This is a genomic window from Haladaptatus ordinarius (assembly GCF_054177595.1).
The window spans coordinates 1-54386 of record NZ_JBPEHH010000016.1 but is presented as its reverse complement, the minus strand read 5'-3'; the positions used below and the strand labels follow the sequence as shown (position 1 = coordinate 54386).

Below are 54386 nucleotides of genomic sequence, written 5' to 3'. Positions count from 1 at the left end.
AGTGAACTCGCCGTTCATCACCGCACTGTGTGCCCGCGGCACGGCGGCTTCGTAGGGGAGCACCCACGCGTCGAGCGACCGGCAGACGGACCGAAGGTGGTCCATCGCGGTGATGGGAAAGCGCCCGCCTGCGACCGCGAGCAGACCGACCGTCTTGTGTTCGAACTCGTCGAACCCGCAGTAATCGAGGGCCGTCTTCAACACCGAAGAGTACGACCCGTGGTACATCGGCGTCCCGAGGACGACCGCGTCCGCCTCTCGCACGCGGCGTTTCAGTTCGGGGGCGTCGCCAGTCTCCCGAACGTCCGCGTCGAACAGCGGGAGGTCGAACTCGCGCAGGTCGACGAGTTCGCCGGTTCCGCCCGCTTTCTCGACGCCCGAGAGGACGCGTTCGAGCGCGAAGCGAGTGGTGCTCTCGTCCCGCAGGCTGCCGCAGATGGCGACGACGTGTGGCTGATCGGTCATGGAGAGAGATAGGGGTGAGACGACGAAATAGCTTGTAGTCGGCTCTCGTCGGGGGCGAGTCGGTCTCTCTACCGCTTCAGTCGCACGACCCGCTCGCCGCTATCGTCCCCGTCGTTTTCTAGCTCCACCAGCCCGTCGTCGGCCAGGTCCGAGCACAACTCGTGAAGCCACGTCTCGCCGTGGTCGCCGCCGTAATCCACCCTGACACGAGGGCCGAGTTTCGAGAGCGGGAGTTCGTCGTACTCTCTGAGCACCGAGACGACGCGCCCGCGGAACTGCCGCCGAGAGCCGTCGAACGTCGGTTGCGTGGGCACGTCGGGGGCGGTGAAGTCGCCCACTTCGTAGGCGTGACACCACTCGCGCCAGGGACAGCCTGCCGCGTCGCAGGCGGGCGTCTTCTCGCAAGCGACGCCGCCGAGTTCCATGATGGCGTTGTTCCAGACGCGCGATTCGCCCGCCGGCATGAGTTCGCTCGCGGCCTCCTCGAAGGCGGTGTCGTCGTCCGGTACGTCGAACGCCCGGTAGAGGACGCGTTTGACGTTCGTGTCCACCACGGCGTTGCCCTCGTTGAACGCGAAGGAGGCGACAGCGTTCGCGGTGTACGGGCCGACACCCTGCAAGTTCTGGAGGTCGTCCGGCGTCTCGGGGAACTCACCGTCGTACTCCGAGACGACCTGCTTTGCCGCCTCGTGGAGGTACTTCGCGCGGTTGTTGTAGCCGAGGCTGTGGCTCGTCCAGAAGCCGACCACGTCGGAGCGGTCTGCCTCGGCGAGGTCGGTAACGGTCGGCCAGCGGTCTACGAACGCTTCCCACGCGTCGACGACGCGCCCGAGTTGCGTCTGCTGGCTCATCACCTCCGAGACGAGAATGGCATAGGGGTCGTCCGTCTCGCGCCACGGGAACGACCGGTGGTCGTGTTCGTACCACGAGACGAGGGCGTCGCGTACCGCGTCGGTGTCGTCCGGAAGTGACCACGCCGTGTCGGTCATCGTCGACGCTTCGGCTGGGGACGGTTTACCGATAGCGGTTCGGAGACGAGAAACCGTACTCCCGTCCGCCGAGAGCAGCGACTGTGTCCGCGAACGTTCGTCCTCCCCGGTGTCGCCTTCGCTCTCGGTCCGTGTGTCTCGTTCTCCCTGCGAGCAGGCCCGTGGCCCTGGTTCACGTCGGGACTGACCTGTCTCAGCGACGCGCTGGTGTCGAAAATGACCGGACGCTACACCCTCCGTCGAACGACTGACTGCTGTCGTGAAACGGGCCGGAAACACCACCGACCGCGCTGGTCGACCCACGTTACCGTGGGTCACGGAGAACGTGTAACCTGAAGGCTTATAGGCCGTTCGTCGCAATCCAACGAGAATGCACGTCCGGCCCGCCACGCTGGTTCTCATCGGCGTCATTATCATCGTCGCCCCCATCGCGCCGTTTGTCTTCGCTCACAATCCTGCAGCGTGGCTGACGCTCGGAGCGACGTTCATTCTCGCCGGTATCGGAATGGCGTTTCACCAGCGTCGCGGCGGTCGGTCGGCGCAAGAGTCGAGTCCGGAATCCCAACACTTCATCGTCTGTCCGCACTGTAGCGCCCACAACTTCGCCAGCAGGGACGACTGTCGGTACTGCGGCGAGGAGTTCTAGAGCGAAAGCGGTATGCCGACGCCGTCCAATTTCCCGGCCATGAGTTTAGACGACCTGACGGACGACGTCGAATCCGCGTACGCCACGTTCGACGAGGAGTTTACCGTGTCGCTCGACCGGGAGACGCGCAACGAACTCGCCATGCTCAGCGCCGCCCTCGATCCCGACGAACCCGACGAACTGATTCGGCGCGCCGTCCACGTGCTGTTTCAGACGACGGTCGAAACGGGGAATCTCGATTTCCACCTCCGTGGCACCTACGACGTGACCTACGATGAGTATCTATCAGGCATGACCTTCGAGGAGATGACGGGAGCCAACCAGATTCCCCAGCGTGACGACGAACGGCGATATCAGTTCTAACTCTCAGTCGACCGCCAGCGAAACCACGCCTTCTGTCCGATTCCACTCGATTAGGCCGCAGTCGTCGAACTTCGGGAGGTGGACGTGCCGGAGGGAAGCGCGTGCATCGACCTCGTCACGTTCGACGCCGATTGCGCCGAGATGCTCGGCCAGTTCGGGGATGCCCACTCGTCCGCCGTCCATAGAGAGGCGAGCGAGGATGGCCTGACGCGACTCGTTGGCTAGCGCTTCGTGGAGTTCAGGTGGCACGTCGAGAAGCGTGTCCAGTCCGACCGTCTGCGCTGCGTTCCGAAGCGACGGAGAAGGCGATCTCGACGAAGCGGCCTCGTTACCGGATGGTGGTCGATTCTTCATGGCTGTCGTCCGAGAGAAACGGTGTTTTTCCGATAGGGGTAGTGCCTGTTATAACAGCCAGTATTAAAAGTCCTCTTCGTCGCTGTCGAAGAGCACCGTTCGGAGGACGGTGCCGGCGGCGCGGCGGACGCGCTCCGAGAGCGCCTGTTGTGAGATGTCGAACTCGTCGGCGAGGTCACCGAGGGTCGCGTTCCTCGGAACGTCGAAGTAACCGCGTTCGACGGCGAGCACGAGGGCCTCTCGTTGTTCGGGCGTCAACCCGAACTCCTGTCGGGTGGCGTTCGTATCGGTCATCACCCGTTCGAGTCGGTACCGGATATCGTGGTCGTCGCAGTAATCGTCGAATTCGGCGAGTTCTGCGTGGTCGTCGAACCGGAGCCGGAATCGCCACTCGCCGTTACCGTAGGCTTCGAGGATGGTCGCACCGACCGCCGCGATACCGTGGATGAGACTCTCCACTTCGTCACCCCACACGACGCGGTAGAGTATCCGGTCGTCACCCCGGTCGACCGCCACGAGGTCTTCGACGTGCGGGTTCGTCTCCACTTCTCGTTCGAACGACTCGAACTCGGTGCCGACGGCCCAGAAGAACGGAAGCACCTGTCGTGACGCGGGGATGACCCGTTCCAGTTCGACGTGGACGTCAGTGTCGGTGAGCAACACGGTTCCGAGTACGAACTGCTCGCCGGAAATCGTCATATCTGCCGTGACGGTCATGAAAGCTAGACGCTACGAGCGGTTATAGCGCCTACGCCACGTCCTCGATGGCGTCGAGCAGGAGGTTGATGCCGAGGTCGATTTCGCGCTCGGTCACGTCGAGTGGCGGGAGAATGCGGAGGGTCTTGTAGCCACACCCGAGCGTGAGGAGACCCCGCGAGAGGGCCGCGTCCACGACGGCCTCCCGGCGGTCTTTGGTGTCGAACTCGACGGCGAGCATCAGGCCGCGACCGCGAACGTCGGTGACGGAGGCGGGGTCTGCGTCCTCGATTATCTCTCGGGCCTGTCGGCCGCGCTCGGCGACGTTCGAGAGCAGGTCGTGTTCTCGAATCGCGTCGATGGTGAGTACGCCCTGCAGCGAGGAGAGCACGTCACCAGCGCCCCACGTCGAGGAGAGTCGACCCTTCTCCTCCGGGAACGTGTCCGACCGGGAGATGGTCGCACCGACGCGGAGTGCCTTCGCGCTGGTGATGACGTCGGGTTCGAGGTCGAGGTGGTCGATGGCCCACATCTCGCCCGTGCGACCCATCCCGGACTGAATCTCGTCGGCGATGACCTTGACGTCGAATCGCTCTCGAATCTCGGCGATGTCCGCGACGAACTCGTCGTTCGGGACGCGATACCCACCCTCGCCCTGGAGGGGTTCGAGGATGATGTACGAAACCTCTTCGGGAGCGATGATACCTTGCTCGGGGTCGAGTTTGTCGGCGATGACGTTGCCGCCCGGCCCCTTCGTCTTCCAGCCACAGTCACACTCGCCCGCACAGGAACAGTAGGGGACGGCCACGATACCCGGAATCTCCGGGTAGCCCTTTCGGTGTGCGACTTTCGAGCGGTTGAGCGAGAGTGCGCCGAGGGTTCGACCGTGGAACGCGCCGTCGAAGTTGAACGCGCGGTGGCCTCGGTGCTGGTAACAGATTTTGATGGCGTTCTCGACGGCTTCCGCGCCGGAGTTCGAGAGGAAGACGGTGTCCATGTCGTAGTGGCTCGTGCTGTCGATGAGCCGCTCCATCAACTGCGACGGCCCGGGAAACTCGGGGTCTTCCGGCGGCCACCCACCCGACGCGTAGAAGTCCTGCCCAGCGATTTTCGTCGGGTCGGGAACGTCCAACTCGCTTAACGTGTCCATGATTTTGGGGTTGTTGTACCCGAGCGGAGCAGCCGCGACGTGACTCGTGAAATCGAGAAGGACGTTTCCGTCCACGTCGGTGCAGAACGGTCCCTCCGCGTCTTCGGTGATGTCCCAGACGAAATCGTAGACGTACGTCGTCGGAGCAGCGAACTGGTGGTGGTAGTCTGCCCACTGCCGAGCTTTCTCACCGGGCATCTCCCGAACACGAGGTTCGGCCGTGTCACGGTTCATGCACCCGCGTACGGAAAGCCCCATTTTAAAAAGTTCGTTGTGCGGCCGTCTAGATTACTGCGACGATGGCGGTGAGTCCAGACCCGGCGAGCAGCACCGTACTCCAGACGGCGACCCGGTAGGCGAACTGTCGGTTCGGTGCGGAGATAGTCAGCGCCGCCTTGACGATGATGCTCGACGCAGTGGCGAGGAGGATACCGAACACGGCGGTCTGCTGGCTCAGATTACCACCGCTGTAGAGGGTGACGGCCGAGGCAGTCACGCCAGCACTCGACACCAGTCCCGACAACAGCGCCGTGATGTAAAAGCCCGTTTCGCCGAACTGGCTCTTCGCCACCGCCCCGCCAACGACGACGAGCAGGAAGATGACGCCGAAACCGAGCACGTTCTGGAGCGAGAACGGACTGTCGAGGTCGATGTCCATCTTCTGTGACCAGTCCGCCGAGTAGGCGGCGATAGCGACGCTGCCGACGATGATGGTTCCCAGCGGGAGAATGGCCCCGTACAACGTCTTGTCCGGATTGCCCGCCGTGAACGCGAGCGCGATGACCAGATTTCGAACCGCCATCGCGGCGTCGGCGAGCAGGATGGCCGCGACCCCGTAGGAGGCGGCTTCCGGGCGCTGGCGGACGTGGTCGAGCATGGTTCCGACCACGGCAGTCGAGGAGGCCAGTCCACCGAAAAAGCCCGTCACCGCGATGCCGCGCCCGCCGTACGTCTCGACGACGGCGTAGTTGGCGATGCCGATACCCGCGACTGTGACGACCATCAACCAGATGAGACGGGGACTGACGGTGACGCCACCGAACGCGACTTCACCCGGTGGCAAGAGCGGATAGATGACGAACGCGAGAATGGCGAACTCCGCCGCCGAACGGAGTTCTTCCCGCGACATCCCCCAGGCGAAACTGTGGAGTTCCCGTTTCAACACCAGCAGTAGCGACGACACGACGGCGACGGTGACGCCGACGAGGATGTATCCCTCCGCGACCAGCACGCCGACGCCGAAGGTCACGAGCATCGAGACGGACGTGGTGAGCGAGAGTCCCGTGTCTTCGTCGTCGTCCATCAGCCCCTGTACGGCGAGCAAAATCCCCTGCACGATGACGAGGAGACCACCGAGCGCGAGCAGGACGTCTTTGCCGATTACGGTGAACGCCGCACCGAGGAGGCTGATGAGGGTGAACGTCCGGATTCCGGCGGACTTCTGTGACCACTCGCGCTCCAGACCGAGAAAGAGACCGAGCGCTCCCGCGATGGCGATTCTGACCACGTGGCTGTCCAACGTAGCCGTCGCGAACGCGTCTTCGAAGCCAGGCACTCTATAGACTATATATTCCGCCGGGTAAAAGGATTGCTGGCACCGCCACGCCGTGTACGAAATCTTTATGCACTGCGCCCAGTCTTCTGCCGTATGGGCGGCAGATGGAATATTGACAAATCTCGCGTCGCGTGGTGGACCGCCGGTGGGGCGCTGGGACTCGCGACGCTCTTGGTCGTCTACTCGTTCATCGGAACCTTCGTCTTCGGTCTCTTTCTCTACTACTCGACCCGACCGGTGTACCGTCGGTTACGGCGGGTTATCCGGCCGCCGAGTCTCGCTGCTGCCACCGCGCTGTTGGCCCTCGCGCTTCCCGCGATTTTGCTCCTCGTGTACACCCTCGCCATCGGTGTCCAAGAACTCTCGACGGTGGTACAGAACACGCCCATCGAGGCGCTCCCGGAGTCGGTTCGACAGTACGCGAACGTCTCGACCATCGCACAACACCCCGGAGATTTCTTCACAGACGGGAGCAACACGAAACTCATAGAACAGGCGTTCGGCGAGACGACGAAGTACGTCGCGTTCGTCGGCAACGCCGTCCTCCACCTGTTCGTGATGATAGCTATCGCGTTCTATCTGCTTCGTGACGACCACAAACTCTCACGCTGGTTCCACCGAACGTTCGGGGACAGCGAAGGTGTCCTCGAAGCGTACGTCAAACGCGTCGACACCGACTTCAACAGCATCTTCTTCGGGAACATTCTGAACGCCTTCCTGACGGGCACCATCGGCGCTATCTCGTACAACATCATCGACATGGTCGCGCCCGCCGGCCTGGGTATCCCGTACCCGACTATCCTCGGACTGCTCACTGGCATCGCCAGTCTCATCCCGGTCGTGGGAATGAAACTCGTCTACTTCCCGGTGACCGCCGTCATCGGCGTCGAGGCACTGATACTGCGCGACGCAGGTGTGTTGTGGTTTCCGGTGGCATTCGCCCTCGTCTCGTTCGTCGTCGTCGACTCCATCCCCGACCTCGTCTTGCGACCCTACGTCTCGGGCCGAAACCTCCACGTTGGGATGGTGATGTTCGCCTACATCTTCGGGCCGCTGTTGTTCGGTTGGTACGGTATCTTCCTCGGACCCATGATACTCGTACTCGTCGTCCACTTCGTCGAGGTCGTCCTGCCGGAACTCATCGCAGGCAAGCCGATTCAGCCGTGGGCGGTCGACCCGACGTACCTGGGCGGTCAGCAGCCGTCTCTATCCGCGTTCGACGACCCGGCGGATTCGCCGGCCACCGAGAGCGGGGACTCGCCAGCCACCGTCGACGAATTGGAACCGACGGAAGAACCGGCGGAGATGACGCCGAGCGAGAGCGACGAGAGCGGAAAGTGACCGAAGCGCAGTGGCGAAAACGAGTCCGACAGGAGAGCAGCGACGAACGAGTCGGACACCGGACCCGCATCGCCGTTCGAGTGTCGTCAGTACACGACACGTTCTCGTGAGATGAGAGTCTGCTCGATTAATTAAGTTCCCTCCCTCCCATCTCTCGGATATGTCTCCCTCTCTCAGCGGTTGGTTCGAACGCCACCGGGTCGCGACGTACGTCGTTCTCACGTACGGCATCTCGTGGTCGCTGTTCGGCCTCTGGTCTGTCACACCGGAGTCCACCCCCGTTTTCAAGACGTTACTGTTCGTCGGCGGCGGATTCGGCCCGATGGCTGCCGCCGTCGTCCTGTTGGCGGCACGTGGGCAGAGCCTCGGTGACTGGTTCAGGAGCGTGTTCCGCTTTCGAGTTCGACCGCGATACTACCTGGTAGCGCTCGCGTTCCCCATCGCGGCGCTCGTCGTCGCCAGCAGGGTTCACGCGTTCGTCCTCGGTGGGGCCACGACAGTGGACCGGCTTCCCGCACTCTACGAGTACCCCATCTTTCTGGTGTTCATCTTCTTCCTCGGCGGCGGACAAGAGGAACCTGGCTGGCGCGGCTACCTCCTGCCGCTGCTACAGTCCAGATACAACGCCCTGATAGCGGCGCTGATAATCGGAGTCGTCTGGGCGGTGTGGCATCTTCCACTGTTCGTCTTCTCGGGAACGGTGCAGTCCGACATGCCGTTCTGGCTGTACGTGCCACAGGTCACTGGTACGTCCATCGTGCTGACGTGGCTCACCAACGTCTCGCGTGGGAGCGTCCTCCCGGCCATGGTGTTGCACGCCGGAGCCAACGCGGTAATCAACTACTACGCCGTCGGCGGGGTCACTGGAGCCACGACGAAAACCGGCTACGGCCTACTGACGGCCTTCGTCGTTCTGGTCGCCGTCGTGCTGGTGGTCCGGTATGGCCCGACGCTCCGGCCAGGGGGGAGAGAAGACGGCGTGAACGTCATCGACCCCGTCGTGCCGTCGGACTGACGGCCGTCGGGTCGTCGAACGAGCGTACTACGGACGGCGCTTCGTTGCTACCGCGTTCACTCGTCCGAGTACTCGAGAAACTGTGTTTCCCACTCGCGCCGCGACTCGATTTCGTCTTTCCCGCTGTCGGTGAGCACGTAGTAGTTTGTCCGCGGGTCCCGTTCGCCTTTCTCGACCAACCCCTTCTCGACGAGGGTGTCGAGGTTGGGATACAGCCGACCGTGGTGGACGTCCACGTCGTAATATTTCTCCAGGTCCTCTTTGATCGCCAGGCCGTGTGGCTCGCCGTGACCAGCGATAACGTACAGAATGTCGCGCTGGAATCCCGTCAACTCGTTTATTGTCGAATATCCTATATTTATCTAGATAGAATAAATGTAACAATTTCGAAATTTACGCGGCGAATCGTCCTCTCCCTCGGAAACCCGAGTCCGCCGATCGGGGACTGCACTTATCACCGTTGCCGTCGTCTAGAGACGTATGCCAGAAGAGGTTCTATTCGAAACGGAAGCGACACAGAGTCGAGGCGACGTAGCCACCTACCTTCGAACCGTCGCTGACAAGCTCGAAAGCGGGGAGGCGATTACGCTGAACGCAGGAAGCCAAACCGTCACGCTGGACCCGCCGGCTCGTCCGGTGTTCGAAGTGAAAGCCGAACGAGAGACTTCCTCGGGCGGACGGAGCGAGATGAGTGTCGAGTTCGAATTGGAGTGGAAAGAAGGCGAAGAGAGTGGGGAGGGGTCGTTCGAAATCGAATAACCTCGGCTCGAGACTTCGAGAAGTCCGGAGACGGACGTGCTGAGTTCGACGGACCGACGACCGTCCGAGGTCTGAGAGGTGATTTTCGAGGACGAACGGAGCGCCGGTCGAGTGTTCTCGTATGGAAAGAGTAGACACTGCCGTTCAGAAGTATCGGTTCGAAAGGAAAGCGGAATACGCGGGGGCGAAAAGACCCCGCGAACCGCTTGCCGCCCTGAATTGGTCCCCGCTGACGCTTCGGCCCTCCAAAGCGAAGCGTCAACTGGAACAATACGGCCTATTACTATAAAGGTAACGATTTCGATAGCTGTGAGAGAGCTGTCGGAATTAAATCAGATGTGCTCTTCTTCGAGCACCCATCCCAACGCCCGCTTGTAGTACGTGAACATCTGTCGGACGCTCTCGTGGTTCATCTCGTCGCTCTCGAGGTGTTCCTGGAGGAACTCGTACTGTTCGCGAATTTCCGCTTCGTCTCTCATGTGGTGTGGCTTTTCGCTTCTCTGGGTTATCAGTGTCGGCGTCTTCGCGAGGCCAGTTTTCAGCGGACGTTTCGAGCAGTCGTTTCCGACCGTCTCGAATCCGCGCCACGTGGTCAGCGCAGCGTCCGGAAAAACGGTACGGATTCGCTACCGGAACCGCGTCAGTCACCTTCGCTCTGGCTCTCCCCGTCTACGGCGTGTGCGAAGACGAACTCTCGAAGCAGTTTCCCGCCGAGCGAGGCGGCTTGTCCATCGTCGCGGTCGTTCACCTCGACGACGTCGCAGCCGACGACGTCGGTCGTTTCGGCGACGTCGCGAACCACATCGCGCATCTCCCGTGGCGAGAGTCCGAACGGCTCCATGGTTCCGGTACCGGGTGCGAAACCGGGGTCTGCACCGTCGATGTCGACGCTGAGGTACGTGGTGCCGTCGAAGTCGGGGGTCCAGTCGGCCACCGCTTCGGGCGGAACGACGGTCACGTCCGATTCGGCGGCGCGCTCCCACTCCTCCTCGCTTCCGGTTCGAGCGCCGAGGATGATGGCGTGGTCGGCGACGTCGAGGACGTGCCGAGTGACGGTCGCGTGGCTCAGGGAGTTACCGTCGTACTCCTCACGCAGGTCGAGGTGAGCGTCGAGACAGACGAAGGTGTCCGGTTCGGTCGCTCGCACTCCCGCTAGCGTGACGGTGTGTTCGCCGCCGAGCAAGAGCGGGATAGCACCGTCCCAGACGACGTCGGTCAGCACGCCCTCGAGATAGTCGAGGTACTCGTCGGCGTCGTCCCACGAGCGAACGTCGCCGTGGTCGTGTACCGCGAGGTTGGAGAAGAACTGCCCGGTGCGATGGTCGTAGTCGTCGAACGTCCGGGCGAAACGTCGGATTCGTTCGGGACCGAATCGCGTGCCGGGCTGGAACGTGGTGGACACGTCGAGCGGCGCGCCCACCACCACGAAGTCCGCTCGTTCGCGGTCGGAGGACGCCCCGGGAAACATCTACTGAACGATCTTTCGCTGGTCGTCCATTTCGAGGTACTCTATCTGGTCGTCGGGGGAGAGACCCATTCCCTCGGGCGTCTTGATGGTGATGGTCTCGTACGTGTCGAGGTCCATGACCTGCGCGACGGTGTCGCTCTCGACGCTGACGACCTGGCCCTGTTTTCGGTTGATGATGGGCACCCATATCTTCGCGTCCACCGGCTGGCTGAGACTGCGTTTCTTGTCGTCGAACACACCCTTTCCTTCGATTCGGGCCTTGGCACTGCCGTGTTTGCCCGGTTTCGCCGTACTGTAAGATTTGATGACACACGCAGCGCCGTCCATCATCACGTAGTTACCTTCTTTCAGTTCACGGACTTCCTTCTGCTCTTTCGCCATACCGCCGATTTGCGTTCGCTGTAGTATAAACCGTTTGGAAACGCCGCGCTATGGCGCGTGTAATTCGAAACCGAGAATGGTGCAGAAACCGCGATTAGAACCCGGACGAGAGACGTTTTCCGCGACTCGTACGACCGTAGCTGGCTTCCACCAGTTTCACGAACGCCGTTTTCACGTCGTCCGTTACTTGGTCTTCACAACCGTCTGTATCGACGGTTTGTGAGTCGCTTCGGTTCTCTGTCGGAGCGTTGACCTCGGTACCGTGTTACCGGCAGCTTGGTTTTTGCCCCGCACCTACGCCGATATCGTCGTAGGCCGTCCGATTAGTCCTCGCGGCTCCCGCCACAATGGAAGCTATGTCATGTACGATAATGAATGTTTCTCAGGAGTTCCGACACGAGACGAGTGAACGGATGTCGAGCGTTGGTTTCACATACGAGAACTTTTACCATCGCACACGAATCGACACCCATGCCGGAACATCCGCTCAAACAGCGGTTCGTCCTCGACACGTCCGTCTTTCTCACGGAGGAGATTCGCGACGAGGGCGAGGACCTCGAGTCGGCTATCGACCGCCTGCTCGATTCCATCGCCACGGCGAAACTCTCGCTCAATATATCCTGTTACATCCCGCCTTCGGTTCACGACGAACTCACCGCAGTACTCAGAGAGCGCGACGTCGCAGAGTCGGTGCTCACGAAACTCGAAACGTGGGTCATCAAGAAGAACCCCGCTCGCTTTGAGGTGATGATTCCCGCCGAACTCGTCTACCGGTTCATCCACGAGATGAGCGGTCGTGTCGACCGGGGCCTGCGCGTCTCCGAGAAGGCCGTCCGAGAGGCATCGGACGACGGGCAAGCCGACGTCGGCTCCGTCATCTCCGACCTCCGGAGCGAGTACCGGTCGACGCTCCGCCGAGGGGTCCTCGATTCTCGCGAGGACTTCGACCTGCTCATTCTCGCGCGAGAACTCGACGCGGGCGTCGTCACCGAAGACACGGGCATCATCAACTGGGCCGAGGACTTCGGCCTGCGCTACCTCCGTGGACGCGACTTGCCGTCCCTCCTCGAAGAGTACATCGAAGCCAGTAAAGAGACATAACCCGGCCTCGTCGCGGTCGGCCGTCCAACGCCACCTCCGGTCGAAGCCGTGGCCGTATCGGTGTCTCCGCAGGAACGCGACGGTGGGTCGGTGACCGTCGGTGGACGGATGACCTCCGGAAAGTCGAGAGATGGATAGAAACGTTCGTCGGGATAATATATGATTTATCATGTTAGATAAACCGTAGTCGATCAAGCAATAGCAGAGTATGCTCCGCCGACTGGCGTCGACCCTTCGATCTGTGGTGTTCTCCCCGAACCGTTTGCTGATTTTGATCGGTGGCTTCTTTCTCGTCGTTGCCTTGCTCGGCTTCGGTATCCCTGTAACCGAATATCAGGCAACGTACTATGCACAGCCAGTCGAGGGGAAGTCTCCAGACGCTACAGGACACTGGCAGGGAGTCGACGTCGACGAACTGCCATCGGAGTGTCGAAAGGTCGCGTACGAACTCGCCGCCGGTCAGACGGTGTCCGAGGCCGGTTACCAGTTTCCGTCCGAACGGCAGATGCAATCCGATGGAAGACAGGGTGACGATCCCATCCTCCTCGTGAAACGAACGAACCTCTCGGACAGTTGGCGGGTCGGGGATTCGTTCTTCGGTGATCATCTCGTCTCTGGCGAATATCTGCGCGTTGAGGGCCGATACTATCATCTCTGGGGGCGGTATAGCGAAGGAGTGTTTTCGTTCAGGCACAAACAGCTCCTTTACTCTATCGCCCTGACTGGTCTCGTTCTACTTGGCATCGGACTCTTCAAAGAGATGAGTTAGCGAACGAGGGTACTGACATGACTCGCTGTCCATATCACCCCTGTCGGTCGAGGAACGCGGAGACCCGCGATAGCCCGTCTTCCAACTCGTCGGCCGGAAGCCCGAATCCGATGCGGAAATATCGGTCGTAGCCGAACAGATTGCCCGGCGCGAGGACGACGCTCTCTTCTTCGACGACGCCGCGACAGAACGCCTCGCCGTCCTCGAACGAATCCGGAATCCGGACGAAGCCGTTCACGCCGACCGGGTCGTACCAGTCGAGACTGTGCGACTCGACGAACTCCCGCACCCTGTCCCGATTCCGCGTCGCCAGTTCGCGGTTCTCGGTCAGAATCTCGTCTTCGTGTTCGCCGAGTGCCTGTCGCGCGACGTGCTGGCCGACGATACCGGGCGAGATGGTCGTGTAGTCTTTCCACTGCCACGCGCTCTCGACGACCTCCTCCGCACCGACCAGCCAGCCGAATCGCAACCCTGCGAGTCCGTAGGCTTTCGTCAGACTCGTCGTGCTGATGCCGTGTTCGCCCATGCTGGCTACCGTGGGCAGGGGGTCGTCCGCGAGCAGGCGGTACACCTCGTCACAGAGCAGATAGGCTCCGGCGTCCTCGGCGAGGTCGTAGAGCGCCTCGACTTTCTCCCGTGGGTGATAGCGTCCTGTCGGATTGTTTGGATTATTCAGTACGATGACGCGAGTGTCGTCCCGAATCGTGTCTGCCACGGCGTCCACGTCGAGTTCCCACTCCGGCGGTTCCAGCCACACCCGACTCACCTCGCCCATCGACTCCGGTACCGCGTGGAGTGCCTGGTAGGTCGGGGTGACTATCACTGCGTGGCCGCCATCGGCGAGTAGACTCAGGAACGCGAGGAAGTTCGCCTCCTGCGTGCCGCAGGTAAAGAGCACTTCGTCGGCGTCTCGGTCGTAGCGGTCGCCGACTTCGGCGCGGAACTCGGGGTCGCCGTTCGTCGGGATGACGTAGCCCAGTTTTCCGGGGTCGAGGTCGAAACGGTCGGCGTCGAGACTCCGAATGCCACTCTCGGCGAGCATGATGTCCGCTTCGTGTTCGTACTCGGCGAACCAGCGTTCGAGACCGAAGGGTTCGATGTGCATACCGAACCTTGGTCGCGGTCGGTGGAAAAACTACGGAACGTGGCAATCACGGTACGTCGACGTACTTGTGTCCTTCAAGTCGACCGAATCTCCGTGTGCTATCGCTCCGTGAATCAAAAACACGAACCGGGTTGCTACTCCTCCTTTCCGTCTCGTGGACAACTGATATCGACCGTCACTTCATCGACTTTCTGTATCTGCACTACAGTAACACAGGTGTTGTTTCACTCTCTCTCACGGCGCTCCCGCAAGTTCTGTCGCGTGAACTGCGGCGTCGCCCGAATCCCCCGCCGCTTGCGGAACGACCGATAGAGGAGACCCGTGACGACGAGCGAAATCAGGCCCGAAACCGCGGCGGCGGGAAACGCTTCGGCGACGTACAACACCGCCGTCGTCAGGCCGCCGAACGCGAGCAGGATGCCGTAGATGAGTCGTTTCGCCAGCAGGTCGAACACGTCGTTGTCGTCCTGGATGGCGACGCGAGCGTAGAGGTCGTCGCGGTCGATGCGGTCCAACGCTCGCTCCAGTTTCGGCGGCGTCCGGACGATGGACTGGGCCGACGCCTGGAGCTGGTCGCCGGTCTCGGAGAGATACTGTTTGACGGACTCCTCCCGGTAGCCCTGTTCGGTCAGATACTCCGTCGCCACCGCGATGAAGTCGAACTCGGGGTCCAGGGTGACACAGACGCCCTCGACGACCGTCGCCACTCGCAAAACGAGTGCGAGATTCGACGGAAGGCGGAGCGGGAACTCGTAGATGGTGTCTTCGACCTGTCCGACTATCTGCTGGACGCGATACGTTTCGATGTCCTCGCCGCGAGCGTCCTCGATGGCGAGTTCCATCACCTTCCCCATCGTCGCCCGGTCGGCTTCCGGGCTGAGAGTGCCCATCTCGATGAGCGCGTCCAGGATGCCGTCGATGTCCTGATTCGCGACCGCGACGTAGAAGTCTACGATCTTCCGCTGGATGAACTGGTCGACCCGACCGCTCATCCCGAAGTCGTAGAAGATGATGGTGCCGTCATCCTGGACCGCGAGATTTCCGGGGTGTGGGTCGGCGTGGAAGACGCCGTCTTCGATTATCATCTGGAGGTACGCGCGCTGGAGCGTCTCGGCCAGTTCGTGACGGTCGATGCCCTGGGCGTCTAAATCCGCGACCCGGTTTATTTTCGTCCCGCCGATGTACTCCATCGTGAGTACGCGTGGGCCGGAGTGACTGTCGACGACCTGCGGGATTTCGATGTCCTCGTCGTCGGTGAAGTTCGTCCGAATCTCGGCGAGCATCGACGCCTCACGACCGTAGTCCATCTCCTGTCGAATCGTGCGGGCGAACTCGTCGGCGAGGTTCTCCAGCGAGAAGGCTCGCGCTTGCCCGATGAACCGCATGAGGATCGGAAGCGACCACCGAATGACGCGCAGGTCGGCTTCGACCAACTCCTCGATGCCGGGACGGCGAACCTTCACCGCGACTCGCTCGCCGTCGATGGTGGCGGCGTACACCTGTCCGAGACTGGCACCGCTTATCGCCTCGGTGTCGAACTCGTCGAAGTGTCGTGCGACCGGCCCGAGTTCCGCTTCGACGACCTGCTCGGCTTCGTCCCACGGGGCAGGTGGCACCTCGTCCTGAAGCTTCGACAGTTCGTCGACGTACTCCGGCGGAAGGATGTCCGGGCGCGTCGAGAGCAGTTGACCGAGTTTGATGAACGTCGGCCCGAGCGTCAACAGCGATTCGAGGAGCGTGTCCGCTCGCTCGATTCGCGTCTCGCTGGTCACCTGTCGGGACGCCCCGAACAGGAGAAATCGGTGGCGGTCGCGTGCGTAGCTCAGCAGGAGCGGCAGGAAGTGCCACGAGACGACGAAGAACCGACGATACGCGCGAAGAGATGCCAGAGTGACCACCCGGGGCTAACGGCCTTCGATTGGAATCGATTGCTCCGGTGCCGACGATTGCTTCGGGAGCGTGATTTCGAGCACGCCACGGGCGATGGTGGCTCCGCCGCCCGCGCCGGCCGCGTCCGGCGGCAGTGGGAGTTCCGCGTCGAGAAACAGCGACCGTTCCTCGTTCAGATAGTTGAACTCCCGTGGGACCTCTTTCTCACGCCGCGCTTCGATCTGGAGGCGGCCATTCGTCACGTCGATATCGATAGTTTCCTCGGTGACGCCGGGCATATCCACGACGAGGAGATACGCGTCGTCGCTTTCCAGCAGGTCTGCGAACACGGCGTCCGGAAGCTCTCGCAACGCATCACGCAGCGCTGACATGGATGGGATTTGGTGGGGAGGCCCGAAAAAGGGTGCGGTCTGGGAGACGGGCCAGCACGAACGGGAATCGAGGAGGGGCCCATCCGACCTGCTGTCTGGCTGACGACACGTGTTCCCCGCTTCCTTTTTGGTCGTCGTCACGAACGACAGTGTATGAGCGACCAGCAACCGGACAGAAAACGGTCCGGATTCAAGGAGACGACGCGCGTGGCGGCGGCCCGCGACCGCCTCCGGGAGGCAGTATCCGGCCACGAGCGAACCGAAACCATCTCACTCGACGCGGCGGACGAGCGAGTGCTCGCAGAAGAGGTCGTCGCCCCCCGGAACGTTCCCCACTTCCCACGGGCGGCGATGGACGGCTACGCGGTACGAGCGCAGGACACCTTCGGTGCGAGCGACCGGTCGCCCGAGATTCTGCGGCGGGCCGACGAGATGGCCCCGGGCGCGGCGGTTCGGGTCCACACCGGCAGCGACGTTCCCGATGCCGCGGACGCGGTCGTGATGATAGAGCACGCAGAGGAGTTCGGCGAGGACGTCGAGGTGTTCGACGCCGTCGCGGAGGGCGAGAACGTCGCTCCGGTCGGCGAGGACGTCGAAGCCGGACAGTCGCTCTACGACCCCGGCCACCGACTTCGGCCGTCCGACCTCGGGATGCTGAAATCGGTCGGCGTCCGCGAGGTGACGGTGTACGACCGCCCCCGCGTGGCCGTGATTCCAACCGGTGAGGAGCTGGTCCAGTCCGACCCCGAACCGGGCGAGGCCATCGAAACCAACGGGCTGACCGTCTCGCGCTACGTCGAACGCTGGGGTGGCCACGCCACCTACCACGACGTCGTGACCGACGACGAGGACGCCCTGCGCGAGGCTATCGAGTCACACCTCGACCACGACGTGGTCGTCACCACCGGCGGTTCCTCGGTCGGCGAACGCGACCTGCTCCCCGAAGTCGTCTCCGAGATGGGCGAGATTCTCGTCCACGGCGTGGCTCTGAAACCGGGCCACCCCGTCGCGCTCGGAGCGGTGGACGAGACGCCAGTCTTGATGCTCCCTGGTTATCCCGTCGCGTGCATCGTCAACGCCGTACAGTTTCTCCGCCCCGCGACGAAGTGGGTCGGCAACCTCCCCGTCGGGTCCATGCCGATCACCACCGCACGACTCGGCCGGAAGATTCGGAGCGAACCCGGCGTTCGCACCTTCGTTCGCGTCACGCTGGACGACGGCGAGGCGACCCCGACCCGGGCCAGCGGTTCGGGCGTCCTCTCCAGCGTCGCGCTGGCCGACGGCTGGGTCGAGGTACCGGAAGAACGCGAGGGGATACCCGAAGGAGAGACGGTCGAGGTGGCAAACTGGGAGTGGTCTGCGTGACCGAGCGCAAGGAGTTCCGCGACCTCGCCGAACCGGCGACGGCACACGAAGCCATCGCGTCGCTCGACCTCGCACCCGACACGGAACACGTCTCGCTGGCCGACGCTCGCGGGCGAGTGCTGGCCGAACGACTGGACGCCGACCGCGACGTGCCAGGCTTCGACCGGGCGAGCATGGACGGCTACGCGGTGCAAGCGCGGGACACCTTCGGCGCGGACGAAGCCGACCCTGAAATTCTCGACCTCGTGGGGACGGTCCACGCCGGCGAGAAACCCGCCGTCGAAGTGGGTGCCGGCGAAGCGGTCGAGATATCGACCGGTGCCGTGATGCCGCCCGGTGCGGACGCCGTGGTGATGGTAGAACGGACGACAGAGGTCGAACGCGAGTCGCCATCCGACTCGGAACGAGCGAGCGGCGTCGAAATCCGCACTGGCGTCGCACCCGGCGACCACGTCATGTTGTCGGGCGCGGACGTGGCGGCGGGCCAGCGCGCGCTCGGCCCCGGTACGCGACTCACGTCGCGGGAAATCGGCCTGCTCTCCGCGCTCGGCGTCGAGGAGGTCCCCGTCCGTGGGAAACCTCGCGTCGGTATCATCTCGACCGGCGACGAACTCGTGCGTCCCGGCAATCCGCTGGACGACGTCGCCGGACAGATATACGACGTGAACAGCTACACCATCGCCACGGCGGTCGAAGAAGCGGGCGGTGAACCGGTGTTGTACCCCCACGCGGGGGACGACTACGACGAGATGGAGCGCTTGCTGCTGGAGGCCGCAGAGGAGTGTGACCTCGTGCTCTCCTCCGGGTCCACGAGCGCGAGTGCGGTGGACGTCATCTACCGCGTCATCGATTCGACGGGGGAACTCCTGCTTCACGGCGTGGCCGTCAAACCCGGCAAACCCATGCTCGTCGGTCGGTTCCCGGCGTCGGCGTACGTCGGCCTGCCCGGCTATCCCGTCTCCGCGCTCACCATCTTCCGGACGTTCGTCGCGCCGGCCATCCGCGAGGCGGCGGGGGTTCCGGAGCCCGCGACGGCCACCGTCGACGCACGGATGGCGGTCGAAGAACGCTACGGCGAGGGCCGAATGCGCCTCATGCCGACCGGACTGGTCGAAGACGCACAGGGGCGGACGCTCGCGTACCCCGTCGACAAGGGGAGCGGCGCGACGACCAGCCTCGTGGAAGCAGACGGCGTGGTGACGGTACAGCCGGACACCGCCTACCTCGCGGCGGGCGAGTCCGTCGAGGTGCGACTGTTCTCGCCCGACGTGCGCCCGCCGTCCGTCTTCGGCGTCGGCGAAGACGACCCCGCGTTCTCGCGCCTGCTCGACCGCCTCGACTCGCCGCGCTACCTGGCGGTCGGCAGTCGGGAGGGCCTGCGGCGACTCAGAAACGGCGTGCCGGATTTCGCGGTCGCGACCGGTGAAACCGCGAGTACGGATGCGACCGCCGCGAGTGCGGAGGCGAGCGAGAAAACCGAACTCGCGTCCTACTCCCGAGAGTGGGGACTGGTCGTCCCGGCCGGAAATCCCGACGACGTCGACGACCTGTCAGCCCTCGTCGACCGCGACCTGCGTTTCGTCAATCGCGGCACCGACTCCGGCCTGCGAACGACGCTGGGGAACGCGCTGGCCGACCTCGCCGACGAACGAGAGACGACGCGTCACGAACTCGTCGAAGCGATTTCGGGCTTCGAACTCGCGGCGAAAGCACACGAGAGCCCGGCCCGGAAGGTCGCCGCTGGCCACGCCGACGCCGGACTCGGTCTGCGTTCGACGGCGGAGAAACTCGACCTCGGCTTCGTCTCGCTCGGCGAGGAGCGAGTTCGCGTGCTGGCGAATCCGGAGCGCGAAGACAAAGCGGGCGTCGAAGAACTCGTCGACGCACTCGATTCGGAGCTAGTCGGTGTACTCGAAGGTCTGCCCGGCGTTCGACCATAGTTCGTCGAACGTGTTCACGCGGTAGTCGCCGAGCACGCACTGGTTTCGGCGGTGGGGGTCGTGGCGCTCGACGTGAACCGCATCGAGTCCGGCGTTCCACGCCGCGCCGACGTCGTTCGCGCCGTCGCCTGCGAGGATACCTCGGTCGCTGGGGCTGACCCCCAGGTCGGCCATCGCGTGTTCGACGGGCGCGGGGTCCGGCTTCCACCCCAACTGCTCGTCACAGCAGACGACGGTGTCGAACCAGTCGCGGATGTCGAGTGCGTCGATGACCGGTTCGGTGAGGAACTCCTGACAGTGGGTGACCAACCCGACCGGACAGTCGAGGTCGGCGACGAACGCGGCGTCGTCGTAGAGGTACGTACATTCCGCGCGTCGCTGTGGATCTTCGATGGAGTGGAAGGCGTCCCAGAACTCAGAGGGGTCGATACCCCACTCGCGCAGATGTGAATCGCGTGCCCCACCCAGTCCGTGCCAGATGACCTCGGACTCGTAGTCGGAGAACTTCCGGCCGAGACGGTCGCTCACGCTGTCGAACACCGAGCGGACGTACGTCTGTTCGATGTCGATGAGGGTGCCGTCCAGGTCGAGCAACCAGAAATCGTACTCGCGGGAGACCATCGGGACTACGTTAGTAGTGCTTCTTCGCTAATAAACGTTCGTTTGGAAACCTGTTCGGAGTCGAACCGCCGGTCAGTCCGCAGACGACTCCATCTCTCGTTCCGCCTCCGGGGCACGCTCCGGTTGGTCATAGAGGTGACACGCCGCCGGATGCTCGCGGTCTTGCAACACCGGCCGCCGGCGTTCACAGACGCTCTCGAATCGGTCGCGCATGAGCGCTATCGCGCCCTCGCGGTCTCCCGAAACGAATCGGTCGAACGACTCGGCGACGGTCGCCCGGTTCTCGCCCGAAAGCGAGTGGTCGAACAGTTCCTCCCACAGTTCGGCTTTCAGCGTCTCGTCGTCGAGTTCTCGAGGGTCGTCGTCTGGCCCGGCAGCCAACTCGCGAACGCCGTCGAGACTGAGTTCGTCGGATTCGAGGCGTTCGCGGTAGTCCATCACCTCACGATAGGCAGCCTGCGATACGTCCAGGTCGGAGGGTGAGATGACGTTCGGACAGCGCGTCCTGAAATGACAGCCAGAGGGTGGATTTCGCGGCGACGGCACGTCGCCCGAGAGCGTGTGTACGTCGCGTTCCTGTTCGTCCGTGTCCGCTCGCGGAACGCTCTCCAGCAGGGCTCGCGTGTACGGATGCTGTGGGTCGTTGAATATCTCGTCCACCGGCCCCACCTCGACGATTTCGCCGAGGTACATCACCGCCACGCGGTCGGAGCTGTGGCGCACCACCGAGAGGTCGTGTGCGATGAACAGGTAGGTCAGGTCGAACTCGTCTTGCAAGTCCTGCAGGAGGTTCAACACCTGCGCTTGCACGGAGACGTCCAGTGCCGACACCGGTTCGTCCAGCACGATGAAATCCGGTTCCAGTGCCAGCGCCCGTGCGATGCCGATACGCTGGCGTTGGCCGCCCGAGAACTCGTGTGGATAGCGGTCGATCTGTCCCGCCGAGAGGCCGACGCGCTCCATGAGTTCCTGGGCGCGTTCTCGACGCCTTTCGCGCGAGTCGATACCGTGAACGTCCAGCGGTTCGCGGATTATCTCGCCCGCCGTCATCCGCGGGTCGAGACTGGAGAAGGGGTCCTGGAAGACGACCTGCGCACGCTTTCGAAACTCGGTCATGTCGTCCAACTCGAAGATGTTTCGCCCGTCGAACTCGACGCGGCCGTCGGTCGGGTCGCGCAAGCCCAGGAGCGTCTCACCGGTGGTCGATTTGCCACAGCCGGATTCGCCGACCAGTCCGAGCGTCTCACCCTCCTCGATGTCGAAGCTCACGCCGTCGACGGCTTTCACGCTCTGGGGTTCGCGCCCGAGCAGACGGTCGGTGAGCGTGTCCTGTTCGAAGTAGTACTTCTGGAGGTCTTCGACTCGGACGAGTGGCTCAGTCATGTTGCACCTCCTGTTCGCGGCTCGTTTCGTCCGCCGCTCGTGTCCCGTCGGCGCTCCGTGTCTCGTCCTCAAAGAAGCCGTCCGGTAGCGCACGCGACTCGTCGTACTCCATCTCGGTCAGCACGCAGCGTGCCACGTGTTCGTCGCTCCCCTCGGCGTCGCGCATCGATGGGTGGGACAGACACTCTTCCATCGCTTTCGGACAACGGTCGGCGAAGTAACATCGGTCTTCCATCTCCGAATCCAGCAGGTCGGGGACGTTCCCCTCGATGGGTTGCAGTCGCGACGCGGGGTCTTCCAGGTCCGGAATCGACCCGAGAAGTCCTTTCGTGTACGGGTGAACCGGCGCGTCGAACACGTCTTCGAGCGTCCCGCGTTCGACCAGTTCGCCGGCGTACATCACCCCGACGCGGTCGCACATCCGCGCGATGACGCCGAGGTTGTGCGTGATGAGCACGATGCTCATCCCCGTCTCCGCTTGCAGGTCGCGCAGGAGGTCTAAAATCTGTGCCTGAATCGTCACGTCCAGCGCCGTCGTCGGTTCGTCCGCGATGAGCAGGTCGGGTTCGCCCGCGAGCGCCTGTGCTATCATCGCCCGCTGGAGCATCCCGCCCGAGAACTGGTGGGGGTACTCCTCTGCGCGCTCCGCCGGGTCGGGGATGCCGACCTGTTCGAGCAGGGAGACCGCCTTGGCGTGACTCGCTTCGGTGACGTAGTCCTGTGACGGCAGGACGGTGCTGGAGATGAACTGCGCCAGCCCGTAGCCCTGCGTCCGCGACCGCGTCGAACGCGGGTTCGCGCTCGCGCGACGCTGAACTTCGACCGCCTCCGCAATCTGTTCGCCCACGGTTATCGACGGGTTCAGACTGCTCATCGGGTCCTGGAATATCATGCTGAACGACGGGCCACGCAGGGCACGACGTTCGCGGGTCGTCAACTGTCGGATGTCCACGAACTCGCCGTCGACCGCCTCCGGCCGGTCGGCCTTCGTCTCCTCGGCGAGCGACGGGTTCCGATACCACACCTCGCCGGACGTAATCCTGCCGGGCGACTCCACGAGGTCGATGATAGAGAGCGCGGCGACGCTCTTTCCCGACCCCGACTCGCCGACCACGCCGAACACTTCCTCCTCTCGCACGTCGAAGCTGACGGATTCGCAGGCGTTGACCTGCCCTTTCTCGGTGAAAAAGCGGGTCGAGAGGTCTCGCACGCGAAGCAGGTCGCTCATACGCCACCCCCTTCGCCTTCGATGCCGGGGTCTAACGCGTCGCGCAGCCAGTCACCGACGAGATTGATGCCGATGACGGTCAACACGATGGCGATGCCAGGTACCGTCGAAATCCACCACGAGGTGGCGAGATAGTTACGCCCTTGCGCAATGTCGAAGCCCCACGAGAGGTTCACTCCCGAGAAGCCGAGATACGACAGCGCGCTTTCGAGCAGGATGATGGCGGCGATCTGGATGGTCGCCAGCACGATGATGGGCGTCACGCTGTTCGGAAGGATGTGCTTCCGGAGGATGAACGAGTCACCCGCGCCGACCGACCGAGACGCCTTGACGTACTCCTCGCCCGTCACGGTGAGTGCTTCACCGCGAGCAACGCGGGCGAACCACACCCAGTTAACGAGTGCGACGACGAGGATGACCGTCCCTGGGAGCGCGATCTGGTTGGGCATCCCGGAGACGACACCCACCTCCACCAGTGGATCGGGAAATTTGATAACTGCCCGCTTGAACAGCCCTACCAGTGCGATCGCTAGCACGAGCGATGGGAACGCCAGCATGATGTCGGCACTCCGCATCAGTGCGTCGTCTACGATCTTGCCGTAGTAGCCCGCGACCAGGCCGACCGTCACGCCGATGAGCGCGGCCAGGACCGTCCCGAAAAGTCCAACGAGGATCGACGTTCGCGCGCCATAGATAACCCGCGAGAGCATATCGCGCCCAAGGTTGTCGGTTCCGAGTGGGTGAGACGGCTGTGCCTCGACGTAGGTCGTGTTGTTGACGATCTTCACGGTTCCGTTGACCAACTCCGACGACGTACTGGTCGTCTTCTTGCTGAATCCCAGCGGTGGCAGGTTTGAATTATCCAGGTCCTGTTGGTATGGATTGTGCGGTGCCAACAGCGGCGCGAACATCGCGATGAGGACGATAGCGATGACGATGACGATGCCGATCTTCGCCAGCGCGCTCTGTCGAAGTTCACGTTTGAGATTTCGAAGTGTGCGCGGCGATATCATTCGTAGACTACCTGCGGGTTGATATAGGCGTACAGTGCGTCCACGAAGATGTTCAACACGATGAATCCGGTTCCAACGACGATGAGCGAACCCTGGATGAGCGGCCAGTCACGGGCGTTGATGGCGTTGATTATCAGCGTGCCGAGTCCCGGCCACGCGAACACCTGTTCCGTGATAACTGCGCCGCCGATGAGCGTGCCTAACTGCAAGCCGAGCACGGTGATGACTGGAACGAGCGTGTTTCGCAGGGCGTGTTTGTACCGTACCAACGTCTCCGGCAGGCCCTTCGCCCGCGAAGCGCGGATGTAGGTCTTGCCGAGTTCGTCCAACATCCCGCTTCTCGTCAGTCGGGTGATGAGCGCGGTGAAATACGTTCCGAGCGTGATGGCTGGGAGGATGATGTGTCTCGTCCAGCTGATCAGTCCGTTGAGACTCCCCTCGGTGAACAGTATCTCCAGCGCGGGCAGCAACCCGACGCCGCGATTGCTCGTCGGTAGCGGCCCTGCGACGGCCAGCACCAGCACCAGCATGATGCCAAGCCAGAAGTTCGGCGTGCTAATGCCGACCAGCGAGAACGTCGTCGCCGCGTAGTCAGCCGGTTCGTGTCGCCGGGTCGCGCTGATGACGCCCAGCGGAATCGAGATGACGACGGCGACGAAACTCGCCGCGACGGCCAGTTCTATCGTCGCTGGCAGGCGATTGAAGATGCGCGTGCTCGCCTGCGTCCCGGAGATGTACGAGTAGCCCATATCGCCGTGGAGCAGTCCCCAGAGGTAATCGAGATACTGGACGTACATCGGCTTGTTCAGCCCGAGTTCGGTCGCGATTCGTTGTTTCAATTCCGGACTGGCATCTAACGGTGCGATGAACGTAATCGGGCTACCGGGCGTGATGAATCGGAGGAGGAACACCACCGTCACGACGCCCCAGATCACGAAGATACCCTGGAGGCTCCGTCGGAGCAGGAATCGACCCATCGACATCTAAAGACACCTCCTCGATACCACGGACATTCTATTTCGGCGAGATTGCGTACGCTTCGATGCGTTCGTCGTTCCGAGCCTTCCACTGGAGGCGCTGGCTGACGCCGTACACACTGTATTGTTGGTTGAGGAATATCCACGGCGCCTGGTCGTGGAGTAGCTTGTTCACCTGCTTCAGTTTCTGGTTGCGCTTGTTGCCGTCGGGCATGTTCTGTGCCTCCTTCATCAGTTTGTCCACCTGCTCGTTGCTGTAGGACGTGAGCGCACCGTCCGTCGTCAGTAGCGGGATGATGGTCTGACTAGCGTCGAACGTCGCGTTCCCCCAACCGATGAGGTAGAATTTCGGTCCAGTCTTGATGTCGCCGTCGGTCAACTGTTTCGCTAGTGCATTGAAATCACGCTGTTGCACCGAGCAGTTGACGTTCTTCAGTTGGTCGATTTGCTGGGCCACGGCCTGTGCGATATCCACGTCTTTGAGGTAGCGACCGACCGGTGTATGAAGTTTGATGGTCGCTCCGGCGTGCCCGCTCTCCTCGACCAATCGTTCCGCTTTCTGCTTGTTCGTCGGGTACGGCTTGACGTTCGAGTTGTAGCCGGTGAAGTCCTTCAACGTCGGTTGGCCGGTCTGGTCTGCGAATCCGGAGAGGACGTTCTTGATGATGCTTGGCAGGTCGATAGCGAGGTTCATCGCCTGACGGAACTTGGGGCTGGAGAACGGCTCCACGTCGTAGCGCATCGCGTTGTAGATGATGCGCGTGCTCGGCACCGCAGCAAGGCGGGAGTTCTGCGAGCTTTTCACGCGCCCTGCGTCCTGCGGCGGGACGTTGACGATGATGTCGGTTTCGCCGTTGACAAGTTGGTTTACTCGCGTGCTCGACGATTTCGCCGCCTTGAACGTGAGCTTCGACACCGCCGCCGGGTCGCGCCAGTAGTTCTCGTTGCGACTCAAAACGACCTGCACGTCCTCCCGGTAGTTCTGAAGCTTGAACGGTCCGGTTCCGTTCATCTTCTTGGCGATGTTATTGTTGTTGCTCTCGACCCACGACTTCTGGACGATGTCACAGTAGGACGCGAACAGCGAGAATACGATGGGGTTGACACCGTCGGAGTTGACCTGCACTGCACGTTCGCCATCTACGACTTCCGCACCCGTCACGCCTGAAAGCTGGTCGCTCTGGGAGCTTTCGATGCCGACTTTCGGCTTGACGATGCGGTTGATGCTGTACGCCACATCTTCGGGCGTCAGATCCCCGCCCTCGTGGAATTTCACACCTTCGCGGATGGTGAACTTCACCGTCCCCTGCTCGACGCGCTCGTAGTTCGTCGCCAACTTCTGGACGATCTTCCCCTTCGCGTCACGGGAGAGTAGCCCCTCGTAGACCTGCAAGACGACGTTGTCGGTGGTCGTCTCCCGATGGTCTTGCGGGTCGAGCGTCGTGGGCATCTGCCCCTGCGTAATCGTGACCGGGAAGTTCTCCGGTGTCTTCCCGCCCCCGCCATCGCCGTCGCTGCTGGTCGTCGTGGTCGTCGTCCCGTCCTGATTTTGGTTGCCGTCACCACCAGTACAACCAGCAATCGACGCTGATGCTGCTGCTCCACCTGCTAATTTCAAGTACGACCGCCGGTCGATTCGCTCGCCTGGCATACCCTGATATGGCGGGGAGGAACATATATATCTGTGGTAGTAGCCAACACGGGCACGTGTTATTGTATCATGACATGAACGCGGTGAGATGAGAACGACGGGAGGCGGCCGTAGATTTAAGTAATCCGACACCGTGGTTTAAGTATGGCCGTTCACGGCCGTCATCCCCCACTGCGAGACCTGTTCGACGAGTCGCCCACGCCGCACATCGCCCACCCCCCTCACACGCACCATCGAGATTTCTACGTCGCAACTGACGGTTCGTTCAGTCGCGACAGTGGACGGGGTGGTCTCGGCGTCATCATCGAAACCCGAGACGGCAAGCGTGTCGCACGCCTCTCCGTGGCCGAAGACGACGTGCCCGACAACAACGTCGCCGAGTATCGCGCACTCCACCTCGGTCTCGACGTGTTGGCCGTCCGCACCCCTGCGAACGTGCGAGTCGGTGTGCTGGTAGACCACGACCAGCTCGCCGCCAACGTCAACAACGCCGTCCTCGCCAGCAACCGAACGGACTGGCGACCCCCGAAGCCGTTTTGCATCCCGCCTGCGGGGAGGTTCCACTGGCGAGGCATCCGGGCGAGAATCGCTGGATTCGGTGAACTCCGCTCCGCCCGTATCCGGAGCGACCAGAATCCCGCCCATCCACTGGCGAACGCCCCGGACGAGTACGCACACGTGAACCGTGAACCAGCGCGCTGTCTGCTCCCCGACGCGCCGCAGTCGAGTGAGACCCAGATTCCACCACCCTCGCGGGCCGACCGGCACGCGAACAGTTAGGACCGTCACCACTCGTTCGTCCGGTCGACAGCGGAGCGAAACACCTACTATCCCACCCTGTGAGCAGAGCATCCACGGGTGGCACGCGAATGGGCACGATACTCGACTCGATTCACCGATACTGGAAGCGCCGCATCGACCGACCTGACTACCTGCAGGCGTACGTCAAACTCCCCCTCGACACCGACCTCCCCGCACTGGCACACGAGTTCGACGTCGTCTGTGAGGGTCGACTCGACCGCGTTCCGCGACGGGGCGCCTTGCTCGTCGACACCGATTTCGTCCCGGCCGAGCGATTCGATTCGGCACGGTTCGAGGCGGTCGTCGACGAAATCCGGCGGAAGTGTCCCGACCGGTACGTCCTCCACGAATCTACGGCGTGGCGAAGGTACGAAGACGGCGTGGCGAAGATGCACACAGTCGTCCCGGTGAAACCGCTGTTCTCGGAGGCGAACGAAGAGCCGTCGAGTCGAGACGTCCCCGTTCGAGAACGCTCGCTCTGACGGTGACATCGGGCGGTCAGAGAACGCGGCACGAGTTGCGACCTCGCACTTCGACGAACCATCCGCACGGTCGAAGAGCGCAAACCGTTTTTCACACCACCTCCAACACCGGAGCATGAAATCGAAACGAATCGCCGACCTCGGCCCGGACGCGCGCCGCGCAGTGTTCGACCGCGACGCCGGAATCGAGAGCGTCCGTGACGATGTCCGCGACATCATCGACCGCGTGCGCACCGAGGGCGACGTGGCGGTACGGGAGTTCTGCCGCGAGTTCGACGGCGTGGAAGTCGGCAACATCGACATCACGGACGATGCGGAACGCGCGTACGAAGACCTCGACGACGACGTGCGCGATGCAATCGAGGATGCAGCGGAGAACATCCGCGAGTTCCACGAGGCCCAGATGCCCGGCGATTGGCGCGAGGAGTTCGACGGACGCGAACTCGGCCGCCGATTCCGTCCCATCGAGCGCGTCGGGGTGTACGCCCCCGGTGGCACCGCCGCGTACCCATCCAGCGCGCTGATGGGGGTCGTCCCCGCGAAAGTGGCCGGCGTCGAACAGGTTGCCGTCGCGACTCCCCCTGGCGAACCCCAGAATCTGATTACGTTGGCCGCGATTCACGCCGCAGGAGCGGACAGGGTCTACCGCGTCGGCGGCGCACAGGCCATCGCCGCGATGGCCTACGGAACCGAACAGATAGACCGCGTACAGAAGGTCGTCGGGCCGGGCAACCGCTGGGTCACGGCGGCCAAGGCCGAGGTACAGGGCGACGTGGCTATCGATTTCCTCGCCGGGCCGAGCGAACTGCTCGTCGTCGCCGACGATTCGGCGAACCCGAAACACGTCGCGAGCGACATGGTCGCGCAGGCCGAACACGACGAGAACGCCTCCGTCGTCACGGTGACCGACGACGCCGAGTTCGCCGAAAAAGTCATAGAGGAGATGGACCGCCAGGCGAGCGAACGCGAGCGAGAAGACGTGATTCGGGCCGCACTCGACAGTGACGCGAGCGGCGTGTTCGTCGCCCGGTCGATGAGCGAGGCGCTGCTGTTCGCAGAGGAGTACGCCGCAGAGCACCTCTCCATCCAGGCCGCGGACGACGAGGAACTCCTGAATCGTATCGACAGCGCGGGAAGCGTCTTCCTGGGTTCGTACACCCCCGTCGCGGCGGGCGACTACGCCTCGGGGACGAACCACGTCCTGCCGACGACCGGCCTGGCGAAGATAACGGGCGGCCTGTCCGTCGATACGTTCCTTCGCTCGACGACGGTACAGCGATTGGACGAAGAGGCGCTCGATTCGCTCTCCGAGACCATCACGACGCTCGCCGAGGCCGAGGGACTGGAAGCCCACGCAGAGAGCGTCAGAAAACGGTTCGAGTAGAAACGAAGCGATTCGAGTGGCGAACGGTCGATTCGAGCGCCTACTGCTCGCCGAGCGCCCGACTCGTCGCAGAGAGGCCAGCCTCCACGTCCACGTCGGCCCCCAGTTCACGGAGGGCGTCGCCCAGTGCGCTCACGAGATACGACACCGTCTGGGGACGTGCGGAGTAGCCCATACAGCCGATGCGGAAGATTTCGCCGTCCATGTCGCCCAGACCGGTGGCGATTTCGAGGTCGTACTGCTCCAGCAGATAGTCCGTCACGTCGGTGTCGGTGACGCCCTCCGGGACGCGAACCGCGTTGAGACTCGGGAGCCAGTACTCCTCGGGGGCGTTCATCTCGAGTCCCATCGCCTCGACGCCCGCCTTGAGCGCTCTGGCCACCTCGCGGTGGCGTTCCCAGCGGGCTTCGATGCCTTCCTCGCTGACGAGGCGGAGGGCCTCGCGGAGCGCGTAGACGTTCGTGATGGGCGCGGTGTGGTGGTAGGCACGTTCTTCGCCCCAGTAGCCTTCGAGCAGACTCAGGTCGAGGTACCACGACCGGGCGGGTTCCTCACGCGCGAGCACCTTCTCCATCGCACGGTCGTTGAGCGTCAGTGGACTCGCGCCCGGCGGGCAGGAGAGACACTTCTGTGGCCCGGAGTAGGCCACGTCGACGTCCCACTCGTCCACCCGAAGTTCGACGCCGCCGAGGGAGGTCACGCAATCCGCGACGACGAGTGCGTCGTGGTCGTGTGCGATGGCGGTCAGTTCCGAGACGTTCGGCTGTACCACGCCGGTACTCGTCTCGGCGTGGACGAATCCGAACACGTCCGGCTGGTGTTTCTCGAACGCCGCCTGGACGTCGGCGGAGTCGAGCGGTTCGCCCCACGGCGCGCCCACGTGGACGATTTCGCCACCTGCGCGTCTCGCCATCTCCGCCATCCGACCACCGAAGTATCCGTTGGTCGGGACGAGCATCGTGTCGCCCGGTTCGACGAGGTTACCGATGGCAGCCTCCATCGACGCCGACCCGGTTCCGGAGACGGGAATCGTCCACTTGTTGTCGGTGCGGAACGTGTATCTGAGGAGGTCTTGCACCTCGTCCATCATCTCGACGAACGAGGGGTCCAGGTGGCCGACCAGCGGTGTGCTCATCGCTCGGAGCACGCGTGGATGTACTTCACTCGGGCCCGGACCCATCAGCGTCCTGTCTGGCGGTGTCAACTCGCCAACCTTCGGATTCTCCATGTCTCTCCATATTACCCGACGTCACAAAAATCTCGCTTTCGCGGAACACAGCACCAACGAAGCGTTGAATCGGATAACGTACCGTTTCTCTGTGAAAGCGGTCACCGAACGTTCCGAACGGTCGCCCCGGTTTATCCGGGTTATCGATGTATGCCGGGATAGCCCAGCCGGTCGCTGGGTGGAGAATTACAATGGCACCAGAGAGACCGATGCAACATTCGCACGCACAGACCGGATACCAGCAGTACGGCCAACCCCTACAGCAAGGCCAACAGCAGGGCCGACCACAGCAACAGCAAGGACCGCAGTACGGCCAACCCCAGCAGGGCCTACCGCAACAACAGCAGTTCGGCCAACAGGGAACTGGTCAGCGAGGAATGGGCGGAACACAGCAGCGCGGCCAGCAGATGCAACGGCGAGGCGGTACGTTCGAAGACCAGTTGCCTGGCGAGATGCGCGTCGCACTCGAAGACTTCGAGAAGGCCGCCGAGGTGTGTGACTGGTGTGCCGACGAGTGCATCGACGAAGGACCAGAGATGGCCGAGTGTATCCGACTCTGCCGCGACGTTGCAGACCTCGGCACGCTGAACGCGAAGCTCATCGCCCGGGATTCGGTCTTCGGGCCGGAACTCGCGGAGGTGTTCGCACACGCCGCCGAGGAGTGTGCCGACGAGTGCATGCGACACGAACACGCACACTGTCAAGAGTGTGCGTCCGTGCTTTCCCGAGCCGTCGATTCGACCTACCGGTTGCTCGACCAGATTCAGACGGGACAGACCCCTGTTCAGCAATCTGGCCCGCATCAGTAGGTCGAATCACTCGGTCTCTTTTCTCGAGAGAGAAGCTTATACTCACGGACTACGAAGAGTGAAGCACAATGATGGTCGGCCACGCCCTGTTAGCTTTCGCGTTGGCCGCGCTGGTCGCGTCGCGGTTCTGGCCCGCCGAGCGCGCACTGGCGTTCGGCGTGGTCGCGGGCGCGTTCGCCACGGTTCCCGACGTGGACATGAGCTACGCACTCGTCGGACTCGCACAGGCAGGATTGGGCGGTGTCTGGCAGATGACCGCCGCGTTCTGGGGGAGTTCACAACTCGTCCACCGGGCCGTGACACACTCGCTCGTCGTCGGGGCAGTCGCCGCCCCAGCGTTCGTCTGGACGACCCGCGGCTGGCGCAAGCGAGCGATCGCGGCCGCGGTCCTCACGGCCCTCGTCTGGGTCGCCCTCTCGACGAGTGGCGTCCTCGGCGCGGGCGTCATGCTCGTCTTCGTCACGACGGGGGTCGTCGCCGCCGTCGCCGTCGATAGCTACACCGACTTCGGGCCGCGAGCGTTGCTCGCTGCCGTCGCAGTGGGTCTGCTCTCGCATCCCTTCGGCGATCTGTTCACCGGTGAGCCCCCGCAGTTCCTCTATCCCTTCGACGTCGTACTCCTCGAATCGCGAGTCGCCCTACTCGCGGATCCGACGCTGAACCTCCTCGCCATCTTCGCACTCGAACTAGCGACGGGGTGGCTCGCCGTGCTGACGTATTTCCACCTGCGCGGCGAGCGCCTGGGTGAACACGTCCACTCGCGCGCCGCACTCGGAGCAGGCTACGCACTCGCCGCGCTCGTGCTCCCCGCTCCGACGCTCTCGGTGTCGTATCACTTCGTGTTCTCCGTGCTTGCCGTCGGGGCCGTCGGCGTCGCTCCCCGCCTGCATCCTTACCGCACGCTCCGCCCGGTACGCGACCCGCGGACGTGGACGTGCACCGGGATGGCGGCAGTTACGCTCGCAGTACTGGGATACGCGGGCACGTACCTGGTTGCCTAACTCCCTTCTTTCGTTCCCTAACCTTTCATATCAGTGGCTCACCTACCGGACGGTATGGCACAGCGAATCGGGAGATTAGACTCGCTCGTCGAAGACGAGCGAGTCAATGCCGGATTAGCGTGGCTACTCGTTGGCTTTCTGCTCGTGGTCGTCGGAGCGAGTGTCCTTCGTTCCGACCTCCTGTGGGCGATGTTCGCCGGATTCGTCATCGTGTTGGCCGTGATTCCGCCACTCGCCTACCGGAACGCCGAAGCGATGCTCCCGTGGGAGGTGCTGGTTATCGGGGCGTTTCCCATCCTCGGTCGCGCACTCGCGACGCTCGCACTCACGACACGACTGGCGACGTATCTCTCGGTCGCGTCACTCGCACTCATCGTCGCCGTCGAACTGCACGTCTTCACGCCGGTCCGAATGACACACTGGTTCGCCGTGCTCTTCGTCGTCATCACGACGATAGCGACTGCCGGTCTCTGGGCGGTCGTCGAGTGGTCGTCGGATGTGTACCTCGGCACGCAGTTCATCCAGAGCGAACAGATGTTGATGTGGGACTTCGTGTACGCGACGGCCGGGGGACTGCTGGCCGGTATCATCTTCGAACTGTACTTCAGACGGGTCGTCCCGGCCGAAACGCGCCTGCCGACGGACGTACAGGAACGAGTGCAATGAGGGTCCGCGAACGGCTAGGCATCTCACACCGCAGACAACGACAGGTAACTCGCGTGATGCAGCTGACCCTCGTCGGCATCTTCTTCGTCGGACTGGACAGGGGCAACCTCGGCATCATGGTCAACAGTGCCATCGCGTTCTCCATCACCCACGTGCCGGCGATGCTCGAACGGGACTACCAGATTCCGATGGACGCCGGGTTGACCCTCTGGATAACGACGGCGGTCTTCTTACACGCGGTCGGTACCCTCGGCCCGTATCAGAACGACGGGTTGTTCTGGTGGTGGGACCATCTCACTCACGCGCTCTCGGCCTCGCTCGTCGCTGCTGTGGGATACGCCACCGTCCGGGCCATCGACGCCCACTACGAGGACGTGTACCTCCCGGCCCGGTTCATGTTCGTGTTCATCCTCATGTTCGTCGTTGCGTTCGGCGTCGTCTGGGAAGTGCTCGAGTTCGCGCTGAGTGGGCTGGCGGGCGTGCTCGGCGGGCGAGCGGTGCTCGTCCAGTACGGTCTCGGCGACACGATGATGGATTTGCTGTTCGACACGGTCGGCGGTTTTATCACGGCTCTCTGGGGGACTGCGTACCTCTCGGACGTCGTCGGGGCCGTCACGGCACACCTCGACAGTCGGGGGCAGAAAACCGACTGATGGCCGATGCGATTTTTACCAGTGACAGAGAACCCCCTACCCGCGATGGTGTTCAAGAAAATCACCCTCATCGGGACGAGTAGTGAAAGTTTCGACGCTGCCGCAGACGATGCTATCGACCGCGCAGAAGAGACACTTTCGAACGTGAAGTGGGTCGAGGTGGACACGCTCGGAGTCGAAATCGCCTCCGTCCAAGACCGGGAGTATCAGGCCGAGGTCACGGTCGCGTTCGAACTGGAAGAAAAGCAGTAAGTCGAGAGACGAGCGTTCGAGCCAACTCGCGGTTTCGATTTTTTGGCGTCGTGTCGTCGAAGTCGGAGCAGTGGAGATTCAGGTTCGGAAGCTCTCGCCACACCCACACTCGGAGACGACGTTCGGATTGTCGACGTGGAAGCCCGCACCCTGCAAGCCGTGTTCGTAGTCCACGACGCTCCCTTCGATGTAGTTCATGCTCGCCGGGTCGACGAACACGCGGAGGTCGTGGTGTTCGAAAATCGTGTCGTCGGTTTCGGGTTCGTCGTCGAACCGCATTCCGTACGAGAGGCCGGCACACCCGCCCTGCTGAACGAACAGCCGAAGTCCGGCGACTTCCTGGTCGAGGCCCTCGCTCTCGAGCAGTCCGAGCGCCTGTTCGGCAGCGTCTTCGGTCACCTCGATGGTCGGTGTTTCCTCACCCTTCGGTGCGGTGTCTGTGCTCATGCGTATCGGTTGACGGCCCGGCCTCATATATCGTTCGCCTGCTAGAAGAAAACGACGCGTAGCATCCACGAACAGCCACGTCGACTCCACCCTCCGCGGGACGTCGACGACGGAACGCCGGAACGGAGCACTCTTATCGCCCGATGACAGGTGTTCGAATCACTTTCATTTCCTTCATTCTCAGTTTCTGAGAACCGGTCTCAAGCCGTGAGAACGAGCTTTTCGACTTATGGTCGACCTACTCAAAGCTCGAGGTGTACATGAAATCTAAGGTTGGCGCACCTGGAACAGGACTCTCACGACGCGACTTCGTAAAGGCATCTGGCGCAACGGGCGTCGCAGCGACCGCGGGTTGTGCGGCACCCTCACAGCCCGAGCACCGTGACGGGAAGGTCGCCGCACAACAGACCGCGAAACTTCCGACGACCAGCGCCCCCCAGATGGTCGACCTCGACGAACTCGGCCACGAGGTGACGATGCGGGCCGTCCCCGCCCGGCACGAAGTCCACCCCCTCGACAACATGGGAGGGCCGGTGGCGCTCCCGCACACGTGGGCGTTCCAGGCGAACGACCTCCCCCCGAGCGTGCCCGGTCCCATCCTTCGCACGACGGAGGGCAACGACCTGAAAATCACGCTCGACAACTCGAACATGAAGAACCCGCACACGCTGCACTTCCACGGCGTTCGCAAATCGTGGAAGAACGACGGCGTGCCGACGACGACGGGCGTCACCGTCAAACCCGGCGAGAAACACACCTACACCATCCCGGCGAACGTGCCCGGCACCCACCTCTATCACTGTCACTACCAGACGCCGATGCACATGGAGATGGGGATGTTCGGCATCCTCCGCGTCGACCCGAAAGGGTACGAGGAGGCCGACAAGGAATATTTCGCCACCGTCCGCGAGTGGGACTCCCGCCTCTCGCGGATGTACGGCGGCGAGGACGCGCAGTTCGACATCACGAACCGCCGTGCGGACGTGTTCACCGTCAACGGGAAGAGCGCACCGCGCACCCTGCACCCCGAGGACGGAACACCGTTTATCGTGGAGTCGGGCGACACCGTCCGTATCCACTTCGTCAACGCGGGGTTCATGGCTCACCCGCTGCACACGCACAACCACCGTTTTAAAATCGTGGAGAAAGACGGCGCGAACTACCCGGAAGCACTCCAGTTCGAACAGGACGTGGTGAACGTCGCGCCTGCCGAGCGCTACACGCTCGAATTCGAGGCTGACGCCGACCCCGGCATCTACCTCATGCACTGTCACAAGGTCGACCACGTCCGAAACGGCGCGTCGTACCCCGGCGGGATGCTCTCGGCCATCGTCTACAAAGAGGCGATGGGAACGGACATCTTCAAGAAACTGATGGAGTACGCGGGGTACCAGAGGTGAGACCATGACCGAGAGAGGACGACGAGACGTACTTCGCGGCGCGGCAGGTATCGCAGCGCTCTCGATGCTCCCGTCGGTCGCCGGCGCGGCCCCGTCGGTCGTGGACAAGACCGGCCAGAAAGAAATCACGGTGGCGGTCGGCGCGGATGGCAACGGCGGAAACTTCGCGTTCGGCCCCGCGAACGTCCGAGTCGACCCCGGGACGACCGTGGTCTGGGAGTGGACCGGCAACGGTGGGATGCACAACGTCGTCGCAACGGACGGTTCGTTCGAGAGCGAGCTACACGACGATGCGGGCGCGACGTTCGAACACACCTTCGAGCGCGAGGGTGCCGTCGAGTACGTCTGTGAACCCCACCAGGCGATGGGGATGACGGGAGCAATCCTCGTCGGCGACGCCTCGCTCTCGTCGGCGGGGGACGAACGGTCCGACGACGAGTCTGACGACGTGACCGACGAGACGGGAAAGCAGGCGGTTACCGTCGAGGTCGGTGCGGACGGCAACGGCGGAAACTTCGCGTTCAGCCCTGCAGCGATGCGAGTCGACCCCGGAACGACCGTGACGTGGGAGTGGACTGGCAACGGTGGGATGCACAACGTCGTCGCGGCGGATGGCTCGTTCGAGAGCGACCTGCTGGGTGACCCCGGAGCGACGTTCGAACACACCTTCGAGCGCGAGGATGCCGTCGAGTACGTCTGTGAACCCCACCAGGCGATGGGGATGACCGGGACGGTCCTCGTCGGTGACGCGAGCCGCTCCGACTCGTCGCTCTCCGACCCTGACTACGGCGACTGGTTCGACGACGTGGACAACTTCGAGGGAACCGTGGATATGACCGGGGAGAAAGCCGTCACCCTCGACGTGGGCACGGACGCGAACGACGGAGCGTTCGGGTTCAGCCCTGCAGCCGTGCGAGTCGACCCCGGAACGACCGTGACGTGGGAGTGGACCGGTGAGGGAGGTGCACACAACGTCGTCGCGGAAGACGACTCGTTCGGGAGCGACGTGTTCGACGATGCGGGTGCGACGTTCGAACACACCTTCGACGCGGAAGGAATCACGAAGTACGTCTGTGAGCCCCACCAGGCGATGGGGATGAAAGGTGCCGTCGTGGTCGGTGGGAAAGGTGGCGTCGCACCGTCGAACGCGGGTCTCTCGCCGGGCGAACTGGCGCTCGGCGGGAGTCTCGTGACCGCACTGTTCTCGCCCATCGCGTTCGCGCTCTTCCTGTTCGGTCGGCGCGGCGGCAGGTCGGTGTCCACGCAGGAACGACCCCCGACGCAGGGTTCGAGGCGGCCACAGCCCTGAAGACGCTCACGACGATATCCCCTCGTATGACGAGTTCGCTCACCAAAGACGAAGAGGGAAAACGCGTCGTCGAAGCGGACGGAACGGCCGTGGGAATCGTAGAGAACGTTCGACACGGAACGGCTCACGTCAGTGCCGACCCGACCGTCGTCGAAACGATGAAGACCAAGCTCGACGCAGGAGGAAGTGACGAGAACACGTACGCACTTTCCGAAGACGCGATAGCACGAATCGAAGACGACGAGATCGTCCTCCAGAAGCGGAACTGACCGTCAGGACGCGACGAATCGCCGCTCGGCGACCGTATCCAGACCAGCCGCTCTCTGGTTCGTCTTCGAAGAAATGAACCTCGTGTACCCCTACTCGAGGTAGTTGATCAGTGAGACCGGATTGGTATATACTTTGTGTGTGCCACTTCGTTCCCGTGACATAAACGCCCCGCACTAGCAGGCACGATACAGACGAGATGAGACACGAAAGGAAAAAATGGAACATGCCCGTACTGCCAGATATGAGAGCCATTCCACCGGGATGGGAACAATCTCCCGTCCGTGGAGACGAGATGGGACTCAGGCGACAGAACGGCGACATCGCGGTGAAGGCAGTCAAGGCGACGATAGCGGACGAGTGGGAACTCGAACTGGTGGACAGCGTCGGAAACCGATTCACGACGGCGCGCCCGGTCGGTCGCGTCGACACCCGCGAGAAAGCCTTCGTGGAACTCGTCTCGTTCGCGGAGACCATCGACGACCTTCGAGAGGGACGGGACGTCGTGGCACCCGACGACATCGTTCGAGAAGTGAGACGAAGCGGACGAGTACAGGTTTCGTAAGGCAGCGATGGGAGGGGTCTCTCAGACGATTTTTCGGGCGATTTCCGCCGTGCGTTCGGCACTGTCTGTCAAGACGTACGTGATGGGTTCGATACCGTACCCGCCGGTGTGATAGAGCACCGTCGCGCCAGGGGTATCCTCTAACGCCGTGCCGACCGCCTCGTTCAGGTCGTCGTATTCGGCGTCGAACGCCGCAGTTTCGAGGCCCAGTTTTTCGAGTCGTGCAACGATGTCCGGGTCGTACCTGACGTTGAGTGCGGCGCGAACGTCCATGCCGTGGCTACGAGCCGCGAGCAAGATGGAAGCGACGTGCTCGCTGACGCCGAACTCGGGTTCGCCCGGGATGGTCGCTCGCCCTTTCACGTCGAAGATTCGCCCCGGGATGCCAGCCACGTCGTCGATGCCATCCGCGTCCGGGAGACACTCACAGAGGTTCGACCCGACCGCTGGAATGAGCGAAGAGAACCCGCTGGTCTGTTCGACGATGCGAATCCCCCGGCGCATCGAAGAGAGGACGCGCTCGGTGGCCCGGAGTTCGTCGTCGGGGTCGTGGACGTTGAAATCCCCGCCGTGGCCTCGCAGTTCGGGCATCTGCTCTTCGTGTAGTTGCGAGATGAGGTCGTGGTCTTCGAGTCGGCGGACGAGCACTTCGACCTCCACGAGCGCCTGCACCTGACTCATACTGCCGGTCGCCAGTCCCTCGCCGATTTCGTCGACGAGGCGCTCGACGCGCTCGTCTTCGCGGATGCGGACGTTCTGGGCCACGTCGCCGTGAGCGTACTTCGAGACGGCACTCTGACTGATGCCGAGGGCGTCGGCCACCTCGCTCTGGGTCAGGCCGCGGTCTCTCAGGTCTTCGGCGAGCATCGAGCGAAACGTCGGGAGGAACTCCTCGACGACGATTTCCTCCGCGAACTTCACGTCCGTTCACCTCCGAACTCCTGTTCACCCCCGAACTCGTGGTCGGTGCCGATTCGGGACGCCTGTGGCCCGGCCTGGTCCTGGTACTTCGACCCGCGTTCGGAGCCGTAGGGTCGCTCGGCCGGGTTCTTGAGTTCCGTGAAGATGAGCTGTGAGATACGCGTTCCCGGCGTCAGCGCGACGGGTGCGGTGCCGAGATTCGACAGTTCGAGCGTAATCTGGCCGCGATAGCCGGGGTCGACGACGCCCGCGGTTGCGTGGACGACGACCGCGAGTCGCCCGAGCGACGAGCGACCCTCGACGTGGGCCAGCAGGTCCGGCGGTATCTCGACGCGTTCTTTCGTCGTCCCGAGGACGAAGTCGCCGGGGTGTAGGATGAATTCGTTGCCCTCCTCGACGACGGTTTCCGTGACGTAGCTCTCGACCTCCTGCTCGCTGTCGGGGTGGATGCAGGGGATGTTCGTGCGCTTGAATTCGAGGAACTCCTCACCCAACCGGAGGTCGATACTCGCCGGTTGAATCTGGAGGTCAGGTTCGTCGATCGGTTCCACGACGAGGTCACCGGCGTCGAGACGACGCGCGATGTCCATGTCCGAGAGTATCATGTCGGTAGAACGGACGTGGGTGAGTATAGACCCACCGAAAAGTGAGCCATCGAACGGCGAGTAGCCAGCGTTTTACTCCACCACCACCACGCTCGAGTATGAAGCAGGCCATCGTCACCCGTACAGACATCGGCATGGGCAAGGGAAAACTCGCGGCACAGGTCGCCCACGCCTCGCTCTCGGCGTACGAGGACACCGGACAGCGGGCGCGAAAACGATGGAAGGGAGAAGGACAGAAGAAGGTCGTGTTGAAGGCCGCAGGCGAGGACGAAATCTTCCGCCTCGCGGAGAAGGCACGAGCACAGGGGATTCCTCACGCAGTCGTCCGTGACGCGGGCCACACGCAACTCGACCCCGGAACGGTCACGTCGCTAGCGGTCGGGCCGGCGGAAGACGACCTCGTGGATGCGGTAACCGGTGACCTCTCACTGTACTGAAAGCTCCGTTTCGTGCCAACGAAAGTGGACGACGGGAAAGGGTTTTGTCGACTCGGTCGCACGCTCTACCGTTGAGAAAAAATGCCAGCGACCACGCACCAGGACCCGTGATCGACGATCGAACGGTTCGAGCGGTTCTCGATACGCTCCCGGACGTGTTCTACGTCTTCGACGCGAGTGGCAACCTCGTCCAGTGGAACGACCGACTGGCTACGGTGACGGGTACGACGACGAACTCGCCGGCATGAGTCCACTCGATTTCGTCCCCGAGGAGGACATGGAGACGATAGTTTCGGCTATCGAGACAGTGTTGGCGGGCGACCGCGTCGAGACACGCCAATCCGCGCTGGTAGCGAAAGACGACGAACGGGTTCCCTTCGAGTTCAACGCGACGCGACTCGTCGACGAAGATAGCACGGTCGCCGGATTCGTCGGGACCGGTCGGAACCTCACCGAACGGCGGGAGCGAGAGCGCGCGCTCCGCCAGCAACGCGACGAACTGGAGACGCTGAACCGCATCAACGAACTCGTCCGCGAGGTTCTCCGGGCACTGGTCGGAGCGGCGTCACGCGAGAAAATCGAGGAGACGGTCTGTGCGTCTCTCGCCGAGTCAGACCTCTATCGATTCGCGTGGGTCAGCGAGTACGACATCGTCGAAAACCGTCTCGTATCGCGGACGAAGGCCGGCGACGACGAGGGGTATCAGAGCCTCTTCGACGAGATGGCGACGACCGATTGGGAACGGCCCGCGGCGACGGCGTTTCGAACGGGTGAGCATCTCGTCGTCCAAGATATCTCCGAAACCGCGCTCCTCCCCGAACGACTCCGAATCGAAGGGAATGAGCGTGGACTCCACTCGGGTATCACCGTTCCCCTCTCGTACGGGGAGACGACCCACGGGGTGCTGGCAGTCTACGCGACCCGTCCGGATGCGTTCAGCGAGCGCGAAGTCGCCGGATTCGACGCACTCGGCGAACTCGTCGGGTTCGCTATCAACGCCGCCGAGAGCAAGAAGCTCCTGACGACCGCGTCGGCGGTCGAACTGGAGTTCGAGGTGACCGACGAGGATGCGGTCCTGGTGACCCTCTCGACGGGACGGTTCCCACGTCTGATGGCGAGTTTCTCTACTACGTCCACGTCGATGGAACGTCGCCCGAACGAGTTACGGCGCGTGCGACGACCGTCGCTGCCGTCGACGGCGCGAGAGTCGTTTCCACCTACGACGAGGCTGGGCTGATCGTGCTGACCGTCTGCTCGTCGCTCGTCGAGTCGTTCGTCGAATCCGGCGCGAAAGTTCAGACGGCGGAGGCACGAGACGGCGTGGCACACCTGGTCGTGGAAGTTGCACAGAGCTCCGACATCCGGACGCTGATAACCTCGGTTCGGTCGTCGTACCGTGATATCGAACTCGTCGCAAAGCGGGAGGTCGAACGAATCAACCAGGGGACCAGCGAGCGTCGGGAGCCAGTCGCTTCGAACCTGACCGAGCGGCAACTGACGACGTTTCGTGCAGCCTACTTTTCGGGCTACTACGACTGGCCGCGTGAGAGCACGGCCGAAGAGATTGCCGACACCATCGGCATCGCGCCTGCGACCTTCCACCAGCACCTGCGGAAAGCGGAAGGAAAACTCGCGTCGGCGTTCTTCGATAACGCCTCGCGTTGACCACGAGAACGGGTTTTGGACGGTCTATCGACTCCGCTCGTACGCCGTTTCACTAGTTCGTAGAGACGATTTCCACGACGGACCGATGGTCTAGGACCGAATCGGCCCCAATCTGGCGTTCGCTCCGGCAGTCGATGCCGTGCAGGAATCCCTCGCCGATGTCGCTGTGCAGGTGGTACGCGAAGTCCTCGGCAGTCGAACCGCCGGGGAGAAGGAAGCAATCGCGGAACACGCCCTTCTCGCTGGCACTGCCGTTCGCCGAACCGGGGAACACCGCGACGAGGTTCAACTCGTCGAACAGGGCGGTCTCGATGGCAGATTGGACGCCCGTCCCGGCGAACTCCGTCGTGAACTCGCGAATCTGTTCCAGACCGGTTTCCTGTTCCTCGCTCACGTCGCCGGTGATTTCGAAGTCGGCGTCGCCGGGGTTGTACTCCACGATCCCCTGTTCGTCGGCCTTCTTGAGCGCCTTCTCGGCGTGCGCGCTGACGGGGACGAAGGTGAGGTGGTCGTACTCGGGGTCGCTGGTGATGTCCTCGAAGTTCTCCTGTGCTTCGGGCGTGTCCATCTTGTTCGCCGCGACGACCATCGGTTTCGTGCGCTTTCGAATCTCGCGGGCCAGTTCTTCGCGGTCGGTCGCCTCCCACGTCTCGGGATCGAGGTCGAGACCGAGCGAGAGGATGGTCTGTTTTATCTCGTCTTTGTTCGTCTTGAACGCGGACATCTGCTCGGCGAGGTCGATTTCGACGTGTTTCTCGTCGCCGTCGTACCCGGAGCGATAGCGTTCGAGGCCCTTCTCCAGAATCTCCGTGTACCACATGTCGAGTTCGTCTTCGAGGAAGGCGATGTCCTCACGAGGGTCGTGTCCCTCGGTCGGTTCGCCTTCGATGTCGGTCTGGCCGGAGAAATCCACGACATGTACCAGCACGTCGGCTTCGTTCAGATCGGTGAGAAACTGATTTCCCAGGCCGTTCCCCTCGTGTGCGCCCGGAATCAGGCCGGCGACGTCGACGAGTTTGGTCGGGACGTATCGCGTTCCCTCCTCGCAGAAACCGACGCTCGGAGTACACGACTTGTCGAACTCGGGGGCGGCGCAGTTCACCCGGACGTAGGCCTCGCCGACGGAGGGGTCGATCGTCGTGAAGGGGTAGGCACCCTCCGGTTCGTCGTTCATCGTCGCGGCGTTGAAGAAGGTCGATTTGCCCACCGAGGGCTTTCCGACCAGACCGATCTTGTAGCTCATTAGGCCGGAGTGGGCCATCCGAGCCTAAAGGGGTTTCCAAACGTTGACACGACTGCTGGATGATACCGATTCACGCGCCGTGACGTGCCGGAACTGACCCGGCTTACAAACACTCCCGAACGGCGTCGAGGAGGTCGTCCGGGCCACCCTCGTCGTAGACGTTCGCGGCGGGGACGGGATACTCGACCGTTTCCGGGTCGGCCCACGTCGAGACGGCGGCGACGGTCGCGTCTGAGAGCGTCTCCACGATGTCGACCTCTTTTTCGACGCCCGCGATCGGCCACTGGTCGAAATGGGTCCTGCGGTCTCGATCCGGTTGGTCGGCCAGCACCACGGCGTCGGGCCACGCGCCGTGGAGGAGCGAGAGCGTGACGCCCGAGTATGCGCGGTGGGTGAGCGCGGCCTGCCCCTCTACGAAGACGACGTCGTGGTCCTCGGCGACGGCGGAGACGAGGTCTTCGACCACGCCTGCGGTGAAGTCGGCGGGAACGCGGTCGACGACGACGCCACGATGAGCACCGACCATGATTCCCGTCTGGCCGGTCGCGACCCACCCCGCGTCCAGTCCGGCACGCTCGGCGGCACGGTAGAGTTCGAACGTCGTCGTTCGCTTGCCGACCGCACAGTCGGTGCCGGCGGTCAACACGACGTCGGCGTCGGCCTCGTCCACGCGCCCGTCACCCACGCGAAGGTCGTCGTCTCCGGGTGGTTTTCGAACGTCGAAGAGGCGCACGTCGTGGTCGGCGGCGAGGGTCCGCCAGGACTCCTGTTCGGAGAGAAAGACGTGGAGGCCCGAGACGACGTCGAGGCCAGAACGGATGGCCTCCTCGATGTCTGCGACCCACTCGTCGGGAAGTGCTCCTCCCGCGGGTGCGACGCCGATGACGAGCGCTTCGGCGTCGGATACGCGGTCGAGCGCGTCGCTCGTCGAGGCGACGATGGGAGTGTCACTCACGTCGGACCGGCCGAGCACGTCTCCCGCGTCCTCTCCCGCATGGGTCGAGTCGATGACCGCACCGGCGTCGAACAGTTCACTGTGCATGACGACCCCGTTGGCCGTCTTTCCGTCCATGGTTCCGAACGCCCCTTCCGCTAGAACGATTGCGGACGCGGGGGCGTCGAAGGCGTCCCGAAGGTTCATGTGCTACACAGACGCACTGCCGACGAAAGTAATGCCCCCTCTCATAGGAGGTACTGTCTCAGAGAGGTATTTTCACCGTATACACATAAAAATACAAGAAAATGACTTTTGCACCTCTCGTCCCACTCTACCATGGATGGGCACACCGGAGAGGGCCGGACTGCGAGTGACACTCGACATCTGGCATCCGAACTGTTGGACGCTCGAGGTCACCGAACGGACGAGTGCGGGAATCCTCGGTCACGGCGTCCACACCATCGACGGGATGGCGACCGGTCGATTCACTGCCTACGGGAACACGCAAACAGAGGTAGACGACCTCGTCACGGCGATTCGGGCGTCCGACCTCACCGAATCGGTGTGGGAGACCGACCACCCACACGCGACCGAGGATTCGGTCGCCTTCGGAAGTGCGAGTCGGGGCATCGTCGTGCGCTACGACCTCACGAACAGCATCAACGACGCGCTCGTCTCCCGAGGATTCATCCCGGACGAACCGGTGCGGATGTACGGCGGGCGAGAGTACTGGACGGTCATCGTCGAGACCGGCAGGGACGAACTCCACGAGCGAATCGAGGCCGTCTGCGAGGAGATGGACGCCGAGATTCGAGTGCACCACGTGGCGACGGCGGAGACGGGAGCGGGTATCTTGCGAGCAGACGACCTCTCGGAGCGCCAGCGCGAGGTGTTCGAACTGGCACGAAAGCGCGGATACTACGAGTGGCCCCGCAAAGTGACGGCCTCCGAGTTGGCGACGGAGATGGACCTCTCGAAGACGACGCTCCTCGAACACCTGCGGAAGGCCGAAGCGAAACTGCTCGGCTGAGCCACCGGTGTCTCTTCTGAACGATTCGACCGCTCCGTCAGTTTCGACGACGAGCGGCGGGAGTCGATCCGCCTCTGTCGGGACGGGTCGGAACGGCCTCGCTGTCGTCTCTCGGAACGACCCGCTCTCGACGGGGTTCGGACAGTCTCGGGGACGGAAAACGGGCTACGTCGGAGTCGACGCTCAGACGGTGCGTTCGATGGTCTCGCGGATATCGTCCCACACGTCGTCGGGGGTCTGCTCGCCGTCGATACGGACGAGGTCGCCCTGCTCGTCGTAGTGTTCGATGACGGGTTCGGTGTTCTCCTCGTAGACGCGGATTCGCTCGCGGACGGTCTCTTCGGTGTCGTCGTCGCGCTGAATCAGTTCGCCGCCACACTCGTCACAGACGCCCTCTTCTTCTGGCGGACTGAACTCCACGTGGTAGTTCGCGCCACACTCCGAACAGACGCGACGACCGGTGAGACGGTCGACGAGTTCTGCTTTCGCGACGTCGAGGTAGAGCACCACGTCGAGGTCGGTGATGTCGTCCAGATACTCCGCCTGCGAGAGGTTGCGGGGGTAGCCGTCGAGGACGTAGCCGTCGGCTTCCGAGAGGGCCGCCTGCACGATTTCGTTCACTACGGGGTCGGGCACGAGTTCACCCGCGTTCATGAAACTCGCGGGGGTACCGTGTTCTGTCTCCATGTGTTTGTTTGCGCGGAGCGCGTCGCCAGTGGTGACGTGGTCGACGTCGAACTCGTCCGCGATTCGCGCACTTTGCGTACCTTTTCCGGCACCCGGTGCACCCAGAATCAGAACGTTCGGGTTCATACGCACACCTGCATCGGCCTCGCATAAAGACTTAAAGAAACGATTTTCATCGTGTAACCGGTGCGTCTGTTTTTTGTCGAACGCCGACGAACTCACGGATATGAGCCGTTTCAGTGCCGGTACTCCGGAAGAGCGCCAGAAACTCGTCGCGGACACCATCACCGCCCACCGCGAGCGCGGGAGCGCCTTCTGTACGCTGTTGGCCGAGTTCGACCCGGAATCCGACGGAGCGAACGAGGAGGAAACGGACGTCGAAGAAGCCCCGCCGTGGGTGCAGTTCGGCGACCGAACCCTCAATCTGGACTGTACGGATGCGGAACTCGAACGACTGAAGACGCTGCTCGACGAGTTCCCCGCGTTCAAAATCGAGGGACTTCACAGCCCCGAGGAGGCAGACGGGACGAACGTTCGCGTCAACGCCAAAGCCGACGTCAATCGCATCGGCCAGTTCGTCGAACGAACCTTTCGCGAGGTGTACGGTCGGCCGGAGACGTTCACCCTCTGGGCAGTCGAACTGTAGCGGTCCGTCGAGATTTTCGTAGCCATTATCAAGACGGACTGCAACTACTTCGCCATATGACGCACCGACACGCCATTAGAGACACGTCTGACATCGAACACTGGAACGACCCGACCCGACGATTCACACGACAGGTAATCGACACCGGGTGGGACGTCACATGAGCCTGTTCGACCGGGTAGTGCTCCCCGTCGCCAGCGAGAACGACGCCGAATCGACTTGTGACGCCGCACTGGAACACGTCGCGGCCGCTGGTGGTCGCGTCTTCGTCGTCCACGTCATCGAGAAAGGCGGCGGCGTCCCCGACAAGGCATCGGTCGAACAACGCGAAGAACGGGCGGAGGAGCTGTTCACGGCCGTCCGGGAACGCTGTGACGACGCGGGCGTCAGCTGTGAGACGAGACTCACCTACGGAACCGACGTGGCGGAGGCCATCTTCGACGTCGCGGACGACGTCGACGCGACAGCAATCGCGTTCACGCCGCGCGGTGGGCGTCGGTGGGTGAAACTCCTGACCGGCGACGTGGCGCTCTCGCTCATCAGCGAGTCGAGTCGTCCGGTCGTCGTCCTGCCCGACGCGGAGGATACCTGATGGCAGACGAGGAACTCGCAAAAGACCTCGGTCCACTGGCCGCACTCACCATCGGCGTCGGGACGATGATAGGTGCGGGCATCTTCGTCCTGCCCCAGCAAGCGTACGCGGTCGCCGGGCCTGCCATCGCCCTGTCGTTCGTTGTCGGCGGAGTCGTCTCCCTTTTCACCGCGCTCTCGGCGAGCGAACTCGGCACCGCAATGCCGAAAGCGGGTGGAAGCTACTATTACGTCAACCACGCGCTCGGCCCCCTATTCGGTTCCATCGCGGGGATGGGAAACTGGATGGGATTGGCGTTCGCGTCGGCCTTCTACATGATCGGCTTCGGCGACTTCGTGACGGCCCTCGTGGCGGTACCCGCAGTCGACCTCGGCGTCATCGCGCTCGAACCGAAGCAGGTCGCGGCCTTCTTCGCTGGACTGCTATTCGTCGGCGTCAACTACGTCGGCGCGAAGGAGACCGGACGGCTCCAGAACATCATCGTCATCATGCTCGTCGCCATTCTGACGGTGTTTTCCATACTTGGATTTCTGCAGGCCGACCTCGCGACGCTCACGCCGTTCGCGCCGACGGAGAACGGTTACGGCGACGTGCTCCCCGGCACGGCGTTGGTATTCGTCTCGTTCCTCGGTTTCGCCAAGATAACGACCGTCGCAGAGGAGATCAAGAACCCCGGACGAAATCTCCCACTCGCCGTCGTGGGAAGCGTTGTCATTGTGACGACGATGTACGCCATCCTGATGGTCGTGATGGCGAGCGTGATCAACTGGCAAAACCTCGCCGCGCCGGGTGCCGACCCCGTGGTCGAAGTCGCCGAAGTCGCCTTCGGTGAGGCGCTCGGACTGGCGGGGGTCGGTGCTGGTCTCATTGTCTTCGGCGGGTTGTTGGCGACAGCATCGAGCGCGAACGCCTCGATTCTCGCTTCCTCGCGCATCAATTTCGCCATGGGGCGCGACAAACTCATCACCGCGTGGCTCAACGAGATTCACGAGCAATTCGCCACGCCGTACCGCTCCATCGCGGTGACCGGCGCTATCATCCTCGCGCTTATCCTCGTCGGCGATATCAAAGTGCTCGCCAAGGCCGGAAGTGTCCTCCACCTCATCGTCTACGGCCTTCTCAATATCGCACTCGTCGTGATGCGCGAAGCCGACGTGGCGGAGTACGACCCCGCGTTTCGGGTGCCCCTGTACCCCGTGACACCCATCCTCGGCGCGCTCTTCTCGTTCAGCCTCATCGCGTTCATGGCACCCATCGAAATCGCGTTGAGCGTCCTCTTCGTCGGCGGTGGTATCGTCTGGTTCTTCGTGTACGCGCGCCCGCGAACCGAAAAACAGGGCGTGTTGAGCCAGTACGTCCTCAGCCGACCAGAACGGATGCCCGAACCGGCCGTCTCCGCGGCGTCGTCCGTGAAACCGGACGGCGGAGACTACCGGGTGATGGTGCCGCTGGCGAACCCCGAACACGAGAAAGACCTCATCTCGCTCGCCAGCGCCGTCGCGAGTCAGCGGGGCGGAACCGTACTCGCCACGCACATCGTGCAAGTGCCGGACCAGACGCCGCTCGCCAGCGGTGCAGAACACGTCGAGGAACTCGACGCCGAGTCGGCGGAACTGCTCGCCAACGCCCGTGAGGACGCCGAGACGTTCGGCGTCCCCGTCGAGACACACACTATCCTCTCGCACCGCTCGTTCGAGGAGATATTCGACGCGGCTCGGACCCACGCCGCAGACCTCGTCGTCATGGGCTGGGGACGGGACAGCCACGGGTCGCCCGGCCGCGCCGAGAGCGCCATCGACGAACTCACGAACGACCTGCCCTGCGACGTGGTCGTCTACCGCGACCGTGGGTTCAACCCGAGCAGGGTTCTCGTCCCGACCGCAGGTGGACCAGACTCCGACCTCAGTGCCGCCATCGCACGAATGTTACGAGCGGAGTTCGACTCGGAGGTGTCGTTGCTCTACGTCACCGACGACTCCCGGGAGGAGGGCGAGCGGTTCCTCGCCGACTGGGCCGCCGGACACGGACTGGAGGACGCGAACCTCGTCGTCACGGAAGACGACGACGTGGAGGCGGCCATCGAACGTGCAGCGGGGAGTTGCTCGATGCTCATCATCGGCGCGACCGAGGAGGGTCTCCTCTCACGACTCGTCCGTGGTGCGCTCGCGCTGGACGTGGTAAACGACGTGAATTGCTCCGTCCTGCTCGCCGAGAAGGCCCGAAAACGCTCGCTTCGAGAACGGCTGTTCGGCTGAACCGACGCCGCCCTCGCCGAAAATCGGTCGTCTCTCAGTCTAACTGGATGTACGTCCGAGTTCGTCCGACCCCGTCCAGCGACCCGATTTCCGAGGTGACCGTCTCCTGAACGCCGTACACGTCGTCGGCTTCTATCTCGACGATGACGTCGAACTCCCCGGCGACGACGTGCGCCTCGGTCACGCTCGGGAGGTCCCGAATCGCCTCGATTACTTCCGTGGACGCACCGGCGTGAGTGATGACGGTCGTATAAGCACGTATCATGAACGATGATACGTCCACGGGGGTCAAAGTCCTACCCCTACGAGCGCCAGTAGGCGGGCGTCAACAACACCAGGACGGGCAGGATTTCGAGTCGGCCGATCCACATCAACACGATCATGAGCAGTTTCGACGTGTCCGAGAAGGGGAGGTAGTTGTTCATCGGCCCGACTATCTGGAACCCCGGACCGACGTTACCGATGGTGGCGGCGGCTGCGGAGAGCGCCTCCAGTGCGTCGAGATTCGGGCCGCCCGCGCGCTCGGCGTCGAGGAAGACGAGGAGCGCGCTAACGAGGAAGATGACGATGTAGAGCAGGGTGAACGCATAGATGCCGCGAACCGCTCGCTCGTCCAGCGCGCGGCCACCCAGTCGGAGCGGGCGGACCGCTTCGGGGTGAACCGTCGTGAACAGTTCTCTGCGGAGCGATTTCAGGATGACCATCCAGCGGACGATTTTGATGGCCCCGCCGGTCGAACCCGCACTGCCACCGATGAGCATCGCCACGAGCAGGAGAAACTGTGCGGAACTGCTCCACGTGTTGAAGTCCGTGCTCGCGTACCCGGTCGTCGTGACGATGGAGACGAGTTGGAACGAGGCGTGACGAATCGACGCTTCGACGTTCCCGGCGACCTGCGGCCCGCCGGGAACGAAGACCAACCCCTGTTGGGTGTAGACCAGCACGGTCATAATCGCCGAGACGACGGCCAACACGCCGACGTAGAAGCGAAACTCCGCATCTCGGACGAGATGTTTGGGTTCCCCGTTCAAGACGTGCCAGAACAGCGCGAAGTTCGTCCCGGCCGCGATCATGAAGGGGATGATGAGCCACTGCACCACCGCCGAGAACGCTTCGATACTCCGGGCTTCCGGCGAGAACCCGCCGGTCGACATCGTCGTGAAACCGTGGGCGACGGCGTTGTAGAACGTCATCTCGGGGGCGAAACCGCCGAGGTGGAGCGCGAAGAGCAGGACGATTTCCAGTGCCGTGATGCCGAGATAGGCTTTCCAGAGGGCCCGCGCCGTCTCCGCGATTCTGGGCGTGAGTTTCTGGATACCCGGCCCCGGCGCTTCCGCGTCCATCAGTTGGGCACCACCGACGGACAGTTCCGGCAGGATAGCCACCGCGAGGACGACGATACCCATGCCGCCGAGCCACTGGGTCAACTGTCGCCACATCAGCAATGCGCGGGAGTGCGTCTCGAACGAGATGTCGCCCATCACGGTCGCTCCGGTCGTCGTGAACCCGCTCATGCTCTCGAAGAGCGCGTTCACTGGGTCGGCGAGCGTCGAGGGGCCGGACTGGAGGACGAGGAAGGGATACTGACCGACGAGCGAGATGTCGTTTCCGGCGACGACGTACGGAAGCCCGCCGACGATGGACACCGCGAACCACGACAGCCCGACCATCAAGAATCCCTCGCGCGTCCCGAGGTCGGGGTCGGGGTCGAGACGTTCGAGCGACCAGCCGACGACGAACGCGACGGCGATGGTCAGGACGAACGTCAGGATGCCCTCGCCGTAGTATAGCCCGACGAGGAAGGGAAAGACGAGTGGCACCGAGAGCCACTTGACGACCGACCCGACGAGGCTCACGCTCGCCCGCCAATCGACGCGCAGGGTCATAGTGCGGCGCTCACTTCGGACAGGACGTCCGAATCGACGAACACGACGACGTGGTCGCGTTCTTTTACCACCGTGTCACCACGCGGGACGATGAACTTCCCTTTCCGCGTTATCGCGCCGATGACCACGCCGTCCGGGAGGTCTGCGACCCCCTCCCGAATCGGGCGGTCGGCGAGGACGCTCCCGGTATCGATTTCGATTTCGAGCACTTCGGCGCGGTCGTTCTCGATGAGCGCGATGTTCTCGGCGCGCTCCTCGCGGGTGAACCGCGTTATCTCCTCGGCCGTCACCTCGCGCGGGTTGACCGCCACGTCGATACCGACGGCCTCGAACAGCGAGACGTACTCTGCGTCCTCGACGATCGCGATGGCACGTTCCGCGCCGAGTTGCTTGGCGAGCACCGAGACGAGCAGGTTCTTCTCGTCATTCTCCAGTGCGGCGACGACGACGTCCGCCTCGTCGACGTGTTCGCGGGCGAGGAACTCGGCGTCGGTCGCGTCGCTCGCCATGACGATGGTTTTCGGAAGGTCCTCGGCCAGCGTCCGGGCACGCTCGCGGTCTTGCTCGATGAGTCTGGGCCGCAGGTCGCGGTTTTCGAGCAACCGACAGGTGTGAAAACCGATCTCGCTCCCGCCGATGACGACGAGTTCCTTGTCCGCACTCGGCGTCTCGTTGGGGGCGACTTCGAGCGCGAACTCCTGAACGCTCTCCGGACTCCCGATGACGACGACCTTGTCGTCCGCCTCGATTACCGTCTCCCCGCGCGGGATGGCGACGTCCCCGTTTCGGATGATGGCCGCGAACGTGAGCGAATCGAAGCGGTCCGCCTGTCGTACCGTCTGGTTCGCCACGGGGCTCTCCGCCCGCACTTCGAACTCCGCCATCTGCACTTCGCCACCGGCGAACGGGTCGACGTCGCGCGCGGCGGGCAGACCGATGACGCGGACGATGTCCATCGCGGTCAGCAGGTTCGTACAGACCATGAAATCGACGCCAAATGCGCCCTGCTCGGCGTGTTCCCACGTTTCGAGGTAGTCGACCTTCTTCACCCGTGCGATGGTAAACGGGTCGTCTACCGTCTTCGCCGTCCCACAGATGACGAGGTTCGTCTCGTCGTCGTCGGTACTGGCGATTATCATATCTGCCTGTTCGATACCAGCGTCCTGGAGCGTCGCCAGCGAAGTACCGTCGCCTTCGATAGCGAGCACGTCGTGCGAGTAGGTCAGTGAGTCCACGCGCTCTCCGTCCCGGTCGACGACGACGACTTCGTGCGTGTCGGCGAGACTCCCGGCGATGGACGAACCGACCTCACCGGCACCGACGATGATAACTCGCATGTGTTCCCCTCCTCATCTCTGTCTCCTTTTGCCATCCCTCCGGTAAGATTATTTCTCTTTGGGAGTACGGAGAGCGGTCACGGAAGCCAGCGCGAGAGCCGCGAGGCGATGTCGCGGTGGCGTTTCGTCATAATGACGGTGGAGTTCGCACGCTGGCCCACGGTTTCGGGGAGCGCGCCGAACACCAGTTGCTGAATCTCGCTCTCGCGGGTCGCGCCGATGACGGTGATGTCGTGGTCGTCCATCCGGTCGACGATGGTGTCCGCGACATCGTCGCCTTCGAGGAGCGGCCGTTCGACGGTCACCTCCTCCAGGATGCTCGCCGTGTTCGAGACGACGTCGTGGGCCGATTCACGCTCCTCGTCTGAGGCATCTGACGAGACGACGTGGGCGACCTCGACCGTCGCGTCGCCAGCGCGAGCGATGGCGCGGGCCACCTCGGCCGCCAGTTCGGCGTGAGGCCCGCCGGCGGTGGGGACCAGGATGGATTCGACACCGTTCGCTCTCGGGCCGATCTTCTCGACGAACACATCACAGGGAGCCTCCTCGACCACCCGGTCGACGGTGCTGCCGAGGACGACCTCGCGGCGATGTGACCCGCGACCACGCCACCCGATGAGCACCGCGTCGCTTTCGTGTTGTTCGACCGTGTGGAGGATGGTGTCGGAGGCACGGTGGCCGATGCGGACGATTCCGTTGACCGGCACCTCGGAATCCTCGGCGAACTCGATCGCTCGCTGGAGCACCTCGCGTTCGTCCTCGACCGAGCGGTAGGTCTTGGAGATGGGCGTCTGTTCGGGCACCAGCGCGGCAGAGAGCACCAGTATTTCGCCATCTTTGTCCTCGGCGATGTCGATAGCCGTCTCCATCATCTGTTCGACGTGATCGGGATTTGCGATGGGGACCGCGAGCTGGTACTCCCTGTCGCCCGACGGTTCCGACTCGGTGACGACCGTCGGAGTCTCGCGCTCGAACTTCTCTTCCTCCGGGGCTCGTGACTTCCACGCGAACCAGAAGCCGATGCCGATAGCCTCCGCCGCGAGGCCGATGGCCAGCGCGGTCTGTTCGACGTTGATGAGGAGGCCGAGGTTGGCGATGACGGCGATGATCGGCACCCACGGGACGAACGGGACTTCGAACCCGCGGTCGATGTCCGGGTGTTTTCGACGCGACTGGATGAGCGCGAGGTTGACGAAGATGAGCCCACCGAGGAGCATGAAGTCCGCGAAGTGAGTCACCGAGTGCAAACCGAGGTGGAACGCGTGTGGCACCTCGAAGCCGACGCCGAGCGAGGAGAGGAGACTGTTGATTCCCATCGTCGCGTGCTCGCCTGCACCCGGAGGCGTGCCGAACAGCACCGTGAAAAACAGCATGTAGAAGAGGATGAGACCGCCGGTGAGTATAACCGCCTTGTACGGTGTGTTGAGCTCCGAGTGGAGGTCTTCGAACCGACTCGGCAGGTGGTTGCGCCGAGACATGGCGAGTTTGACCCGCGACCCGGCGAGCACCGTCGCGTTCGCCGCCGACAACATCGAGAACAGCGCGCCCACGATGATGACGTAGAAGCCGAAGTCGCCGAGATAGAACTGCGCGGCCCGTCCCATCGATATCTCGCCGACGAACTGTCTGGCAGCCTCCTCACCGGAGAGACCGGCCTGGTTCGCGAGGAACGTGAGGAAGTCGGGCGTGTTGACCGCCAACACGATGACGATGACCACGAGCGCGTAGACGAACGTGACGAACCCCATGCTGATGAAGATGGCACGGGGGATGTTCGTTCCCGGTTCCTCTATCTCCTCGGCGTTGGTCGCGATCGCCTCGAAGCCGAAGAAGGTGATGAACACGAGCGCGGAGGTGACGGCGATCTGGCTGAAATTGCCGATGTTTTCGCCGAACGACGTCGTCACCTTCGACGCGTCGAAGCCCTGGAGACCCCCGTAGAGAAAGAGGATGATGAGCGCCACTTTCAGCCCGGTGATGACGATTTGGAACATCCCCGTCTCCTCGGTTCCCTTGAGGTTCACGCCGACGAGTAGAGCGAGGACGGCGATACCTGCGACCCAGTAGGGTATCGCCTGCGGAATCGACAGGGCAGGGTAGATGAACCGATAGAACCAGTCCGAGAAACTGGCGAGATAGAACGCGGCGCTCGCCGGGTATCCCAGTATCGCTAGTTGTCCACTCTGGCTCAGGAGTCCAGCAGCTGATACGTAGTCCTGAGTGAAGCGGGTGAATCAGGAACCTGATTCATCCGCTGTCCGGATACGCACCTGGTGAACCTTCCA

Annotated in this window: 59 protein-coding genes and 1 pseudogene (1 of these 60 running past the window's edge); 30 read left to right on the top strand and 30 right to left on the bottom strand. The window is 63.0% G+C overall.

From position 1 onward, the window contains the following. Positions 1-465: the 5' portion of an NADPH-dependent FMN reductase gene (locus tag ACR3FF_RS08385; protein ID WP_458187537.1), read on the bottom strand. 117 nt of this gene lie to the left of the window's left edge; only the first 465 of its 582 coding nucleotides appear in the window; the start codon lies at positions 463-465; the stop codon falls past the left edge of the window. 68 nt (positions 466-533) lie between these two features. After that, the gene (locus ACR3FF_RS08380) at positions 534-1454 is read right to left on the bottom strand and encodes an HhH-GPD family protein (RefSeq protein ID WP_458187536.1); all 921 of its coding nucleotides are present in this window, start codon (positions 1452-1454) and stop codon (positions 534-536) included. Positions 1455-1824: 370 nt separating this feature from the next. On the opposite strand from ACR3FF_RS08380, the gene ACR3FF_RS08375 reads away from it, so the two are divergent. Beyond that, positions 1825-2100: a hypothetical protein gene (locus ACR3FF_RS08375; RefSeq protein WP_458187535.1), complete on the top strand. Its 276-nt coding sequence runs from the start codon at positions 1825-1827 to the stop codon at positions 2098-2100. Positions 2101-2139: 39 nt separating this feature from the next. Next, the gene (locus ACR3FF_RS08370) at positions 2140-2463 is read left to right on the top strand and encodes a ribbon-helix-helix protein (RefSeq protein ID WP_458187534.1); all 324 of its coding nucleotides are present in this window, start codon (positions 2140-2142) and stop codon (positions 2461-2463) included. A 3-nt stretch (positions 2464-2466) separates the two neighbouring features. On the opposite strand, the gene ACR3FF_RS08365 is transcribed toward ACR3FF_RS08370, so the two are convergent. The 4 genes from ACR3FF_RS08365 to ACR3FF_RS08350 all read right to left on the bottom strand — a co-directional run bounded on the left by ACR3FF_RS08365 (position 2467) and on the right by ACR3FF_RS08350 (position 6218). After that, positions 2467-2817: a DUF7344 domain-containing protein gene (locus ACR3FF_RS08365; RefSeq protein WP_458187533.1), complete on the bottom strand. Its 351-nt coding sequence runs from the start codon at positions 2815-2817 to the stop codon at positions 2467-2469. Between the two features lie 63 nt (positions 2818-2880). Further along, positions 2881-3534: a helix-turn-helix domain-containing protein gene (locus ACR3FF_RS08360; protein WP_458187532.1), complete on the bottom strand. Its 654-nt coding sequence runs from the start codon at positions 3532-3534 to the stop codon at positions 2881-2883. 31 nt (positions 3535-3565) lie between these two features. Beyond that, complete coding sequence (locus tag ACR3FF_RS08355) at positions 3566-4897, bottom strand: class-III pyridoxal-phosphate-dependent aminotransferase (RefSeq protein WP_458187531.1); 1332 nt, start codon at positions 4895-4897, stop codon at positions 3566-3568. Positions 4898-4946: 49 nt separating this feature from the next. Then, positions 4947-6218 carry an MgtC/SapB family protein gene (locus ACR3FF_RS08350; RefSeq protein WP_458187530.1) on the bottom strand — a complete coding sequence of 424 codons (1272 nt, stop codon included), beginning with the start codon at positions 6216-6218 and terminating at the stop codon, positions 4947-4949. A 93-nt stretch (positions 6219-6311) separates the two neighbouring features. On the opposite strand from ACR3FF_RS08350, the gene ACR3FF_RS08345 reads away from it, so the two are divergent. Both ACR3FF_RS08345 and ACR3FF_RS08340 read left to right on the top strand, forming a co-directional pair. Next, positions 6312-7559 (top strand): AI-2E family transporter, encoded by a 1248-nt coding sequence (locus tag ACR3FF_RS08345; protein ID WP_458187529.1) that lies wholly within the window; start codon positions 6312-6314, stop codon positions 7557-7559. Positions 7560-7719: 160 nt separating this feature from the next. After that, positions 7720-8574: a CPBP family intramembrane glutamic endopeptidase gene (locus tag ACR3FF_RS08340; protein WP_458187528.1), complete on the top strand. Its 855-nt coding sequence runs from the start codon at positions 7720-7722 to the stop codon at positions 8572-8574. A 56-nt stretch (positions 8575-8630) separates the two neighbouring features. Here the strand turns inward: ACR3FF_RS08340 and ACR3FF_RS08335 are convergent, their stop codons facing one another. Then, positions 8631-8915 (bottom strand): PadR family transcriptional regulator, encoded by a 285-nt coding sequence (locus tag ACR3FF_RS08335; RefSeq protein ID WP_458187560.1) that lies wholly within the window; start codon positions 8913-8915, stop codon positions 8631-8633. Positions 8916-9054: 139 nt separating this feature from the next. Here ACR3FF_RS08335 and ACR3FF_RS08330 point away from each other — a divergent pair, with 139 nt between their 5' ends. After that, complete coding sequence (locus ACR3FF_RS08330; protein WP_458187527.1) at positions 9055-9333, top strand: amphi-Trp domain-containing protein; 279 nt, start codon at positions 9055-9057, stop codon at positions 9331-9333. 332 nt (positions 9334-9665) lie between these two features. Here ACR3FF_RS08330 and ACR3FF_RS08325 read toward each other — a convergent pair whose 3' ends face one another. From ACR3FF_RS08325 to ACR3FF_RS08315, 3 genes are all read right to left on the bottom strand, one after another. Further along, a complete protein-coding gene (locus tag ACR3FF_RS08325) occupies positions 9666-9812 on the bottom strand; it encodes a hypothetical protein (protein ID WP_458187526.1) in 147 nt (48 codons plus the stop codon). A 161-nt stretch (positions 9813-9973) separates the two neighbouring features. Further along, positions 9974-10801: an agmatinase gene (speB, locus tag ACR3FF_RS08320; protein ID WP_458187525.1), complete on the bottom strand. Its 828-nt coding sequence runs from the start codon at positions 10799-10801 to the stop codon at positions 9974-9976. Continuing rightward, a complete protein-coding gene (locus ACR3FF_RS08315) occupies positions 10802-11182 on the bottom strand; it encodes a translation initiation factor IF-5A (RefSeq protein ID WP_458187524.1) in 381 nt (126 codons plus the stop codon). It lies immediately after the preceding gene. A 471-nt stretch (positions 11183-11653) separates the two neighbouring features. Here ACR3FF_RS08315 and ACR3FF_RS08310 point away from each other — a divergent pair, with 471 nt between their 5' ends. Together ACR3FF_RS08310 and ACR3FF_RS08305 are read left to right on the top strand one after the other, a co-directional pair. Continuing rightward, a complete protein-coding gene (locus ACR3FF_RS08310) occupies positions 11654-12283 on the top strand; it encodes an RNA ligase partner protein (RefSeq protein ID WP_458187523.1) in 630 nt (209 codons plus the stop codon). Positions 12284-12545: 262 nt separating this feature from the next. Beyond that, on the top strand, positions 12546-13052 hold the full coding sequence (locus tag ACR3FF_RS08305; protein WP_458187522.1) for a hypothetical protein: 507 nt from the start codon (positions 12546-12548) through the stop codon (positions 13050-13052). A 34-nt stretch (positions 13053-13086) separates the two neighbouring features. Here the strand turns inward: ACR3FF_RS08305 and ACR3FF_RS08300 are convergent, their stop codons facing one another. From ACR3FF_RS08300 to ACR3FF_RS08290, 3 genes are all read right to left on the bottom strand, one after another. After that, entirely contained in the window at positions 13087-14157 is a 1071-nt protein-coding gene (locus tag ACR3FF_RS08300; RefSeq protein ID WP_458187521.1) for an aminotransferase class I/II-fold pyridoxal phosphate-dependent enzyme, read from the bottom strand. Between the two features lie 224 nt (positions 14158-14381). After that, complete coding sequence (locus ACR3FF_RS08295) at positions 14382-16055, bottom strand: ABC1 kinase family protein (RefSeq protein WP_458187520.1); 1674 nt, start codon at positions 16053-16055, stop codon at positions 14382-14384. A 6-nt stretch (positions 16056-16061) separates the two neighbouring features. Beyond that, entirely contained in the window at positions 16062-16418 is a 357-nt protein-coding gene (locus ACR3FF_RS08290; RefSeq protein ID WP_458187519.1) for an Hsp20/alpha crystallin family protein, read from the bottom strand. A gap of 153 nt (positions 16419-16571) precedes the next feature. Between ACR3FF_RS08290 and ACR3FF_RS08285 the strand changes: the two genes are divergently transcribed. Together ACR3FF_RS08285 and ACR3FF_RS08280 are read left to right on the top strand one after the other, a co-directional pair. After that, positions 16572-17783, top strand: coding sequence for a molybdopterin molybdotransferase MoeA (locus tag ACR3FF_RS08285; RefSeq protein WP_458187518.1), 1212 nt, complete (start codon positions 16572-16574; stop codon positions 17781-17783). Continuing rightward, a complete protein-coding gene (locus ACR3FF_RS08280; RefSeq protein WP_458187517.1) occupies positions 17780-19723 on the top strand; it encodes a molybdopterin biosynthesis protein in 1944 nt (647 codons plus the stop codon). Before ACR3FF_RS08285 ends, ACR3FF_RS08280 begins: the two co-directional genes overlap by 4 nt. Here ACR3FF_RS08280 and ACR3FF_RS08275 read toward each other — a convergent pair. The 6 genes from ACR3FF_RS08275 to ACR3FF_RS08250 form a co-directional block, all read right to left on the bottom strand. Continuing rightward, positions 19682-20344 (bottom strand): HAD family hydrolase, encoded by a 663-nt coding sequence (locus tag ACR3FF_RS08275; protein ID WP_458187516.1) that lies wholly within the window; start codon positions 20342-20344, stop codon positions 19682-19684. The two genes, ACR3FF_RS08280 and ACR3FF_RS08275, sit on opposite strands and share 42 nt — an antisense overlap. Before the next feature lie 72 nt (positions 20345-20416). Further along, the gene (locus tag ACR3FF_RS08270; RefSeq protein ID WP_458187515.1) at positions 20417-21727 is read right to left on the bottom strand and encodes an ABC transporter ATP-binding protein; all 1311 of its coding nucleotides are present in this window, start codon (positions 21725-21727) and stop codon (positions 20417-20419) included. Continuing rightward, the gene (locus ACR3FF_RS08265) at positions 21720-22955 is read right to left on the bottom strand and encodes an ABC transporter ATP-binding protein (protein ID WP_458187514.1); all 1236 of its coding nucleotides are present in this window, start codon (positions 22953-22955) and stop codon (positions 21720-21722) included. Before ACR3FF_RS08265 ends, ACR3FF_RS08270 begins: the two co-directional genes overlap by 8 nt. Next, positions 22952-23968 carry an ABC transporter permease gene (locus ACR3FF_RS08260; protein ID WP_458187513.1) on the bottom strand — a complete coding sequence of 339 codons (1017 nt, stop codon included), beginning with the start codon at positions 23966-23968 and terminating at the stop codon, positions 22952-22954. The genes ACR3FF_RS08265 and ACR3FF_RS08260 overlap by 4 nt, the downstream gene beginning before the upstream one ends. Continuing rightward, complete coding sequence (locus ACR3FF_RS08255) at positions 23965-24951, bottom strand: ABC transporter permease (protein WP_458187512.1); 987 nt, start codon at positions 24949-24951, stop codon at positions 23965-23967. The genes ACR3FF_RS08260 and ACR3FF_RS08255 overlap by 4 nt, the downstream gene beginning before the upstream one ends. A 31-nt stretch (positions 24952-24982) precedes the next feature. Next, positions 24983-26596, bottom strand: coding sequence for an ABC transporter substrate-binding protein (locus ACR3FF_RS08250; RefSeq protein ID WP_458187511.1), 1614 nt, complete (start codon positions 26594-26596; stop codon positions 24983-24985). Positions 26597-26740: 144 nt separating this feature from the next. Between ACR3FF_RS08250 and ACR3FF_RS08245 the strand changes: the two genes are divergently transcribed. From ACR3FF_RS08245 to hisD, 3 genes are all read left to right on the top strand, one after another. Then, positions 26741-27376, top strand: a complete 636-nt coding sequence (locus ACR3FF_RS08245; protein WP_458187510.1) for a ribonuclease HI — start codon at positions 26741-26743, stop codon at positions 27374-27376. Positions 27377-27465: 89 nt separating this feature from the next. Then, positions 27466-27879, top strand: a complete 414-nt coding sequence (locus tag ACR3FF_RS08240) for a hypothetical protein (RefSeq protein ID WP_458187509.1) — start codon at positions 27466-27468, stop codon at positions 27877-27879. A gap of 115 nt (positions 27880-27994) precedes the next feature. Beyond that, positions 27995-29263, top strand: a complete 1269-nt coding sequence (hisD, locus tag ACR3FF_RS08235; protein WP_458187508.1) for a histidinol dehydrogenase — start codon at positions 27995-27997, stop codon at positions 29261-29263. 40 nt (positions 29264-29303) lie between these two features. Here hisD and ACR3FF_RS08230 read toward each other — a convergent pair whose 3' ends face one another. Continuing rightward, positions 29304-30491, bottom strand: a complete 1188-nt coding sequence (locus ACR3FF_RS08230) for a pyridoxal-phosphate-dependent aminotransferase family protein (RefSeq protein ID WP_458187507.1) — start codon at positions 30489-30491, stop codon at positions 29304-29306. A 191-nt stretch (positions 30492-30682) separates the two neighbouring features. On the opposite strand from ACR3FF_RS08230, the gene ACR3FF_RS08225 reads away from it, so the two are divergent. The 5 genes from ACR3FF_RS08225 to ACR3FF_RS08205 all read left to right on the top strand — a co-directional run bounded on the left by ACR3FF_RS08225 (position 30683) and on the right by ACR3FF_RS08205 (position 33872). Continuing rightward, positions 30683-31300 (top strand): four-helix bundle copper-binding protein, encoded by a 618-nt coding sequence (locus ACR3FF_RS08225; protein WP_458187506.1) that lies wholly within the window; start codon positions 30683-30685, stop codon positions 31298-31300. Positions 31301-31368: 68 nt separating this feature from the next. After that, positions 31369-32301: a metal-dependent hydrolase gene (locus tag ACR3FF_RS08220; RefSeq protein ID WP_458187505.1), complete on the top strand. Its 933-nt coding sequence runs from the start codon at positions 31369-31371 to the stop codon at positions 32299-32301. Between the two features lie 54 nt (positions 32302-32355). Then, the gene (locus ACR3FF_RS08215; protein ID WP_458187504.1) at positions 32356-32967 is read left to right on the top strand and encodes a hypothetical protein; all 612 of its coding nucleotides are present in this window, start codon (positions 32356-32358) and stop codon (positions 32965-32967) included. Continuing rightward, the gene (locus ACR3FF_RS08210) at positions 32964-33620 is read left to right on the top strand and encodes a DUF2238 domain-containing protein (RefSeq protein ID WP_458187503.1); all 657 of its coding nucleotides are present in this window, start codon (positions 32964-32966) and stop codon (positions 33618-33620) included. The genes ACR3FF_RS08215 and ACR3FF_RS08210 overlap by 4 nt, the downstream gene beginning before the upstream one ends. Before the next feature lie 45 nt (positions 33621-33665). Beyond that, entirely contained in the window at positions 33666-33872 is a 207-nt protein-coding gene (locus ACR3FF_RS08205) for a dodecin (protein ID WP_458187502.1), read from the top strand. Between the two features lie 78 nt (positions 33873-33950). Here the strand turns inward: ACR3FF_RS08205 and ACR3FF_RS08200 are convergent, their stop codons facing one another. Continuing rightward, positions 33951-34319 (bottom strand): HesB/IscA family protein, encoded by a 369-nt coding sequence (locus ACR3FF_RS08200; RefSeq protein WP_458187501.1) that lies wholly within the window; start codon positions 34317-34319, stop codon positions 33951-33953. A 260-nt stretch (positions 34320-34579) separates the two neighbouring features. Between ACR3FF_RS08200 and ACR3FF_RS08195 the strand changes: the two genes are divergently transcribed. From ACR3FF_RS08195 to ACR3FF_RS08180, 4 genes are all read left to right on the top strand, one after another. Continuing rightward, the gene (locus tag ACR3FF_RS08195; protein WP_458187500.1) at positions 34580-35719 is read left to right on the top strand and encodes a multicopper oxidase domain-containing protein; all 1140 of its coding nucleotides are present in this window, start codon (positions 34580-34582) and stop codon (positions 35717-35719) included. Positions 35720-35723: 4 nt separating this feature from the next. Then, positions 35724-37028, top strand: coding sequence for a halocyanin domain-containing protein (locus tag ACR3FF_RS08190; RefSeq protein ID WP_458187499.1), 1305 nt, complete (start codon positions 35724-35726; stop codon positions 37026-37028). Between the two features lie 26 nt (positions 37029-37054). Continuing rightward, positions 37055-37297: a PRC-barrel domain containing protein gene (locus ACR3FF_RS08185; RefSeq protein WP_458187498.1), complete on the top strand. Its 243-nt coding sequence runs from the start codon at positions 37055-37057 to the stop codon at positions 37295-37297. Between the two features lie 242 nt (positions 37298-37539). Next, a complete protein-coding gene (locus ACR3FF_RS08180; RefSeq protein ID WP_458187497.1) occupies positions 37540-37860 on the top strand; it encodes a hypothetical protein in 321 nt (106 codons plus the stop codon). A gap of 21 nt (positions 37861-37881) precedes the next feature. Here ACR3FF_RS08180 and ACR3FF_RS08175 read toward each other — a convergent pair whose 3' ends face one another. Then, positions 37882-38781, bottom strand: coding sequence for a thiamine-phosphate synthase family protein (locus ACR3FF_RS08175; RefSeq protein WP_458187496.1), 900 nt, complete (start codon positions 38779-38781; stop codon positions 37882-37884). Beyond that, on the bottom strand, positions 38778-39386 hold the full coding sequence (gene dcd, locus ACR3FF_RS08170) for a dCTP deaminase (RefSeq protein ID WP_458187495.1): 609 nt from the start codon (positions 39384-39386) through the stop codon (positions 38778-38780). The genes ACR3FF_RS08175 and dcd overlap by 4 nt, the downstream gene beginning before the upstream one ends. Positions 39387-39484: 98 nt before the next feature. On the opposite strand from dcd, the gene pth2 reads away from it, so the two are divergent. The 5 genes and pseudogenes from pth2 (at position 39485) to ACR3FF_RS08145 (ending at position 41488) form a co-directional block, all read left to right on the top strand. Next, positions 39485-39823, top strand: a complete 339-nt coding sequence (gene pth2 / locus ACR3FF_RS08165) for a peptidyl-tRNA hydrolase Pth2 (protein WP_458187494.1) — start codon at positions 39485-39487, stop codon at positions 39821-39823. 71 nt (positions 39824-39894) lie between these two features. After that, the gene (locus tag ACR3FF_RS08160) at positions 39895-40071 is read left to right on the top strand and encodes a PAS domain-containing protein (RefSeq protein WP_458187493.1); all 177 of its coding nucleotides are present in this window, start codon (positions 39895-39897) and stop codon (positions 40069-40071) included. Continuing rightward, positions 40068-41060 carry a GAF domain-containing protein gene (locus tag ACR3FF_RS08155; protein WP_458187559.1) on the top strand — a complete coding sequence of 331 codons (993 nt, stop codon included), beginning with the start codon at positions 40068-40070 and terminating at the stop codon, positions 41058-41060. The genes ACR3FF_RS08160 and ACR3FF_RS08155 overlap by 4 nt, the downstream gene beginning before the upstream one ends. Further along, positions 40970-41224 (top strand): annotated as a pseudogene (locus ACR3FF_RS08150) (bacterio-opsin activator domain-containing protein); the annotation flags it as partial. The gene ACR3FF_RS08155 and the pseudogene ACR3FF_RS08150, both read left to right, overlap by 91 nt. Beyond that, complete coding sequence (locus tag ACR3FF_RS08145; RefSeq protein ID WP_458187558.1) at positions 41225-41488, top strand: helix-turn-helix domain-containing protein; 264 nt, start codon at positions 41225-41227, stop codon at positions 41486-41488. 52 nt (positions 41489-41540) lie between these two features. On the opposite strand, the gene ACR3FF_RS08140 is transcribed toward ACR3FF_RS08145, so the two are convergent. Both ACR3FF_RS08140 and ACR3FF_RS08135 read right to left on the bottom strand, forming a co-directional pair. Next, complete coding sequence (locus tag ACR3FF_RS08140) at positions 41541-42731, bottom strand: redox-regulated ATPase YchF (protein ID WP_458187492.1); 1191 nt, start codon at positions 42729-42731, stop codon at positions 41541-41543. Between the two features lie 103 nt (positions 42732-42834). Next, positions 42835-43872, bottom strand: a complete 1038-nt coding sequence (locus ACR3FF_RS08135) for an N-acetyltransferase DgcN family protein (RefSeq protein ID WP_458187491.1) — start codon at positions 43870-43872, stop codon at positions 42835-42837. A gap of 136 nt (positions 43873-44008) precedes the next feature. Here ACR3FF_RS08135 and ACR3FF_RS08130 point away from each other — a divergent pair, with 136 nt between their 5' ends. After that, positions 44009-44698: a helix-turn-helix domain-containing protein gene (locus ACR3FF_RS08130; protein ID WP_458187490.1), complete on the top strand. Its 690-nt coding sequence runs from the start codon at positions 44009-44011 to the stop codon at positions 44696-44698. A gap of 183 nt (positions 44699-44881) precedes the next feature. On the opposite strand, the gene ACR3FF_RS08125 is transcribed toward ACR3FF_RS08130, so the two are convergent. Further along, on the bottom strand, positions 44882-45511 hold the full coding sequence (locus ACR3FF_RS08125; protein ID WP_458187489.1) for an adenylate kinase: 630 nt from the start codon (positions 45509-45511) through the stop codon (positions 44882-44884). Positions 45512-45611: 100 nt separating this feature from the next. Here ACR3FF_RS08125 and ACR3FF_RS08120 point away from each other — a divergent pair, with 100 nt between their 5' ends. The 3 genes from ACR3FF_RS08120 (at position 45612) to ACR3FF_RS08110 (ending at position 48878) form a co-directional block, all read left to right on the top strand. Continuing rightward, the gene (locus ACR3FF_RS08120; protein ID WP_458187488.1) at positions 45612-46031 is read left to right on the top strand and encodes a DUF7975 family protein; all 420 of its coding nucleotides are present in this window, start codon (positions 45612-45614) and stop codon (positions 46029-46031) included. Positions 46032-46191: 160 nt separating this feature from the next. Beyond that, entirely contained in the window at positions 46192-46623 is a 432-nt protein-coding gene (locus ACR3FF_RS08115) for a universal stress protein (RefSeq protein ID WP_458187487.1), read from the top strand. After that, on the top strand, positions 46623-48878 hold the full coding sequence (locus ACR3FF_RS08110) for an amino acid permease (RefSeq protein ID WP_458187486.1): 2256 nt from the start codon (positions 46623-46625) through the stop codon (positions 48876-48878). Before ACR3FF_RS08115 ends, ACR3FF_RS08110 begins: the two co-directional genes overlap by 1 nt. A 34-nt stretch (positions 48879-48912) precedes the next feature. Here the strand turns inward: ACR3FF_RS08110 and ACR3FF_RS08105 are convergent, their stop codons facing one another. The 4 genes from ACR3FF_RS08105 to ACR3FF_RS08090 all read right to left on the bottom strand — a co-directional run bounded on the left by ACR3FF_RS08105 (position 48913) and on the right by ACR3FF_RS08090 (position 54266). Continuing rightward, positions 48913-49143 (bottom strand): Lrp/AsnC family transcriptional regulator, encoded by a 231-nt coding sequence (locus ACR3FF_RS08105; protein WP_458187485.1) that lies wholly within the window; start codon positions 49141-49143, stop codon positions 48913-48915. A 37-nt stretch (positions 49144-49180) separates the two neighbouring features. Then, positions 49181-50764, bottom strand: a complete 1584-nt coding sequence (locus tag ACR3FF_RS08100) for a TrkH family potassium uptake protein (protein ID WP_458187484.1) — start codon at positions 50762-50764, stop codon at positions 49181-49183. Next, the gene (gene trkA, locus ACR3FF_RS08095; protein ID WP_458187483.1) at positions 50761-52101 is read right to left on the bottom strand and encodes a Trk system potassium transporter TrkA; all 1341 of its coding nucleotides are present in this window, start codon (positions 52099-52101) and stop codon (positions 50761-50763) included. The genes ACR3FF_RS08100 and trkA overlap by 4 nt, the downstream gene beginning before the upstream one ends. Positions 52102-52178: 77 nt before the next feature. Continuing rightward, complete coding sequence (locus ACR3FF_RS08090) at positions 52179-54266, bottom strand: amino acid permease (RefSeq protein ID WP_458187557.1); 2088 nt, start codon at positions 54264-54266, stop codon at positions 52179-52181. Between the last annotated feature and the right edge of the window lie 120 nt (positions 54267-54386).

What these genes read in the sequence shown, in the direction of transcription:
- ACR3FF_RS08380 (WP_458187536.1), bottom strand. Translation starts at nt 1,454, where the DNA reads ATGACCGACACGGCGTGGTCACTTCCGGACGACACCGACGCGGTACGC.
- ACR3FF_RS08375 (WP_458187535.1), top strand. Translation starts at nt 1,825, where the DNA reads ATGCACGTCCGGCCCGCCACGCTGGTTCTCATCGGCGTCATTATCATC.
- ACR3FF_RS08370 (WP_458187534.1), top strand. Translation starts at nt 2,140, where the DNA reads ATGAGTTTAGACGACCTGACGGACGACGTCGAATCCGCGTACGCCACG.
- ACR3FF_RS08365 (WP_458187533.1), bottom strand. Translation starts at nt 2,817, where the DNA reads ATGAAGAATCGACCACCATCCGGTAACGAGGCCGCTTCGTCGAGATCG.
- ACR3FF_RS08360 (WP_458187532.1), bottom strand. Translation starts at nt 3,534, where the DNA reads ATGACCGTCACGGCAGATATGACGATTTCCGGCGAGCAGTTCGTACTC.
- ACR3FF_RS08355 (WP_458187531.1), bottom strand. Translation starts at nt 4,897, where the DNA reads ATGAACCGTGACACGGCCGAACCTCGTGTTCGGGAGATGCCCGGTGAG.
- ACR3FF_RS08345 (WP_458187529.1), top strand. Translation starts at nt 6,312, where the DNA reads ATGGGCGGCAGATGGAATATTGACAAATCTCGCGTCGCGTGGTGGACC.
- ACR3FF_RS08340 (WP_458187528.1), top strand. Translation starts at nt 7,720, where the DNA reads ATGTCTCCCTCTCTCAGCGGTTGGTTCGAACGCCACCGGGTCGCGACG.
- ACR3FF_RS08330 (WP_458187527.1), top strand. Translation starts at nt 9,055, where the DNA reads ATGCCAGAAGAGGTTCTATTCGAAACGGAAGCGACACAGAGTCGAGGC.
- ACR3FF_RS08325 (WP_458187526.1), bottom strand. Translation starts at nt 9,812, where the DNA reads ATGAGAGACGAAGCGGAAATTCGCGAACAGTACGAGTTCCTCCAGGAA.
- speB (WP_458187525.1), bottom strand. Translation starts at nt 10,801, where the DNA reads ATGTTTCCCGGGGCGTCCTCCGACCGCGAACGAGCGGACTTCGTGGTG.
- ACR3FF_RS08315 (WP_458187524.1), bottom strand. Translation starts at nt 11,182, where the DNA reads ATGGCGAAAGAGCAGAAGGAAGTCCGTGAACTGAAAGAAGGTAACTAC.
- ACR3FF_RS08310 (WP_458187523.1), top strand. Translation starts at nt 11,654, where the DNA reads ATGCCGGAACATCCGCTCAAACAGCGGTTCGTCCTCGACACGTCCGTC.
- ACR3FF_RS08300 (WP_458187521.1), bottom strand. Translation starts at nt 14,157, where the DNA reads ATGCACATCGAACCCTTCGGTCTCGAACGCTGGTTCGCCGAGTACGAA.
- ACR3FF_RS08290 (WP_458187519.1), bottom strand. Translation starts at nt 16,418, where the DNA reads ATGTCAGCGCTGCGTGATGCGTTGCGAGAGCTTCCGGACGCCGTGTTC.
- ACR3FF_RS08285 (WP_458187518.1), top strand. Translation starts at nt 16,572, where the DNA reads ATGAGCGACCAGCAACCGGACAGAAAACGGTCCGGATTCAAGGAGACG.
- ACR3FF_RS08275 (WP_458187516.1), bottom strand. Translation starts at nt 20,344, where the DNA reads ATGGTCTCCCGCGAGTACGATTTCTGGTTGCTCGACCTGGACGGCACC.
- ACR3FF_RS08270 (WP_458187515.1), bottom strand. Translation starts at nt 21,727, where the DNA reads ATGACTGAGCCACTCGTCCGAGTCGAAGACCTCCAGAAGTACTACTTC.
- ACR3FF_RS08265 (WP_458187514.1), bottom strand. Translation starts at nt 22,955, where the DNA reads ATGAGCGACCTGCTTCGCGTGCGAGACCTCTCGACCCGCTTTTTCACC.
- ACR3FF_RS08260 (WP_458187513.1), bottom strand. Translation starts at nt 23,968, where the DNA reads ATGATATCGCCGCGCACACTTCGAAATCTCAAACGTGAACTTCGACAG.
- ACR3FF_RS08255 (WP_458187512.1), bottom strand. Translation starts at nt 24,951, where the DNA reads ATGTCGATGGGTCGATTCCTGCTCCGACGGAGCCTCCAGGGTATCTTC.
- ACR3FF_RS08250 (WP_458187511.1), bottom strand. Translation starts at nt 26,596, where the DNA reads ATGCCAGGCGAGCGAATCGACCGGCGGTCGTACTTGAAATTAGCAGGT.
- ACR3FF_RS08245 (WP_458187510.1), top strand. Translation starts at nt 26,741, where the DNA reads ATGGCCGTTCACGGCCGTCATCCCCCACTGCGAGACCTGTTCGACGAG.
- ACR3FF_RS08240 (WP_458187509.1), top strand. Translation starts at nt 27,466, where the DNA reads ATGGGCACGATACTCGACTCGATTCACCGATACTGGAAGCGCCGCATC.
- hisD (WP_458187508.1), top strand. Translation starts at nt 27,995, where the DNA reads ATGAAATCGAAACGAATCGCCGACCTCGGCCCGGACGCGCGCCGCGCA.
- ACR3FF_RS08230 (WP_458187507.1), bottom strand. Translation starts at nt 30,491, where the DNA reads ATGGAGAATCCGAAGGTTGGCGAGTTGACACCGCCAGACAGGACGCTG.
- ACR3FF_RS08225 (WP_458187506.1), top strand. Translation starts at nt 30,683, where the DNA reads ATGGCACCAGAGAGACCGATGCAACATTCGCACGCACAGACCGGATAC.
- ACR3FF_RS08220 (WP_458187505.1), top strand. Translation starts at nt 31,369, where the DNA reads ATGATGGTCGGCCACGCCCTGTTAGCTTTCGCGTTGGCCGCGCTGGTC.
- ACR3FF_RS08215 (WP_458187504.1), top strand. Translation starts at nt 32,356, where the DNA reads ATGGCACAGCGAATCGGGAGATTAGACTCGCTCGTCGAAGACGAGCGA.
- ACR3FF_RS08210 (WP_458187503.1), top strand. Translation starts at nt 32,964, where the DNA reads ATGAGGGTCCGCGAACGGCTAGGCATCTCACACCGCAGACAACGACAG.
- ACR3FF_RS08205 (WP_458187502.1), top strand. Translation starts at nt 33,666, where the DNA reads ATGGTGTTCAAGAAAATCACCCTCATCGGGACGAGTAGTGAAAGTTTC.
- ACR3FF_RS08200 (WP_458187501.1), bottom strand. Translation starts at nt 34,319, where the DNA reads ATGAGCACAGACACCGCACCGAAGGGTGAGGAAACACCGACCATCGAG.
- ACR3FF_RS08195 (WP_458187500.1), top strand. Translation starts at nt 34,580, where the DNA reads ATGAAATCTAAGGTTGGCGCACCTGGAACAGGACTCTCACGACGCGAC.
- ACR3FF_RS08190 (WP_458187499.1), top strand. Translation starts at nt 35,724, where the DNA reads ATGACCGAGAGAGGACGACGAGACGTACTTCGCGGCGCGGCAGGTATC.
- ACR3FF_RS08185 (WP_458187498.1), top strand. Translation starts at nt 37,055, where the DNA reads ATGACGAGTTCGCTCACCAAAGACGAAGAGGGAAAACGCGTCGTCGAA.
- ACR3FF_RS08180 (WP_458187497.1), top strand. Translation starts at nt 37,540, where the DNA reads ATGAGAGCCATTCCACCGGGATGGGAACAATCTCCCGTCCGTGGAGAC.
- dcd (WP_458187495.1), bottom strand. Translation starts at nt 39,386, where the DNA reads ATGATACTCTCGGACATGGACATCGCGCGTCGTCTCGACGCCGGTGAC.
- pth2 (WP_458187494.1), top strand. Translation starts at nt 39,485, where the DNA reads ATGAAGCAGGCCATCGTCACCCGTACAGACATCGGCATGGGCAAGGGA.
- ACR3FF_RS08155 (WP_458187559.1), top strand. Translation starts at nt 40,068, where the DNA reads ATGAGTCCACTCGATTTCGTCCCCGAGGAGGACATGGAGACGATAGTT.
- ACR3FF_RS08140 (WP_458187492.1), bottom strand. Translation starts at nt 42,731, where the DNA reads ATGAGCTACAAGATCGGTCTGGTCGGAAAGCCCTCGGTGGGCAAATCG.
- ACR3FF_RS08135 (WP_458187491.1), bottom strand. Translation starts at nt 43,872, where the DNA reads ATGAACCTTCGGGACGCCTTCGACGCCCCCGCGTCCGCAATCGTTCTA.
- ACR3FF_RS08130 (WP_458187490.1), top strand. Translation starts at nt 44,009, where the DNA reads ATGGGCACACCGGAGAGGGCCGGACTGCGAGTGACACTCGACATCTGG.
- ACR3FF_RS08125 (WP_458187489.1), bottom strand. Translation starts at nt 45,511, where the DNA reads ATGAACCCGAACGTTCTGATTCTGGGTGCACCGGGTGCCGGAAAAGGT.
- ACR3FF_RS08120 (WP_458187488.1), top strand. Translation starts at nt 45,612, where the DNA reads ATGAGCCGTTTCAGTGCCGGTACTCCGGAAGAGCGCCAGAAACTCGTC.
- ACR3FF_RS08115 (WP_458187487.1), top strand. Translation starts at nt 46,192, where the DNA reads ATGAGCCTGTTCGACCGGGTAGTGCTCCCCGTCGCCAGCGAGAACGAC.
- ACR3FF_RS08110 (WP_458187486.1), top strand. Translation starts at nt 46,623, where the DNA reads ATGGCAGACGAGGAACTCGCAAAAGACCTCGGTCCACTGGCCGCACTC.
- ACR3FF_RS08105 (WP_458187485.1), bottom strand. Translation starts at nt 49,143, where the DNA reads ATGATACGTGCTTATACGACCGTCATCACTCACGCCGGTGCGTCCACG.
- ACR3FF_RS08100 (WP_458187484.1), bottom strand. Translation starts at nt 50,764, where the DNA reads ATGACCCTGCGCGTCGATTGGCGGGCGAGCGTGAGCCTCGTCGGGTCG.
- trkA (WP_458187483.1), bottom strand. Translation starts at nt 52,101, where the DNA reads ATGCGAGTTATCATCGTCGGTGCCGGTGAGGTCGGTTCGTCCATCGCC.